Annotated in this window: 49 protein-coding genes and 4 pseudogenes; 25 read left to right on the top strand and 28 right to left on the bottom strand. The window is 43.8% G+C overall.

Annotation, left to right across the window (positions count from 1 at the left end):
* Positions 1-333: 333 nt before the first annotated feature.
* A complete protein-coding gene (locus tag LNL84_RS17680) occupies positions 334-1,503 on the top strand; it encodes a conjugal transfer protein TraF (protein WP_244359032.1) in 1,170 nt (389 codons plus the stop codon).
* Positions 1,504-1,626: 123 nt separating this feature from the next.
* On the opposite strand, the gene LNL84_RS17675 is transcribed toward LNL84_RS17680, so the two are convergent.
* Positions 1,627-2,958 (bottom strand): hypothetical protein, encoded by a 1,332-nt coding sequence (locus LNL84_RS17675; RefSeq protein WP_244359031.1) that lies wholly within the window; start codon positions 2,956-2,958, stop codon positions 1,627-1,629.
* A gap of 393 nt (positions 2,959-3,351) precedes the next feature.
* Between LNL84_RS17675 and LNL84_RS17670 the strand changes: the two genes are divergently transcribed.
* From LNL84_RS17670 to wecA (LNL84_RS17655), 4 genes are all read left to right on the top strand, one after another.
* A complete protein-coding gene (locus LNL84_RS17670) occupies positions 3,352-3,630 on the top strand; it encodes a hypothetical protein (RefSeq protein WP_244359030.1) in 279 nt (92 codons plus the stop codon).
* Positions 3,631-3,845: 215 nt separating this feature from the next.
* A complete protein-coding gene (locus LNL84_RS17665) occupies positions 3,846-4,079 on the top strand; it encodes a hypothetical protein (RefSeq protein ID WP_244359029.1) in 234 nt (77 codons plus the stop codon).
* 177 nt (positions 4,080-4,256) lie between these two features.
* Positions 4,257-5,333 carry a UDP-N-acetylglucosamine--undecaprenyl-phosphate N-acetylglucosaminephosphotransferase gene (wecA, locus tag LNL84_RS17660; RefSeq protein ID WP_244359028.1) on the top strand — a complete coding sequence of 359 codons (1,077 nt, stop codon included), beginning with the start codon at positions 4,257-4,259 and terminating at the stop codon, positions 5,331-5,333.
* Positions 5,334-5,543: 210 nt separating this feature from the next.
* The gene (gene wecA, locus LNL84_RS17655; RefSeq protein WP_244359027.1) at positions 5,544-6,623 is read left to right on the top strand and encodes a UDP-N-acetylglucosamine--undecaprenyl-phosphate N-acetylglucosaminephosphotransferase; all 1,080 of its coding nucleotides are present in this window, start codon (positions 5,544-5,546) and stop codon (positions 6,621-6,623) included.
* Positions 6,624-6,725: 102 nt separating this feature from the next.
* On the opposite strand, the pseudogene LNL84_RS19840 reads toward wecA (LNL84_RS17655), so the two are convergent.
* The 22 genes and pseudogenes from LNL84_RS19840 to LNL84_RS17550 all read right to left on the bottom strand — a co-directional run.
* A pseudogene (locus LNL84_RS19840) lies at positions 6,726-6,839 on the bottom strand (ISAs1 family transposase); the annotation flags it as partial.
* Between the two features lie 161 nt (positions 6,840-7,000).
* On the bottom strand, positions 7,001-8,347 hold the full coding sequence (glmM, locus tag LNL84_RS17650; RefSeq protein ID WP_425244332.1) for a phosphoglucosamine mutase: 1,347 nt from the start codon (positions 8,345-8,347) through the stop codon (positions 7,001-7,003).
* Positions 8,348-8,388: 41 nt separating this feature from the next.
* Positions 8,389-9,753 (bottom strand): bifunctional UDP-N-acetylglucosamine diphosphorylase/glucosamine-1-phosphate N-acetyltransferase GlmU, encoded by a 1,365-nt coding sequence (glmU, locus tag LNL84_RS17645; RefSeq protein WP_244359025.1) that lies wholly within the window; start codon positions 9,751-9,753, stop codon positions 8,389-8,391.
* A gap of 75 nt (positions 9,754-9,828) precedes the next feature.
* The gene (locus LNL84_RS17640; RefSeq protein WP_244359024.1) at positions 9,829-10,242 is read right to left on the bottom strand and encodes a WbuC family cupin fold metalloprotein; all 414 of its coding nucleotides are present in this window, start codon (positions 10,240-10,242) and stop codon (positions 9,829-9,831) included.
* 2 nt (positions 10,243-10,244) lie between these two features.
* Entirely contained in the window at positions 10,245-11,465 is a 1,221-nt protein-coding gene (locus tag LNL84_RS17635; RefSeq protein WP_244359023.1) for a glycosyltransferase family 4 protein, read from the bottom strand.
* Positions 11,465-12,595: a non-hydrolyzing UDP-N-acetylglucosamine 2-epimerase gene (gene wecB / locus LNL84_RS17630; protein ID WP_244359022.1), complete on the bottom strand. Its 1,131-nt coding sequence runs from the start codon at positions 12,593-12,595 to the stop codon at positions 11,465-11,467. The genes LNL84_RS17635 and wecB overlap by 1 nt, the downstream gene beginning before the upstream one ends.
* Complete coding sequence (locus LNL84_RS17625; protein WP_244359021.1) at positions 12,588-13,460, bottom strand: dTDP-4-dehydrorhamnose reductase family protein; 873 nt, start codon at positions 13,458-13,460, stop codon at positions 12,588-12,590. Before LNL84_RS17625 ends, wecB begins: the two co-directional genes overlap by 8 nt.
* A 1-nt stretch (position 13,461) precedes the next feature.
* Positions 13,462-14,499: a polysaccharide biosynthesis protein gene (locus LNL84_RS17620; protein ID WP_244359020.1), complete on the bottom strand. Its 1,038-nt coding sequence runs from the start codon at positions 14,497-14,499 to the stop codon at positions 13,462-13,464.
* 10 nt (positions 14,500-14,509) lie between these two features.
* The gene (locus LNL84_RS17615) at positions 14,510-15,613 is read right to left on the bottom strand and encodes a glycosyltransferase (RefSeq protein WP_244359019.1); all 1,104 of its coding nucleotides are present in this window, start codon (positions 15,611-15,613) and stop codon (positions 14,510-14,512) included.
* A 4-nt stretch (positions 15,614-15,617) separates the two neighbouring features.
* Complete coding sequence (locus LNL84_RS17610; protein WP_244359018.1) at positions 15,618-16,709, bottom strand: polysaccharide pyruvyl transferase family protein; 1,092 nt, start codon at positions 16,707-16,709, stop codon at positions 15,618-15,620.
* Position 16,710: 1 nt separating this feature from the next.
* Positions 16,711-17,685 (bottom strand): nitroreductase family protein, encoded by a 975-nt coding sequence (locus LNL84_RS17605; RefSeq protein WP_244359017.1) that lies wholly within the window; start codon positions 17,683-17,685, stop codon positions 16,711-16,713.
* Positions 17,679-18,914, bottom strand: a complete 1,236-nt coding sequence (locus LNL84_RS17600; protein WP_244359016.1) for an oligosaccharide flippase family protein — start codon at positions 18,912-18,914, stop codon at positions 17,679-17,681. The genes LNL84_RS17605 and LNL84_RS17600 overlap by 7 nt, the downstream gene beginning before the upstream one ends.
* A complete protein-coding gene (locus tag LNL84_RS17595) occupies positions 18,911-20,101 on the bottom strand; it encodes a hypothetical protein (protein WP_244359015.1) in 1,191 nt (396 codons plus the stop codon). The genes LNL84_RS17600 and LNL84_RS17595 overlap by 4 nt, the downstream gene beginning before the upstream one ends.
* Positions 20,102-20,212: 111 nt before the next feature.
* Positions 20,213-20,434: pseudogene (locus LNL84_RS17590) on the bottom strand (transposase); the annotation flags it as partial.
* 71 nt (positions 20,435-20,505) lie between these two features.
* Positions 20,506-21,096: pseudogene (locus LNL84_RS17585) on the bottom strand (ISAs1 family transposase); the annotation flags it as partial.
* Positions 21,097-21,284: 188 nt separating this feature from the next.
* A complete protein-coding gene (locus tag LNL84_RS17580) occupies positions 21,285-22,436 on the bottom strand; it encodes an LPS O-antigen chain length determinant protein WzzB (RefSeq protein ID WP_244359014.1) in 1,152 nt (383 codons plus the stop codon).
* Between the two features lie 323 nt (positions 22,437-22,759).
* Positions 22,760-24,883 (bottom strand): polysaccharide biosynthesis tyrosine autokinase, encoded by a 2,124-nt coding sequence (locus LNL84_RS17575; RefSeq protein WP_244359013.1) that lies wholly within the window; start codon positions 24,881-24,883, stop codon positions 22,760-22,762.
* Positions 24,884-24,962: 79 nt separating this feature from the next.
* On the bottom strand, positions 24,963-25,403 hold the full coding sequence (locus tag LNL84_RS17570) for an arsenate reductase/protein-tyrosine-phosphatase family protein (RefSeq protein WP_244359012.1): 441 nt from the start codon (positions 25,401-25,403) through the stop codon (positions 24,963-24,965).
* A gap of 19 nt (positions 25,404-25,422) precedes the next feature.
* Positions 25,423-26,559 carry a polysaccharide export protein gene (locus LNL84_RS17565; protein WP_482146149.1) on the bottom strand — a complete coding sequence of 379 codons (1,137 nt, stop codon included), beginning with the start codon at positions 26,557-26,559 and terminating at the stop codon, positions 25,423-25,425.
* Positions 26,560-27,274: 715 nt separating this feature from the next.
* On the bottom strand, positions 27,275-28,258 hold the full coding sequence (locus tag LNL84_RS17560; protein WP_244359010.1) for a hypothetical protein: 984 nt from the start codon (positions 28,256-28,258) through the stop codon (positions 27,275-27,277).
* Between the two features lie 53 nt (positions 28,259-28,311).
* Positions 28,312-28,893 (bottom strand): outer membrane beta-barrel protein, encoded by a 582-nt coding sequence (locus tag LNL84_RS17555; protein WP_244359009.1) that lies wholly within the window; start codon positions 28,891-28,893, stop codon positions 28,312-28,314.
* A gap of 93 nt (positions 28,894-28,986) precedes the next feature.
* Positions 28,987-31,227, bottom strand: coding sequence for a YjbH domain-containing protein (locus LNL84_RS17550; RefSeq protein ID WP_244359008.1), 2,241 nt, complete (start codon positions 31,225-31,227; stop codon positions 28,987-28,989).
* Between the two features lie 376 nt (positions 31,228-31,603).
* On the opposite strand from LNL84_RS17550, the gene rfaD reads away from it, so the two are divergent.
* The 11 genes from rfaD (at position 31,604) to LNL84_RS17495 (ending at position 43,830) form a co-directional block, all read left to right on the top strand.
* Entirely contained in the window at positions 31,604-32,548 is a 945-nt protein-coding gene (rfaD, locus tag LNL84_RS17545; protein WP_244359007.1) for an ADP-glyceromanno-heptose 6-epimerase, read from the top strand.
* 116 nt (positions 32,549-32,664) lie between these two features.
* The gene (locus LNL84_RS17540; RefSeq protein WP_244359006.1) at positions 32,665-33,402 is read left to right on the top strand and encodes a glycosyltransferase family 25 protein; all 738 of its coding nucleotides are present in this window, start codon (positions 32,665-32,667) and stop codon (positions 33,400-33,402) included.
* A gap of 147 nt (positions 33,403-33,549) precedes the next feature.
* Positions 33,550-35,319, top strand: coding sequence for a bifunctional glycosyltransferase family 4 protein/polysaccharide deacetylase (locus LNL84_RS17535; protein WP_244359005.1), 1,770 nt, complete (start codon positions 33,550-33,552; stop codon positions 35,317-35,319).
* A 3-nt stretch (positions 35,320-35,322) separates the two neighbouring features.
* Positions 35,323-36,432, top strand: coding sequence for a glycosyltransferase family 9 protein (locus LNL84_RS17530; protein ID WP_244359004.1), 1,110 nt, complete (start codon positions 35,323-35,325; stop codon positions 36,430-36,432).
* Entirely contained in the window at positions 36,429-37,472 is a 1,044-nt protein-coding gene (waaF, locus tag LNL84_RS17525) for a lipopolysaccharide heptosyltransferase II (protein WP_244359003.1), read from the top strand. Before LNL84_RS17530 ends, waaF begins: the two co-directional genes overlap by 4 nt.
* A complete protein-coding gene (locus LNL84_RS17520) occupies positions 37,469-38,485 on the top strand; it encodes a glycosyltransferase family 9 protein (protein ID WP_244359002.1) in 1,017 nt (338 codons plus the stop codon). Before waaF ends, LNL84_RS17520 begins: the two co-directional genes overlap by 4 nt.
* Positions 38,486-38,492: 7 nt before the next feature.
* Positions 38,493-39,482 carry a glycosyltransferase family 2 protein gene (locus LNL84_RS17515; protein WP_244359001.1) on the top strand — a complete coding sequence of 330 codons (990 nt, stop codon included), beginning with the start codon at positions 38,493-38,495 and terminating at the stop codon, positions 39,480-39,482.
* Positions 39,466-39,873, top strand: coding sequence for a GtrA family protein (locus LNL84_RS17510; protein ID WP_244359000.1), 408 nt, complete (start codon positions 39,466-39,468; stop codon positions 39,871-39,873). Before LNL84_RS17515 ends, LNL84_RS17510 begins: the two co-directional genes overlap by 17 nt.
* A 21-nt stretch (positions 39,874-39,894) precedes the next feature.
* Positions 39,895-41,220 (top strand): 3-deoxy-D-manno-octulosonic acid transferase, encoded by a 1,326-nt coding sequence (locus LNL84_RS17505; protein ID WP_244358999.1) that lies wholly within the window; start codon positions 39,895-39,897, stop codon positions 41,218-41,220.
* A gap of 6 nt (positions 41,221-41,226) precedes the next feature.
* Entirely contained in the window at positions 41,227-42,507 is a 1,281-nt protein-coding gene (gene waaA / locus LNL84_RS17500; protein WP_244358998.1) for a lipid IV(A) 3-deoxy-D-manno-octulosonic acid transferase, read from the top strand.
* Between the two features lie 63 nt (positions 42,508-42,570).
* Complete coding sequence (locus LNL84_RS17495) at positions 42,571-43,830, top strand: O-antigen ligase family protein (RefSeq protein ID WP_244358997.1); 1,260 nt, start codon at positions 42,571-42,573, stop codon at positions 43,828-43,830.
* A gap of 48 nt (positions 43,831-43,878) precedes the next feature.
* Here the strand turns inward: LNL84_RS17495 and LNL84_RS17490 are convergent, their stop codons facing one another.
* Positions 43,879-45,435, bottom strand: a complete 1,557-nt coding sequence (locus LNL84_RS17490) for a DUF6056 family protein (protein WP_244358996.1) — start codon at positions 45,433-45,435, stop codon at positions 43,879-43,881.
* A gap of 52 nt (positions 45,436-45,487) precedes the next feature.
* Positions 45,488-46,189 (bottom strand): 3-deoxy-D-manno-octulosonic acid kinase, encoded by a 702-nt coding sequence (locus tag LNL84_RS17485; protein WP_244358995.1) that lies wholly within the window; start codon positions 46,187-46,189, stop codon positions 45,488-45,490.
* Between the two features lie 89 nt (positions 46,190-46,278).
* Here LNL84_RS17485 and LNL84_RS17480 point away from each other — a divergent pair, with 89 nt between their 5' ends.
* The 3 genes from LNL84_RS17480 (at position 46,279) to LNL84_RS17470 (ending at position 49,308) form a co-directional block, all read left to right on the top strand.
* Positions 46,279-47,346 (top strand): glycosyltransferase family 9 protein, encoded by a 1,068-nt coding sequence (locus LNL84_RS17480; protein WP_244358994.1) that lies wholly within the window; start codon positions 46,279-46,281, stop codon positions 47,344-47,346.
* Between the two features lie 85 nt (positions 47,347-47,431).
* A complete protein-coding gene (locus LNL84_RS17475) occupies positions 47,432-48,211 on the top strand; it encodes a glycosyltransferase family 2 protein (protein WP_244358993.1) in 780 nt (259 codons plus the stop codon).
* A gap of 11 nt (positions 48,212-48,222) precedes the next feature.
* Positions 48,223-49,308: a glycosyltransferase family 9 protein gene (locus LNL84_RS17470; RefSeq protein ID WP_244358992.1), complete on the top strand. Its 1,086-nt coding sequence runs from the start codon at positions 48,223-48,225 to the stop codon at positions 49,306-49,308.
* Between the two features lie 37 nt (positions 49,309-49,345).
* Here the strand turns inward: LNL84_RS17470 and LNL84_RS17465 are convergent, their stop codons facing one another.
* Positions 49,346-50,377 (bottom strand): glycosyltransferase family 9 protein, encoded by a 1,032-nt coding sequence (locus LNL84_RS17465; RefSeq protein ID WP_244358991.1) that lies wholly within the window; start codon positions 50,375-50,377, stop codon positions 49,346-49,348.
* 120 nt (positions 50,378-50,497) lie between these two features.
* Between LNL84_RS17465 and coaD the strand changes: the two genes are divergently transcribed.
* On the top strand, positions 50,498-50,992 hold the full coding sequence (gene coaD, locus LNL84_RS17460) for a pantetheine-phosphate adenylyltransferase (RefSeq protein ID WP_244358990.1): 495 nt from the start codon (positions 50,498-50,500) through the stop codon (positions 50,990-50,992).
* Between the two features lie 261 nt (positions 50,993-51,253).
* On the opposite strand, the gene pyrE is transcribed toward coaD, so the two are convergent.
* Both pyrE and rph read right to left on the bottom strand, forming a co-directional pair.
* The gene (gene pyrE, locus LNL84_RS17455) at positions 51,254-51,895 is read right to left on the bottom strand and encodes an orotate phosphoribosyltransferase (RefSeq protein ID WP_244358989.1); all 642 of its coding nucleotides are present in this window, start codon (positions 51,893-51,895) and stop codon (positions 51,254-51,256) included.
* 202 nt (positions 51,896-52,097) lie between these two features.
* Entirely contained in the window at positions 52,098-52,814 is a 717-nt protein-coding gene (rph, locus tag LNL84_RS17450) for a ribonuclease PH (protein WP_244358988.1), read from the bottom strand.
* A gap of 208 nt (positions 52,815-53,022) precedes the next feature.
* Here rph and LNL84_RS17445 point away from each other — a divergent pair, with 208 nt between their 5' ends.
* From LNL84_RS17445 to LNL84_RS17425, 5 genes and pseudogenes are all read left to right on the top strand, one after another.
* Positions 53,023-53,889 carry a YicC/YloC family endoribonuclease gene (locus LNL84_RS17445; protein WP_244358987.1) on the top strand — a complete coding sequence of 289 codons (867 nt, stop codon included), beginning with the start codon at positions 53,023-53,025 and terminating at the stop codon, positions 53,887-53,889.
* A 272-nt stretch (positions 53,890-54,161) separates the two neighbouring features.
* Complete coding sequence (gene gmk, locus LNL84_RS17440) at positions 54,162-54,785, top strand: guanylate kinase (RefSeq protein WP_244359042.1); 624 nt, start codon at positions 54,162-54,164, stop codon at positions 54,783-54,785.
* A gap of 279 nt (positions 54,786-55,064) precedes the next feature.
* Positions 55,065-55,337 (top strand): DNA-directed RNA polymerase subunit omega, encoded by a 273-nt coding sequence (gene rpoZ, locus LNL84_RS17435; protein ID WP_063603891.1) that lies wholly within the window; start codon positions 55,065-55,067, stop codon positions 55,335-55,337.
* Positions 55,338-55,390: 53 nt separating this feature from the next.
* Complete coding sequence (gene spoT / locus LNL84_RS17430) at positions 55,391-57,508, top strand: bifunctional GTP diphosphokinase/guanosine-3',5'-bis pyrophosphate 3'-pyrophosphohydrolase (protein WP_244358986.1); 2,118 nt, start codon at positions 55,391-55,393, stop codon at positions 57,506-57,508.
* Between the two features lie 65 nt (positions 57,509-57,573).
* Positions 57,574-57,671 (top strand): annotated as a pseudogene (locus LNL84_RS17425) (tRNA (guanosine(18)-2'-O)-methyltransferase TrmH); the annotation flags it as partial.

Here is a 57,671-nt window from a genome sequence, read left to right as displayed (position 1 = left end):
CTATTCCTCTATTCCTCTATTCCTCTATTCCTCTATTCCTCTATTCCTCTATTCATACATTTGCATAAACGCCCGTTTTTTTCCAAACCTAAAGCAAATAACAAGGTAGCCCAATCAAGCACGGCAACCTTGCACGTCCAAAATGTTGACTATCAGATTTACTGTTTTTCGCGCTTGGTCGCCTGTAATTGATGAGAATTAGCAAGCAGTCACAAAGTGATCGGCGATCCCTGCTAATGAGCAAACTATCAGAATGGTGTAACACACCAGAAAACAAACAATGAGTTCAATCAATTGAACCAGACTATAAAGCGTTTATTCGCAAGGAACAGCATGAATAATAAGACACAATTAGCAGTTGGGATCTTGTTTGCTTTGGCTCCGGTGATGGCCACAGCATCCAACAATATGATTGAAGCGCGTGGCGCTGCAATGGGCAACACGGGAGTGGCGTCGGCCGACTACCTTACAGCAGGCCTGTACAACCCGGCTTTAACCGCCAGTTTCAAAGATAACGACGATGTCGGTTTGCTATTACCAGCGTTTGGGATGGAGTATCGCGACAGTGACGATACCGTCTCTACACTGGATGATCTGCAAAAAGCCATCGACGACTACGAAAGCGCCTTCAGCGATCCACTTGGCAAGCTTGATGACATCAACCGCCTTCTTGATGATCTTGAAGGCAACAAACCAACCACGGTTAGCGCCAGCTTAGGGTTTGCCGTTGCACTGCCCTCTGAGCTGGTTTCAAGTAACCTGTATTCGCGCGGTTATGCCGAAGCCATCGCAGCACCCATCATCGCGCCTTACAATGCCACAGACAACCCAATCAACGATATTGAAAATCGTTACCAGAACTCCAGCGTTGCGCTTCAAGCCTTCGCCTACGCTGAATTTGGCCTGGCATTGGGCAAGTCTTTTAACATCGCGAAACAAGACATCGCGTTTGGCATCACGCCGAAATTTCAGCAGCTCAGAACTTACTACCTCAACGCTTCCGTTGCCGATTTTGATGTAGAGAATGTCGATGACAGCCTAACAGAGAAGAATGCGTTTAACTTCGATTTGGGCGCCTCCTGGAGCCTGGATGCGTGGCGCGTTGGCCTGACCCTGCGTGATTTGATCGCTCAAGAAGTGGATGTGAATGACCATAATGGCGTAAAGAAAGACACCTATAAACTCAACCCAATGGTCACCGTGGGCGCGGCTTATAATGGCTCCCTTATTAGCGCAGCGGTCGATCTAGAGCTGACGAAAAACGAACGATTTGCTTCTATTGCTGACGAAACGCAGTTCCTGCGTTTTGGGGTAGAAGGCAACGCATGGGGCTGGGCACAATTGCGCGCTGGTTATGAAATCGACCTGCAAGAGACTGCAGACAGTGCGATAACAGCCGGTATTGGCATCAGCCCATTCGATGTGGTGAGCTTCGACATCGCCGCGAACTACGCTGGCAGCAATCAAGTAGGAGCCGCCGCTAATTTAGCGTTTACGTTCTAAGTTTATGATCTGAGTTTAAATAGAACTCAGCCGCGCAAATTTCATTCGCGCTAGAAGTAAAAAGCCCACTTCACAATGAAGTGGGCTTGTTATGAGCATTAAAGCTAGCGCTCTAGATACCACCTAAGAGCTCACAGTTTGCTCCTGCGCTTCGCTGGTCGGCGCGGTTTTCTGAAGTTCAACGTCACTTTGAGCTTGAGGTATGTCGCTCACAGGGACGACTGACCCATCATTCACAGGCGTTTCAACTGCCGGTGCAGATTCAACAGCGTCATCAACCACAGACAACGCCGCTGGCTGCTCTTGATTAGGTGACGTCAACATCGCGGCTTTCACGGCCTTAACTTCAAGAAGCTCAGCTTCCAGCGCTTTCTTTTCTTGAGTTAGAGTCTTTGATTGAACAGAGAATGTTTGAACATCTTGCTGCCAATCTTGCTTCACCTTTTCAAGTTCCACCGCCAACGATTGCCATTTCTGTTGATCACTTTGCGACGTTTTAACCATCGCCTGCTCGATCAGTTTTGCGTGATCTTTTAGTGTCTCGTTTCTAAAGTCCCCTGCGGCCGACGCCGTTGCAATGCCGTGCAGTGCTTGCTCTAGGTTAAGGATATAACGCTCATATTGCTTTTCAGGCAGAGCTTTAAGCTCGCGTACCTGCGTGACGATCTTTTCCGCTCGCTGCAGGGCAAACTCAACGGCATCAGCACGTTGTTGTATTTCGTCATGTTGGCGCGGAGAACCCTGAATAAACGCCTTAGCTTGCATCAATGCAGCTTCAGAACGAGCCATGACCAATGGAGCATCGCTGGCAAATTGCTGCTGCTTTTGCTTTTTGAATGTTTCCTGAGGCTCACCAAGATAGTGCTTAGTGACCGATTTCGCCTCCAGCTTATGTTGGCTCTTCTCTAGGGAAACCAGTTTATCATTATCCACTTCTGCGTTATTGGCGACATGGTCAACCACTTGCTTTAGCTGCTTTTCAACACGTCTGAAATCATTTGGGTAGATAGCCGAAGCGTTCACCTTGTGCAAATACTCGCGGTTTTCAAACGCCACTGCCATCACGGTCAACACGCGCTGCTTCGTATTTTCAGCACTTTTGTACGCCATCTCGAAGACATTAAGTGACGCTATCATTTCCTGGCCATAAGTCTGACTAGAGAACAGTCCGGACTCGTTGATGTTCTTCGGATCATGTTCAAACTCCGAGTATGCGTCACGGGCTTCTTTGAGTGCTTCTGTCATCGATGCATAAGCTTGGGTGGCAAACCACTGCAACTCTTCGTCGCTGTGCTGCTTAACCGCCGTATCTAATCTGGCTTTAAGCTCATCAAACAGCTCTAGCTGAACATTGGTGGTAACGGTTTGTTGCGATTCATCTGACGATGTGGACGCACAGCCAATTAGACTGGTTGCCAATGCAAGGCAGGCTAGCGTCTTGATAGGTTTTTGCATTTTCTATCCTTAGAATTATTATTTAATAGTCACTCAAGCGCTTATCAACGCAAATTTATTGAGCTGTGCCATTTTATACTTAACTCTTTATTTTAAAAAGAGATTAGCCCAACAATTACATACGAAAAATCAATAAAATCGAAAAACACAAAGACCAACAAACAAAACATTCACCAAATGAATAACCACCCTGAAAACGCGTCATTATATGAATCTAATACCATTTATGAGCGATACTCTCAGCCGTAATTTGATCAAGGTCAATTTTCAAACGTGCGCGTTAGGCAGCAGGCGCAAAATACGATAAGTTAACAATATGGCAACATTGGTTAACATGGTACCGTTCGTAGTCGACATTTCATTTTCAAGAATCGAGTCATGGAGGACTTGTTTATGGCGCAGACATCACTGGCAATCTATCTCAAAGTTGGCAATCACAGCCTGCCTTTAGCAAACGCCCCAGCACTGACAGAACAGGAGTGTTTAGAAGCGTGGAATAACGCCACCAGCGCAAAAAAAGAAACGTCTTATACCTTAGTGCAAACTGAATCCGGTGAGCACTTTGATGCGAAGTTAATTGATATGGCCGTGGTGACCGACCTATTGCACCAATGGGATCTGGTGGATGACATGATGATGCTCGATACCCAAGATTTGGATGTGTACTGGTAAGCTCCGCAGACCACAAACGTCAAACGAAAAAGGGTCGAAGACAGCTGTCTTCGACCCTTTTTCTTCTATTGAGGCTGGTGAAACTTTGGCTCAATGTCTAATTAATCAATAAATAATTTGAGACCTATTCCAAGTTTTACGCACTGTGTTTTTAAGCCCTGGTGATCTTTGGCGTAATACCAATAAGAGAACAAGAACTAAGGATGGTTAAGCCAATGACACTGACTTTAAAATACGCATTTTTCCGCCAAAAGAATGCCATTACTGGCCGCATGATCGAGTTAGCATTTATCCTTATGGCGTTTTCAAGCATTGCCACGCTGCTCACGGCCGAAAACCTCCTACTCACCTTTGCCGCTTTAACGACAGCACTGTGTTGTTTTGGTGCCTTCTCTTTATTTAGCTCTGCAGAAAAGGTCCGTCGCGTTATTTCTCAGCCACGTGACTAATTAAGGAAAAATATCAAACAATCTTTGACAGATAACCACCTAAAATAAGAGGTTGGTCAATATGTTGCATGTAAAACATGATCTTGGTTCATAATATGCTTCATCTTGACTATAAAGAACGCTAGAATACCTCAGCCAAATTATTAAATTTATAAAAACTATCAAGGCTAGGCTAGGATGCTTTATCTTCTCACTTTTACGTTCTTCTCTGCGTTTATCGTCTTATCGATCTGCCGCAAAATGGCTCCAAAATTAGGTTTAATGGATAAACCCAATGCGCGGAAACATCACCAAGGCTCTGTACCACTCGTGGGTGGCATTGCGATATGTATAACAGTGACTTTATCCGTCGTACTGTTTCAACTTCCAATCAAACATCAACCCTTGTTTTTAACCTCTATCGGTGCGCTGACTGTATTAGGGGCGCTTGATGACAAGTTTGACGTCTGCTTTAAAGTCAGACTGGTAATTCAAGCTCTTCTGTCTGTCGCAATGATGTACTTCGGCGGCTTAGAGCTATCGACATTAGGCAATCTATTTGGTTTGGGCGCTGTCGAACTAGGTGGGTTTGCCTATGTTATTACCGTATTTGCGGTCATTGGTGCTATTAATGCCTTTAACATGGTCGACGGTATCGATGGTCTTCTTGGCGGGCTTTCAATCGTCACCTTTGCTGCATTGGCCTGGTTACTGTCTTCAAATGACCATCACACCTTATCCGATATTTGCTTGTTGTTTATTAGCGCTGCATTGCCCTACATTCTCATGAACTTGGGGTTAGTGGGTAAAAAAAGAAAAGTGTTCATGGGCGATGCTGGCAGTATGATGATTGGGTTTACGGTAATTTGGCTACTTTTAAGTGCCAGCCAAGATGCCAGTGAGCCACTGATGCGCCCAATTACAGCCCTTTGGTTGATCGCCCTTCCACTGATGGATATGGCCGCCATCATGATCCGCCGTATTCGTCGTGGCGATTCGCCTTTCAAGCCCGACCGAGAGCACTTACATCATATATGTCAAAGACTTGGGCTCAGCTCTCGTCAGACGTTACTGGCCATTTGCAGCCTGGCTTCACTTCTCACGGCATTTGGGCTTTATGGTGAAGTGGCTCAACTTTCAGAGGCCTTCATGTTTTACTCTTTTGTAGTGTGCTTTGTCGCGTACACTTACTGCTTGTCACATATTTGGAAAATCACCAAGTTTGTCCGAAAACGAGTAGGAAAAGAGGAAAAGTTGGCCGTTCAAAACTCTTAACCCAACGTTTTTTCATATTCCCCAATATAAACCAGCGCGTGCAGCTATAGCCGTCAAAGCTAAAGTCAGCGCGCTGAACTCGTCACATCGGTAAACGCATCTGATGGAAATCTTGACGAAAATCACTCGTTGAAAGCCAGCAGCATTTTTGTTTTGAGCCTAATTGCTTTATTATCGAACAAGCAGTATTCATCACTACAAGGTCTCAGGGTGTTCATTTCAATAACCGAACTCACATTCCATTTCTTCTTTTCTTTTGCGTCCCTGTTTTTGCTCCGTAAAGTTGCGCTTCATATCGGTTTGGTGGATAAGCCTAACGCAAGAAAACATCACGACGGTGCCATCCCACTGGTGGGCGGTATTTCGATTTGCATCTCGCTGTTGTTCTTTTTAATCAACAATCCCATGATCATCCCTCATGTAGAGCTTTATGCGCTATGTATTGTCATTCTTGTTTCGGTAGGAGCGCTCGACGACAAATTTGATGTCAGTTATAAGCTTCGTTTTCTTATACAGGCCGGGCTTTCAGTTGGAATGATGTATCTAGCCGGAATTAAGCTGCATACACTAGGCTACTTATTTGATCCTGTTGAACTAACCCTTGGGCCTGCGGGCTACGTAGTGACGATTTTTGCCGTGATCGGGGCGATTAACGCTTTTAATATGGTAGACGGAATTGACGGGCTATTAGGAATTCTTTCTACAGTGACCTTCTCTGGGCTAGGCTTACTGGTCATGCTTGACTGGCAATTGAATATTGCTTATCTCTGCTTAGTGATTGTCGTTATCATGCTGCCGTACATCCTATTTAATCTAGGGTTATTCGGACAAAAGAGAAAGGTCTTTATGGGCGACGCGGGCAGTATGTTGATTGGATTTACCGTCATTTGGCTTTTGTTGCTTTCAAGTCAAAACGAAGGCCCTTCGCCACTGCGCCCAGTGACGGCTTTGTGGCTCATTGCGGTGCCTTTAATGGACATGGCTGCTATCATGATACGACGTGTCAGGCGTGGCGACTCACCGTTCAAACCCGACAGAGAGCATCTCCACCACATATTTCAGCGATTAGGCCTAAACACTAAGCAAACGCTAGTGGCTATCGCGCTCATTGCTATCGCATATGCTGGTTTTGGGGTATATGGGGAATTGGCAGAGATACCTGAGTACATCATGTTATACAGTTTTATTATCTGCTTTGTATTGTACTGCGTGATACTTAGCTATATCTGGGTGATTTCAGCAAAGGTGAGGAAGTGGTTGGGTGTGGAGAAAGGGGTTAGTGAAGAATAACTCTGGCTCGGAAACAGCTGAACATCGCCGTCATATAAGGCTTACACGAAGCTTACTTTTTAATAGGTTCAAACACATCTGTCTGGACCTTGCAAAAGCTTATGCGCGACCGTCCGCTCTAATGCGAGAGTTGTCCTCACAAAATGCGGTATCAAGCGACCAATGCATGACCTCTACCCCCTAGTGAGAAAGAGTCGCTTCAAGCGAATTCATAGCACCTCTGCCTCTGCAGCCCTAATATATCAACGATATTCATGAGGTTTCCCTGAAGCCCTATTCGTGTGAAGCGCCTAGCGCAGCCCTGTGTTTTTTAGAATGAGTATAGAGACTTGTCGTACGCCAAAATAAACTGGCGCACGGTATTGAAGGCGATAAGGCTAGGCTAGTTTCACCGCAGCAGCGATATGTTCAGCCCACTTTTGGGCCGCGTCGTTGCTCTTTGCTTCGACCATAACGCGAATAAGCGGTTCTGTACCTGATTTGCGTAGCAATACGCGCCCTTCCGGTGAAGGAGTTGCACAGCCCAAGGCTTGTTCTGCATCCGCAACACTTTGTTGCACTGACTTTTGCTCGAGTGGTTGACTCTCTCCACTATAACGCACGTTCACTAGGACTTGAGGTAGCATTGGCATTTCACTCGCAAGCTGTGCCAGAGAGACTTTTTCAGCCTGTATGACAGCTAAGACTTGGAGCGCAGCTACAATCGCGTCACCCGTTGTTACTTTATCGCGACAAATCACATGCCCAGAGTTTTCGCCCCCAAGCCACCAGTTGTTGGCCAACATATGCTCCATGACGTAACGATCACCAACATTCGCTCGAATGAACGGAATGCCCAACTTTCCAAGAGCAAGCTCAAGCCCCATATTAGACATCAGCGTACCCACAACGCCACCTTGCAGTGTACCGTTTTTAAGTGCTTGCTTGGCAAGAATAAACAGGATTTGGTCACCGTCGATAACCGTGCCGTTGTTATCCACTAACATAATACGATCACTGTCACCGTCTAGACCGATGCCTATATCAGCACCTAGATCAACAACAGTTTTCTGCAATAATTTTAGGTCGGTCGCACCACACTGCTCATTGATGTTTAATCCATTGGGTTTATCACCAATGGAAATTACGTCTGCACCCAGTTCTTTAAAAACAGCTGGAGCAATTTGATAAGCCGCACCATGTGCGGAATCGACTACCAGCTTTGAGCCTTCGAGCGTTAATTCTGAAGGGAACGTACCTTTGCAAAATTCAATATAGCGCCCTGCTGCATCATCCATTCTTCTTGCTTTGCCAAGCTTATCCGACGGCACGCATTCGATTTCTTTATCAAGCTCAGCTTCAATCGCCAACTCTATCTCATCAGATAGCTTTTCACCGGTTTCAGAAAAGAACTTAATACCGTTATCGTAATAAGGATTATGTGACGCACTAATCACCACGCCCGCTTCCGCGCGAAACGTCTTCGTTAAGTAAGCAACCGCGGGGGTTGGGATAGGCCCTGTCATTACCGCGTTTACGCCAGCAGCAGAAAAGCCCGCCTCCAGTGCCGATTCCAACATGTAGCCAGAAATACGCGTATCTTTACCGATGATCACTTTTTTTGTACCCATACGTGAGAGTACGCGCCCGGCCGCCCAGCCTAGTTTTAATGCAAAGTCAGGTGTGATTGGGTAAGTACCCACTTTTCCGCGCACACCGTCGGTGCCGAAATATTTTCTTGTCATGATCATTCCTTACAAGCCAACAAACGAAAAAATTGTCTCTGTTATTTTTTTATTTTCACTGGTCGTTGCCAGTGTGTTTTGATAGTGGATTTAGAGCGAGTTAATACTAACTCTTGCTCAGCAACCGATTTGGCTACGGTTGTGCCAGCTGCAATGGTTGCGCCATTAGCAATCTCAACCGGAGCGATTAACTGACTATCGGAGCCAACAAACACATCATCACCAATCACGGTTTTATGTTTATTCGCTCCGTCGTAGTTGCACGTGATAGCACCCGCACCAACATTCACACGCCTGCCGATATCGGCATCGCCGAGATAACTTAAGTGATTGGCTTTTGAGCCTTCACCCAACTGGACATTTTTGATTTCCACAAAGTTACCCACATGCGCATCATTACTTAATACCGTTCCTGGACGTACGCGAGAAAACGGACCAATAGTACACTGCTGCCCAATGGTTGCACCTTCTATCACTGAATAAGGACGAACGATTGTATTGGCCTCTACGTAACAATCTTTTAGCACAGTGCCAGCACCGATCGTCACGTTATCACCAAGCGTCACGTGCCCCTCGATAATGACATTGATGTCGATCTCTACGTCCATGCCACATTTCAACGTGCCACGTAAATCAAAGCGTTGTGGGTCACGGATCATCACCCCTTGCTTAAGAAGCGTTTCAGCTTGTGTAACTTGATAGATACGCTCCAACTCCGCAAGCTGTACTCGGTTATTCACTCCTTCGACTTCACTTCTGCATTGTGGATGCACCGCTTCAATCGCGCCTCCCTCTTGATGTGCAATACAGATAATGTCGGTGAGGTAATATTCCCCTTGAGCATTATCATTGGTAAGCTTGGATAACCAACGCTTTAGATCGGCCCCATTGGCCACCAAAACACCCGTATTTATCTCGCCAATGCGCTTTTGCTCATCGTTGGCATCTTTCTCTTCAACAATCGCCACAACAGGGCCATTTTCGCGAATAATGCGGCCGTATCCTGTTGGGTTTTCGACGGCGACGGTGAGCAAGGCTATTCCACCATTTGGTTGAGCACTTAACAGGTTTTGCAAGGTCTGTGGCGCAATGAGCGGTACGTCACCATACAGCACCACTACGTTCTCATCGTCACCGAGGGAAGGCGCCGCTTGCAATACAGCGTGGCCAGTGCCTAGTTGATCCGCTTGTTCAATCCAATTCAGTGGCAAATCTGCCAACCCGGATTTAAGCGTATCCCCTCCATGCCCATAGACGAGGTGTAACGATTGTGCCTGAAGCGACTGACAAGCATTGATGACATGCTCTACCATAGGTTTGCCACCTAAGGTATGAAGTACTTTGGGTAAATGTGAATACATCCTTGTGCCTTTACCTGCTGCAAGGATAACTGCGCTAAAATTCATAGGATTGTTTAAACCGAGGTGGTTGTTATTGCCATTTATGGAATAAAAGTGATGGAATGGAAAATATGATTTGAATTAGGATTTTAAAAAAGCGGCCGAGATTTTTGCTGTCTCGGGCTTAAATGGGCCTTCCTTAATTTCTAGCATTAATGCTTTGTCAGAAATGCACTCCACACTATGGATATCAAGAGGATCAATTTCAATCGCTTTACAAGCTTGACCTTCACCAACAAACAAACGCTTAATCTCTTTACCGGTTGATGCATAGAAAATAACTTCAACAATACCCTGAATTACCACGAACATTTCCCACTGATGGGGAAGCTCATGGTAATGAGGCTCAACATAGCTCCCTTTTGTAAGAGATATAAACAGACGTTGCACCTTTTCATTAAAGTCACCATGTAAATTTAAGTGTGCCCTTTTACGATAGCTGCTGCTTGCTTTATCCTCGAGGTTGTTTAGATATTGATGATCAAAGACTCTCATTATTATTTTTCTACCCAGCTTTCTCTGGTCAGTGCATCAATGACGCTAGAGGTTATCGCGGTGACCGAGAACTCAGCTTCGAGTAAGCGATTACCAGCCTCTCCAATATCTTTTCGCAATTTTACACTTTCGTGCAACTTAATGGCGTTAGCTAAGAAAAGATCGTCGTCACCGTTAACACTGATTAAACCCGCTTTATTATCATTAACAAGATCCATCAAATCATTACCTTGATTGACGCTGCCCAGGATAGGCAGGGATTGAACCATATAGCCCAATAGCTTGCCAGGAAAGTTATGAGCGGTATGTTTAGCCGACAATGAGAACAGCCCTACATCAACTTGAGCCAAAAGATCCTTGAACTCTTCCTGATTGACTGAAGGAAGATAGCTAAAATTATCAAGCTTCCAATCGGTAGCTAGTTCTTGGATTAAATCTACTTCATCCCCTTGACCAACAAAAAGAAAATGCGCTTTTTCATACTGTTGCATCCCCTTTGCTAATCGCATCAAATTCGCCATATCTTGGGCATGGCCAATATTGCCGCCATAAAAGTAAATAACTTCGTCTGTCAAACCTAGTCTTTGGCGCAGGCACACAGCATCGTTTGGCAACTGATGCGGTATTAAGCTAGCCCAGTTTCTCAGAATTGATGAGTGGTAGCTCGAACTCGTTGCTTCTTCAAAAATCTGAAGGTTACGCTCTGACATAACACCTATAGTATCTGCCGTACAATATGACTGATTTTCAAAATACCTAAAGTACCTTTCAATAAAAGAGCCTTTGCGCATAAGGCCTGAATCAATTGCCCACTGAGGGAAGAAGTCTCGGAGGACAAGATAGCTTGGGCACTGGCATCGCTTCTTTATTTTCGATACCAATGAGCCAAAGAAAATTGAAGGCGAATAGTAAACAATTCCATCAAACGTATCTTTCTCTATCTTGTTTTTGATTGCTCGCCAAGCATTATGTGAGAGTAACGTTTCGTTAATCGCTCGGGTAACCTTTGGCACGTCCTTTATCTCACCAGACAAGAAGCGCCATATAGTGACTCCCTCTAAACTATCTTCAATAAGTCTTGGCAGCTCCTTATCAAAATGAGGGGTAATCACCGTCACTTGATGCCCTTGTTGGATCATTTCTTTAGCTAGATCATGAAACATTTTGGCTGCCACACGTGTACTGTGTGGCAGATAGTCATCAATAATTAGAGCTAAGTGCATTATTGTTTTTTCCAAACCACTCGATTGACGTAATCTGTGTAGCTCAGAATGGTGCGAAGTACCTTGTCTGATACATTTGGAGCAATATAGTCAGCAACCTTGTTAAGTAAGCGCTTTTCACCCCTAGGTTGGTCATCCAAGATATCTATTGCTTGAAGAATTCTTTCTACGCTCATTCCTGTAAACATAACCGCACCCTCTTCGAAACCTTCAGGTCTCTCTTGTGCTTCACGAATGTTAATTGCAGGGAAGTTCAAGATAGAAGATTCTTCTGTAATCGTACCGCTATCACTTAACACAACCTTGGCTTCTTTTTGGAGGCGGATATAATCACTGAACCCAAGTGGTTTCATTAAACGAACTAATGGATGGAATACAAGATTAAGCAACTCAATTTTCTTTCTCGTTCTAGGGTGAGTAGAGACGATAATTGGTAGATTGTACTTTTCTGCAATAGTATTTAGAGATAATACATAATTGTTTATGTTACGCTCTGAATCTACGTTCTCTTCACGATGAACACTAACTAGAAAGTAACCTTCACTCTTAAGCTCAAGACGTTCTAATACGTCAGATTGTGAGATTTTATCTTCATAGTGATTCAAAACCTCATCCATTGGGCTACCTGTTTTCACGATAAAATCAGGGCTAATACCTTCACGTAATAAATAGTCACGAGCAATATCACTGTATGGCAGATTTACATCAGAAATATGGTCGACAATTTTGCGGTTGATTTCTTCTGGCACTCGCAAGTCGAAACAGCGGTTACCTGCTTCCATATGGAAGATTGGTATCTTTTTACGTTTTGCTGAAATTGCAGACAGGGCACTATTTGTATCACCTAGGATTAATACTGCTTCAGGCCTAATATCTTCGAAAAGCTTGTCTGACTTACTAATAACCTGGGCCATTGTTTCAGCAGCGGTACTACCCGCGCACTCAAGAAATATATCTGGAGAACGAATACCCAAATCATCGAAAAAGATTTGATTCAGTTCATAATCGTAGTTCTGACCGGTATGTACTAAAGTATGTTCAGTATACTCATCTAACTTAGCGATTGTTCTTGAAAGGCGGATAATCTCGGGGCGAGTGCCAACTACTGTTACTACTTTTAATTTACTCATTGCTATATCTCTTGACGTAATCGCTATGCATGAATTTTACCAGCTCATCCCAAGATGGTGGCACGAAACCCGTTTCTTCACGAAATTTTGATGAATTAAGTGAACGGTCAATGACAAAGTCTTCAAACTTCTCAATTTCAATCTGCTTATTGTAGACATCAGCAACTTTTGAGATCAAAGAGTACTTATCGATAGGATCTACAGATAATTGATATAAGCCAGATAGAGATGAATTTGGAAGTACATAATCTGCAAGAACTTTTGCAACATAGGCCGTTGGCAGGCCAGAGAATACAGCTTTCGAGAAGCCTCTTACAGAGCCTTCTTGACTTAAGAACCAATCAATTAAGCTTACTGAAGATTTCAACTCATGGCCGATAATTGAAGTGCGCAGAGTTACGTGTTTGCCGTAATCTACTTCACCAAGACATTTAGATTTACCATAGAGGTCTGTTGCAGTTGGTAAATCTGATTCTAAATAGTCACCCACTTTACCATCAAACACGCAGTCCGTTGAAAAGTGAATTAAGCGTGCATCAATGGTATCGCAGAGCTGCGCAATTTTATGTGGAAGCAAAGCATTGATCTCGATTGCTTCAACGTGCTGCTTAGAAACGTCATGTTGTTTGATTAAACCAATACAGTTTATAACAACGTCAGGTTTAGCTGCTGAGATCGCTCTTTCCAGAGTTTCGAAATCTTTAACATCAACGTTAGGAATCAATTTATCGGTTGATGGGAAAAACTTCTCCAAACCATTTACGGTGCGAACAGTGCCATAAACGTCAAGATTTGATAACTCAGAGAGGTTTGCGAAGATGCTGTAGCCCAGCATCCCTGTCGTCCCGATAACAAGAACTTTCACATTATACACCTTCTGGAACAATGATATTGCCAGCTTCAATTTCACGAATAAAATCAAGCTTTCTCAATAGCTGCTTCATACCCTCAACATCTAAACGTTCTGTATTGTGCGAATTGTAATCTTCAACTTTGGAAAGATCTTTCTCACCTTCTTCGAAATATTTAGAGTAGTTTAGGTCACGATTGTCGGCTGGCACACGATAGAATTCACCTTGGTCTTCTGCAACAAACATCTCTTCACGACTACAAAGCGCCTCATATTGTTTCTCACCATGACGAGTACCAATGACATTAACCGGATGTTCTGGTTTGCCCATAATTTCTAAAATAGCTCGTACAAGCACTTCTATTGTTGCAGCTGGTGCCTTTTGAACAAAAATATCACCATTTGAGCCATTATTAAATGCATGGAGGACTAGGTCTACAGCATCATCTAAAGTCATCATGAAACGTGTCATGTTAGGATCTGTAATCGTAATTGGATCACCATTCACTATCTGACGAATAAATAGTGGAATAACAGAACCACGAGAGGCCATCACGTTACCGTAACGAGTACCAGAGATAGTTGTATTCGTATGCTCTAGATTTCGACTCTTAGCTACAATGACTTTCTCCATCATTGCTTTAGATATGCCCATAGCGTTGATTGGATAGACAGCTTTATCTGTACTTAAACAAACTACTCGCTCAACACCGTGATTGATAGCAGCCTCTAAAACATTCTCAGTACCCAAGACATTGGTTTTTACTGCTTCTAGAGGGTAAAACTCACAAGAGGGCACTTGTTTCAAAGCTGCTGCATGATATACGTAATCAACACCACGCATTGCATTAGATACACTTTGAGGGTCGCGAACATCACCAATATAAAATTTCAGCTTATCCGACTGGAAAACTTTACGCATATCATCTTGCTTTTTCTCATCACGAGAAAAAATGCGAATTTCTTTAATATCAGTATTTAAAAAGCGACGAAGCACAGCATTACCAAAAGAACCTGTACCACCTGTAATTAGCAAAGCTTTATTTTTAAACATATTGATTTTTCTACATTAATTCAAAGAAATCGTACCAACTTGTTTGATACTTTGGAACGAATCGTGGGTTATGGCTAATGCCGTTTTCTAATAGTTGATTCAGATGTTCAGCCCATAAACTAGGGTCATCCTCTATGAAGTCAACACCTTCATAACCTTTTAAAACTTCTTTTGCAAAGCCAGTATCCAAGGAAAGTACGTGTTTACCAAGCATTGCGGCTTCTAATAGAGGTAGACCGAATGACTCTATAGAGCTCGAAAAAGTAACTACATCACATGAGTCATAGTAGCTTTTAACCTGGTCGTAAGAAATTGGTCCCGTAAATTCACAGAACTGCCTTACGCTAGGGTTTTCTTCAAGATAATTATGAATATGTGTGTTAATTTCAGGATTTACATCGAGAGTAAATGTTGCTTTCAAATTCAGGCTTTTATTTAGCAATGAGTATTTATGACTCAGTAGCTTAATGGACTCCAAAAGTAACAAGTGATTTTTAAACACTTCACCTGTAGCCGGATAAAATAAAGTTAACTCATCGTTATTAGTATCAACTGACAGTAACTCTTTATCTGACCAAGGAACAATTTCTGGCTTAAAATTAAATACGTTATATTTTGGGACTCTATACTTATTAATTAATGCATTTCGCATCCACTCAGTTTGAACGATGAACTGCGTGTTAGATTTTGAAAACGCAAAAATAAACTGAGGATAAATATACTTATAGAATGCATACTTTCTCTCATTGGCTACTAGTGGGTTCCAAGACGTTTCATGTAAAAATAAACCTTGGTGAACATAAACCATCTGGCGAATTTCACCGACATTCAAAGTAGTATTCTGTAAAGAAATAACTAAGCAAACATCACCTTCTAGCTTTGAAATTTCTTTCTTAGCCTTAAAAAAATCCCATTTAACACGATCTAAACGGCTATTCTCGACAACCTTAATAAAAGATACATTTGTTTTATTGGTGTATTCTGGCTCTAGCTCAAGCTTGCTATTAATAGCAATGATAAAATCAACACTTGATTTACAGTTTAATATAAACTGCTTCAAGATATTGAGAGAACCACCGCTAACAATAGAAGTTGCGCTTACAAAGACGCGCATAATCCTACATCTCTAAATTTGAGAACAAGTAGTCCTTAGATTTTTGTCTTTCAGCGTCTAAACGCTCATTCGCTTCCGAAAAATCTAAAGTGTAATGGCTAGAATTAATAGACTTTAATGAATCCTCATCATGAATAATACGAGAATCTAAGCCCACTACTTCTAGCAAACTACTAATACGGTTTACATTTGCACCTGGCGATACAGAGAAGAAAGGCTTGTTAAAAGTCAATGAGAATGTAGTCCCATGAAATGAATCCGTTACAACAAACTTTGCGTTATTAAATAAGCTGATGAAGTCCCTTGGTCCAGCATCTCTTATATGCTCATCAACAATACTGTCGAAGTGAAGACCTTGCTCACATAAGATAACTTTGGCATTAAGTTCGTTTTTTAACTTATTAATTACTTTTTTCAACAAAGGTGTCTTTTTGATTACATATAGAAGAATATAGTCACCTTCGCGGAAATTATTATCGCTTAGGCGATCAAGCCATTCATCTTTTTGTAGTAAAAGAGTAGGATCCAAAACGTGTTCAACTTCTCGCCCTACTACTGAAGACAAGTACTTACTAGTTTTGCTCTCACGAGTGGATAGCGCATCATAGGCGCCCAAATAATCACCTAAAACAGTTTCTTCAGCAGAAGAGTACTGGTAGGCACCACAACTAGATGCGTAAGCTATTTTGTTTTGATTTGGTGTTGCAAATGAAAGAAAGTATTCTGGTATAAACGTTTTATCACTAGAAACACAAGCAGGGTTCCAGATTTGATCACTACCAGAGATTAATGTACTAAACTTGTCTACTTGATCCGTGTTGTAAGGAACAATATCCATGTCTTCACTGATAAACCTTTTAAACTTAGGAATAACACGCATTCTGGGAATAATTCTAAAAATATCTTTAACAGTCCCCAAACAAGAATGAAAACTTGCTCCAAAACGAACATAATCCAAGCTTTTTGAAACATGACGGTTGTCGTAGTCAATAATACTAACATCATATTTTGTTTTTATTAATTCCTTCAAGGCATAAGCTTGAAGAACAGCGCCATAATTACTTACATTATGGATAGTTATAATTCCAACTTTCATTTCAAATTTCCGTGTAAATTTCTTCGATAGGTCGTCTTGGCGATATACATAGCTTATTAGATTCTTGGGGCTCACCGATTGCGAGCATCATTATTATCGTATGTGAGGGTGATATTTCTTCAAAATCTTTCCTAAAAGCTAGGTCATTTTTTCCTTGGTGACTCCAATTTAAACAACAGGAAGCAATTCCCATTGAATGTAATGTATAAACCAAAGACATTGAATACATACCACCATCGATCCAGTGCTGGTACCGTTCACTTCCAGGGTTAAATGCTCGAATATCTGAGCAAATAACCAACAAATCTTGAACCTTGTCATTAAAACCTTTGTTGCCAGATTGATGAACTAAGGCTTCTTGTATTTTTTTGCTATCAGATATGTGGTAAACATGCCAAGGTTGTCTATTACATGCAGAAGGAGTTTTCAGTGATAATGAAATAGCTTCATTTAATTTATCTTTACAGATTTTAGTATTAGAAAACTCGCGAACACTATATCTTGAATTAAAAAACTCATCTGGCTGAATCAGCATACCTTTTCTTAGGTCTTTTTCTGTCATAACAATAGTCCCGGATGGATCGTTGTTTGATTCAAAGTAACCATCTAGTGCACTAAATCTATGCCTAACTTGATCAGCCAAACTTGATTTGGTTTGCCCACCGTTATTTTCTATAAACTTTTTAAGTACATCATAGCCTAAAAGGTCGTGGTAACCAACATTATCAAATTTTTTCGCATACTCTAAAACTTCGACTAAAAACAGCGCATTACCCCATCCTGAACTTGGCCTATTTCTAGTAAAACTCATGCTTTTTTCTAAACTATGGTAAACCTTGGCTGAATAATAATTCCTCTGTTCCTTATTTTTAAGGTCTATTTTCCAACCACCAAACCTTGCGTATCGATAGAAATCATAGCTAGCACCTAAGATCCATTTTATCAACCGACCAAATGGTTTTATTTTACTTAACATAAACTACTCGCATATATTTTAGAAAATTTGTATTTCCTAATCCCTCTGTAGAAAAGAACACACAGCAATATTTCAGTAAGAATTGTTGTTGTAGCTGCGGCGATTGCTCCGTAACGTGGAATAAGAATAAAGTTGAAAGTTATATTGAACACTGCACAAATAAACATGTACTTATTTTTTTTATGCACAAGATCTTTAGTCATTAAAAACACTCCTGAGTTTGATGACAAAAACCTAAATACTATACATATTGAAAGAACTTTTATATACATAGAAGACACCACATAATCTTCGCCATATATCTTCATAACAATAAAATCCGACAGAAGATAATAAGAACCAGCTGTTAATAAAGATAATAAAAATATATATTTCGCTCCTTTCCTGAAGTAATTAAACTCTCTTATTAGATCTCCAGCTGAAGATATCTGATGCGCAATAGGAAGAAAGTACTTCTGATATAAAACAGAGGGTATCATATATGCCGCAGTAAGAATCATAAATGCTGCACTGTAAAGCCCTGCTTCTTCCGAAGAAAACAATCGATTTATAATAATTATATCACTCTGAAAATAAGCCAAGTGCAATAAGGTGGTAAATCCAAATGGCGCAGCAGACTTAATAAAAGATAATAACTCATACTTCTTAAATTGACCTTTAGTTATAAATTTAAAACCAAAGCCGTGTTTATTAAGCAAGATCAAGCAAATAGTTACCATAAGTATTGCAACGAATACATATAAAATAATAACTATATTGATTGTCACATTATCGGTAAAGAGTATAAGCAATACTAAGGCTAATATTCTTGAAAAACTTTGCAAAATTAAGAGCACTGATACAGAAATGAAGTGATTCTTTGATTGGAGTATTGCCACAGAAAAGTTTATCAATGACTGGCTTATCATCAGTATTAAAAGATAGCTGCTTTGCGATAAGTCAATTAGAAGAAAAACACTTACAGCAGGGAATGATGTAAGAATAAAGTATATTATCCAATTAAAGTTAAATCTTGACAAATCATGGTCATAATTTGTCACAAATTTTAATAAATAACCATCGCTTCCCATTGCTATAATAGGACTCAATAACATCACGAGGGCTAACGATGAAGAAAATATCCCAAAGGCTTCGGGGCCAAGTTCTGAAGCTACGATTGTCTGTGTTAATAGAGTAAGTACCGAACTGAAAATTGTACTAGAAAAAAGCATCATAATGGATTTGATCACAGTACAACCCTGCTCTTTAATATTTTATAATTGACACTAACGAAGAGTAAGTAAGTGCCAAGTGTAAAGTAACCTTGACCACGAAAAAACATCTCGACGAATATCGAAAGTACGACTCCCGCAATAAATTTATCTACATTACGATCTAATGAATAAACATTCTTAAACGTAGTAATAAAGCTTTTTAGGAATAGACATATGATAATTAAGCCGACCACTCCGAATTCAATAATTATTTTAGCCGAAAGAAATGCAGCATCTTGCCTATTCTTATAAATCCCGGCTAACTCATATATTCTCTCTGAAATTTCTCCGGGTTCATTTGAACCAGCTTGCTGGAAACCTAACCCAAAACCAAACGAATCATAGAGTGATTTACTAATTTCATGCCATCCCTGAAGATATACGAGCGCAGATAGATTACTAGAATCTTCTGAGATGTCTATTCTATCTGTGTAGTAAACTAAGCTGGAACTAAAGTATGTGTAAAAAAAGGCTATAAAAGAAATCACAATCACTGAAAACACTAACTTAACTTTTTTATTTTCTATTGCCAACCAAGTACCTATAGCCCAATAGACAAGCATAGTTAGATTTTGTGAAGACAATGATATAAATAAGAATAAAAAACATATTAACGATCTGTTTTTTTTCAAAATTATCATTGAAGCTACAAAAATTGGCCCTACAGTAATTGCATAATGCGAGGGTTCGTAAAAGGTAAAAATGGATTTAGGAAAACTTTCGTAACCTAAAAAGTTAAAGGGAACCAATACACCAACAATCCCTAATGCTAAAAATAATATAATAAGATAATTAATTGAACTATAAACTTCACCGTTAGTCATATTAATTAGGTATTTGGACATTATATTAGCACTTAACATCATTAATGAAAGAGCAACAAGAGAACCTAATATTTTTATTGGTTTATCCAATAGCCCACCAATTGAGAAGAACAATGTTACTAATAATATCAGCACAGAGTAAAATAAAATTACTTTTGATAATTTTCTATATACTACAGAAAATGTAAATAGTGAAATTATCATTGATATTAAATTGCCTATCCCTAAAGAGCTTAAATTCAGCACTACATAAGTTAATGATGGAGCAATCGCAATAGTAGCAATAACAAATACTAATGTTGTAATTTTATAATTTAGTAATGAATGCATATTGCTCATTATCAAATACCTATACAAAAGCCATACTTTATGGATAAAGGCGCAAAATTTTTAAGCCTTTTGACCCTTTAAATAATTCTGTGTAACACGGAAACCGCATGAACACCCCCGCTACGTAAGGCTCACGAGAACCTTACTTAGATAGTTTTCGTCCATTGCACAGTTCATCCGTTTACGTTTGAAACCACCTTTAAACGTGGTTTCACTCTTTAATAGGTTCAAACACATCTGTCTGATCCTAGCAAAAGCCTCTGCTCGATCGTCCGCTCTAATACGAGAATTGTCTTTGCAAAATGCAGTATCAAGAGACCAGTGCATGACCTCTACACCCCAGCACGGAAAAATCATGAACATCCCCGTCAATAAAGGCTCGACAGGACACGGAAACCGCATGAACATCCCCGCTACGTAAGGCTTACAAGAACCTTACTTAGGTAGTTTTCGTCCATTGCACAGTTCATCCGTTTACGTTTGATGCCACCTTTAAACGTGGTCTCACTCTTTAATAGGTTCAAACACATCTGTCTGATCCTAGCAAAAGCCTCTGCTCGATCATCCGCTCTAATGCGAGAATTGTCCTCACTAAATGCGGTATCTAGAGACCAATGCATGACCTCTACGCCCCAGTGAGAACGTGTCGCTTCAAGTAGCGTTTTAGCTTCTAGTTCCTTAGAGCAAATGTAATATCGAATGCTTACATCTTGCTCTGTCGCTACTGCCGATTCTTGACGAATAGCAGCAACGATACCCATGGATTTCAACTCAGGCCATTCATGCTCAATGTCACCCAAGACCGTCAAATCAGAGTTTACTAAAGCCACTCTTGTTTCCATCCGACCATGGCTTTTCTCTTGTGTGCTGTAAGAACTGCCATCGAAGTTTTGAAGCATCTCCATTCGAAAATAATCATCAAACGCTTGCTCTAGCATTCCTTGATTACCCTTTATAGCCAATAGATAATCCGCTTCTTTATCTAAGATTTTCTTTCGGCAGCCCCTTGAATAAAAATGGGTCCTGCAGGGTTTGAAAGGTTGTGCGTTGACATCATCAAGGTTTTGTCTCAGTGAATATTAAACGCTGAGACAGTTTCGATTCATTTTGAGACAACCCAAACGGGCCAACCCTTTGTAATGCATTAATTTTTCTTATCTTCTCAAACCCGCCCCAATAGGTTCTTCCAGTGCTATTTCTTCTCGACGTCGTCTTCTTTACGAAACGCATGGCGCACCAAAACAATCGCCACACCTAACATACCGCCTAGCAGGGTGCCCAGCACTGCAATCAGCGCGCGCTTGGGTTTGTCGCGAGTAATAGGTTGCTCTACATCTTCAAGAAAACGGAAGGTTTGAAATTCAATGTTCGGGTCAATAGACAGTGTCGATAACATGGCTAACTTTGCGTCTACCTGCTGAAGTCTTGGCTCAATCACGCTCAAGTTTTTGATCGATTTCAATGCGTTGATTTTTGCCTCTATCGCTTTGTAGCCCAAATCGATAGAAAACATACTTTGATCCGTATTGGTTTGAATCGGCTGGGTTACGCTTGCTGCTTTGGCTATCTCGAGTGAGTACTCAGCGCGCTCAATCTCGATATTTAGGCGATTCTGAGCTTGTGCTTCTAAAATCCGTTTTTGCTGTGCCAGTTCGTGTTGCTGCGCATCAACCAGAGATTCTAAGTTCTCTAGCGCGTTATCTAACGTTTTATTCTTAATTACGTTGATATATTCATTAATAAGCGTAAAGCTGCTTTGTTTTGTTGTGGCCTGCAAATTTAACGTATATGGTCCATCTTTATCTTTCTTATCAACCGCGCTAGCGGTGATCTTTTTAAACCATTCCGCATACAATTTTCTGCTGGCATCGGCATCGGCATCAGCATCAGCATCCAATTTTTCTCGAAACGCTTGAAATTCAATGCTGTTATCCAAAAATGCTCTCTTGTTGTTCGCAGAGTTAAATTCAGTCACAAACTGTTGAAACAGAGCACTCGGGCTAATCAAATAATCTAACGCGCCACTTACCAGCACCGTACCATCGTCTTGGTACACATCAAAAATCGGTTGAAACTGTTTTACCTGCACCCGATAAGCCGAAAAGTCCGAGCTTTGTGGTTTTGCGACTGTCGCTTTAGAAGACCACCACTGCTGTGCATTCAGTGCATACACTACGGCGGCAATCATAAATACTGCAGTCGTTGCGATAATAATCAGCTTGCCTTTCCACAGTGCTAAAAACAGCTCACGCAAATCAATTTCATCATTGTTCTGAATTTGGTTTGCTAAAAATTGTGGTGGTAACTGCGGGGAGTGCTGTAGGTGCTGTGTATTCTTGTCCATTAGATGCCTATATGCCGCTCGCAGCACTTAGGGAGGTGACTGCGAAGCTGTATTCCGGAATTTTTTTACGCTACCGCCCTTGGGTTTAGCTCCCAAACAGCCATCGAAAGCATAATTGCCAAATAGGCATTACGCTTGTAACGTTTAATTGTAGGGGCGTATTTTACCCAACTAACCGCGTAAAAGCGAGGCTCCGTATACATTCACCGGTCATACCAATGCGTTTCATTCATCATAAACTCGCAGCAGGTCACACTTCCAAGGGCTCCGCCCTTACTGCGATTACGATGTGAGCAAGCGAATGGTTATTTGCTATGCATGGCCTATTTGTATGCGTATTCGTAATAACCGATATTACTGGCCGATTTCTTCTCTACCGCATTCAAAATAACGCCTTTCACCACGATGCCTGATTTATGAAAACGATTCGCCGCAGCCTCGATCTCTTTGATCGTGTTTTGACCAAAGCGCCCCACCATCAATGTGGTTCCAGCCAGGCGGCCAATAACGCTAGGGTCCGTTACCGCCAGTACTGGGGGCGTGTCAATAAGCACCAAATCATACAGCCCAGACACCTCGTCAATCAATTGCGAAAAACGCGGGTGCATTAACAGCTCTGAAGGGTTTGGCGGCACTGCGCCACGTGTCATGATGTCTAATGTGTCTATGTCCGTTTTTTTAACGACCTCATTCAGGCTCTGTTTACCCGCAAGAAGATCCGATAACCCGCACTCTAGCGATAGATTATATTGCTTGTGTAAATACCCCTTGCGCATATCGGCATCAATCAGCAGCACCCTTTGCCCTGTGCTTGCCGCCACGGCCGCAAAATTGGCAGACACAAACGACTTACCGATACTGGGCGCTGGGCCAGATATCATCACCACATTATTTGTCGCCTCCATCATGGCAAAATGCAGGCTGGTTCTTAAGCCGCGCAGCGCTTCAATCGAAAGATCCGCAGGGTTTTCGGTGGCCAACAATGTCAATGGTGAATTTTTCTTTTTAGCACGGTTGCTTAGCTGTAATTGCATATCCGATTTCGGCACACTGGCGTACACAGAAAGGCCAATTGCTTCGATCTCATCAGGGTTTTCCACCCCTTTTCTTAACGCCATTTTGATAAGGGTAAGTGCCACAGCAAGCATTCCCCCCAGCAACGTTGCCAGCACCACAATTAACGACTTTTTCGGTTTAATGGCAAGCGAGTAGGCTTGGGCATTGTCAAGAATACGTACATTGCCTACCGCACTTGCTTTCACAATGCTCAGCTCTTGCACTTTATTAAGCAGCTGAATGTAAATCTGTTGGTTAACTTCTACATCTCTTGTCATGCGCAACACTTCACGTTGCGTCTTTGGTAATTTTTGGATCTGCTTATTTAAGCGCTGCTTTTCTTGTAATAATGTGTCTCGCTTATCTAACAGCGATTTGTATGAAGGGTGATCTTTAGTAAATCGCTGGCTCACATCCGATTCTTTAAAAGTAAGCTCGTTAAGTTGTGCTTCTAGCTCCACCATCACTCTGAGTGTCGATTGTGCCTCTAACCCCAAATCAACCGATTCGTTTTTTTGACGATATCGGTTTAGGGTATCTTCCGACTCTGTTAGCGCCTGTTTAATATTAGGAAGGTTCTCTTTTAAAAATGTCAGGCTTTTCTCTGCCTCAATGGACTGGCGCTCCACGTTTTGTAACAAATAATTTTGACTAATATTATTTAATATCGCCTCAATTTTACTTTTATTTTCACCCGTTGCGCTCAATTGCAAAATGCCACTTTGTTTGCTTCGCTCAGAAATCGAGAGAATCGACTTAATCCACTCAATGGCTTCTAAACGCGAGCGTTTATACAGAGAAAAGCTGTCCCCAACCTCACCGTCTATGTGGCTAACAAACAATCGAATTCCGTTTCCCTGGGCAAGCATCCCTACTTCACCACTAAGTAAGCGTGTGCCATCTTGTGTATACAGTGAGTAAGCACCACGTTCACGATGATCAATCACCAGTGAAAGTGGCCCGGTGATAGTGTGGCCATTTTGAGCCTCACCATCGAGTTCAAAGCGCCCAATACCGATAGCTTGCTGTTGCCCCGCGAGACGCGCTAAGCCTTTGCCAATAACCGGGGTGTAGTTTGGGGTTGCGATGGTGGTTAAATTAAGCTTATCGACGGTTTTACCCAGCACCATTCGAGAGCGAATGATTTCAATTTCAGTCGTAGCGGAAGAGTCCTGAGCAAACATATCGCCCAGCCCTTCACCAATCAGTGATGACATACCACTGGTTTTACTTTCTACCTGAATCAATGCATCCGCTTTATAAATTGGCGTCGCCAACATCGCGTAGACAGCGCCAAGCAAAGAAAAGCCAAAAGTAATCAGCAAGATTCGCCATTTCGCTTCTAAAAGTGTTGCCAACAACTTTCCGAGATCGATTTCATCAGCTGCCATGCTGTACGCTTTTGTGTTGTGCTCTATCACTTTACCCACTCTCTTAAGTCTTAATTCGGTGAACTCGTTTGTGCTCACATTAGAGTTTTTGTTGCCATGCTGACGCAGCTTGCTCTATCAGCTTGAAGGCATGTTCAAACGCTTCTTTGCTTTGGCGATAAGGATCAGGAATGTCTTTTTGCCCAATCCATTGACCAAAAAGCATGGTTTTACCGCGCGCTTCGGGTGCCATTGTCGTCAGCGCTTCTTGGTGATCTTTTTCCATCACAAGAATCAAATCGTATTCTCGACACAACTCTCTTGTTAGCTGCTGAGCAGCATGACCATCAAGAAAAACGCCATGCTCACGGGCCACTTCCATGGCCATTGCGTTAGCTGGCTTGCCCAATAATCGACTTTTCTCACAAGCAAGCCCCGCGGAGGCAATGGCTTTATTTGGCAGGCGTTGTGTCAGCAGACGCTCTCCGATAGGAGAGCGGCAAATATTGCCCATACAAACAACGAGTATTTTTTCAAACATAAACCAGTGCTCGCATTGTTTAGTTACCCCAGTTTTGATACGAAACGCCCGTATCAGCGATGTTTTTCATTCCAGTTAATGTTGGCAGCAATTGGGTCATCAGTCGGTTCCAACGCGCTAGCGGCGTTGCCGTTACGTACACCACATCATAAGGTTGTAAGGCAAACTCTGTACCTAAGAACAGCGCTGTCGCATCTTGCATGTTAAGTTGATAAATGCTGGCTATTTTCTCGGAAGCTTCATCTGAGCGCGTAGGTCGAATCACAAAAATGCCCGTTGCATCGGCGGCCACTTCTTTAATGCCGCCAACAGAGCTGAGCGCTTCGGTGAGGCTCATGCCATTGCGCTCCATTTTCAGGGTTTGTGGCTGCCCGACTTCACCCATCACAAAGATCTTTTGTGCATCGTTGCGTGGTACGTGGATGATGTCGCCCGGTTGCATCAGGCGGTTTTGTTTCAGGTCGCCTTTTTGCATCAGCGCGTAGAGCGAAATGCGCTCTTCTTCACCATTGCGTGTCAGGGTGACGTTACGCCAGTCCGCATCTCCTTTGAGTCCACCCGCCTGGTTCACCGCATCAAGCACGGTCATAGGGATATTGGTGACGGGCCTTTGTCCCGGTGCGGCGACCTCGCCAGTCACGTAGACCTTTTTTGAACGAAAAGCGGCCACGTTGACATCGACTTGAGGACTTTCAATGTACTTTTTCAGTCTAGATGTCATCTCTAAGCGGATTTCACGTACGGTTTTACCCTCAACATGCACCAGACCAATATAGGGGTAGAAGATGGTGCCATCTGAATTTACCCAGTTGCCCGCTTCTGCCGAACTACGGTAAGAGCCTGCAGGTATGGTTAACTCTGGGTGATCCCAAATCGTAACGTTTAGAATATCCCCCGGGCCAACGCGGTATTCATACTGCGCAATGTCCAAATCCAGCTTTATGTTTGCTTGCGACCTGGGCTCTGGACTTTTAAAGGATGCAATCCGTTTCGGCGTAAGAGGGTAAACATCAACAAGCTGTGACAAATCCTTGGTATTAGCGGATTCTGTGACAACTGTTTTGTCTTTTGTGGATATGTGGCCACCAGGGAGCGAGCACCCTACTAGCATCATCGACAGCAAGGCTGCTAGGCCCAATTTTTTCAACATACTCATTGCTATTCTGGATCCTGATTTTACTACCTAACCCTATCGACATGCTCTTTATGCATATCTCAGGCTGATTGATGTTTAGCAACATGACATTTGGGTATGCTACCGCCCCTCGGTTATTTGCACTCAACCGAAATTTGCATAAGATTTCTGATTTTCTTGTTCTATCTAGCAGCTCAAAGCACAATCGTGTCTTTGATAGAACTGTGATTTTCTATATCAAGGGGAGTTTTATTTTGAGATGTAAGCCATTGAAAGGAGCGCTTTGTTATTTGTTTGTGCGCTTTACCTAACCGCAACCTTGGCAGTAAGCAAAAAACTTCACTGTTTTTCAGTTGCCGACCCAGAATGTTAACTGGGTTCAAAAATCCCTTTAAAGCATCCCTATTATCCACGTCACAAAAGATGAAACAATAGGCATAAAAAACTTTATTAAATACACATCAACTCATTGATAAGCAAGACCGTAAAAAGCAGCGTACCAATCAGTGAACATGGCATTATTTTCCAGTAGCCAGTCTAGAGGATTTCGTGGATATATAAAATGAACGAATGTCACACTCTTACAAATAACTGACACAAAACTCACTCTATCTGATTGAAAAACATACAAAGAGCTAAGCTGGTTTATTCAATTTCAGGCTAGTGTTCTTGCTAAGGTGTTAGGCCGAACTTCATGGCCTAACACCTTACTCGTTAGACTTTACGGTGGTTTTGATTAGTTACCACCGCCGCCACCAGAGCCGCCCGTACCACCTGAACCGCCAGTACCGCCGGTTCCGCCAGTGCCCGGAGGCGTTGGCTCAGTTGGATCTTCTGGTTCTGGCACGACTTCGCCTTCGCTAACGCCACCACCAATCACGCCTTTAAAATCGTCATCGGGTACAAATTCACCCGGCGGCTTAGTCACTACATCGCCAAGCCCTTCATTGCTTTCTGCTGCCGTAACAATCGTGTCAGCCAGTTCAACTTTAATTGGCTTGCCTTGTGTAACTAAGTCACTAAAGCCAGGATCGGCTTCTAAAGTGTCAGCCAGGTTATTAGTGAGGTTAAGAATTTTCGCAAACGTATCCACTTCTGCTTGAACATCGCTACTGGTTTGCAACGATTGCACCACATCTGATGCTGTCGCGTTCACCGCTAAAGCACGTTTATATGTTGCCGGATCCGCTGTTTTCAGCTTTTTGATTTCTTCTTCTGGGTTTTTCATGAATGCATCAACATCTTGCACATTGTCTAACCCAAGATCGGTCAATACCTGAGAAGCTGCTGCTGTGGAATACGTCTCTTCACCACTTTCTGCAAGAAACTCTGTGATCAGCGTTGTTAAAGGTGATGCCGCCGCAGACTGTCCACTCGTGAACATTCCCTTTGGTGTTTTGTACGATACTTTAGACATGTCTTTGCTGTTGGTGGTATCAATGATCTGTCTGTCATCGCCCGTGAAATCCCCGAACTCGAAGCTACAGTTTCCAGGATTATCTCTTGGGTAAGCATCATCAAAAAACGCGTATCCACTGTGTAGCGTAAGTGTGCCTAAATAGGTTTGACCATCATCACAAATGGCTTTGCTGTCCATTCCCCAAACTGGGCCATCAAAAGCCTGAATAGCGAAATCAGTCGTGACGCTATTGCTATTATTGCTGTTACACCCGGCCATTAAACCAAGGGAGACAGCAATTGCTAACCAACGTTTATCCATTATAAATCCTCATTCATCCTTTTTTATCTGCCTATTAGGCAAAAAAGTGTTCACTAATAGTAGTAATTGATACCGATGTTATAAGTATGAAAATCTGGCGAACCGCCCACATTGTTGTAGTATTTGTATTCGAGCTGAGCGCCCCAGTCGCTAGTGAGTTTGTATTCACCACCCACGCCAAAGGTGCCTGCTGTGTCTTTATCGCTGCAACAAACGCCGCCACCAGAGGCTTTCCAGTCGTAGAAGAACAAACCTGCCGTCGCAAACACATCAAACTTTTCGTTGATGTCGTACGTTGCTCTAAGTGCCGCATCAATACCTGTGGTTTTAAACTCACCCGATACGTCTTTGAGTTCTACTTTGCCTAAGTCGGTATAGCCTAGCTCTAGCGCTAACCACGACTGCACTTTATAACCACCGTAAATAGACCATGCGGTGCTGTCTTTTTTGATGTCCGTCACATCGGTAACGTCGTTGTCCATATTGGTGACTTGGCTTCCACCTAGCTTCACACCCGCATACCATGGCGAACGCTCTGATGAAGACAGTGCTTCTGCCTGATCCGCTAACACCGCAGCAGGCAGCCCGGCTGAAGCAATCAGCAGGGTCAGTAATGTCTTATTTTTTCCTAGCATTGTTTTCTCCCTCAACTTATGTTTTTGTTCAACGCTTCATAAAACCCGTTAACTTATAGCTCCACTGCGTTATGCTTTATGAGTGTTGTTCCTTTAGTGCTCGCCATACTTCATGTATGCGTCTTTTAAACGTAACAAATTGGCGTTGATGTAACTGGCCGAAAGTCGATCTCGGTTGTAGTAATTCCTGTCGATGCTATTTTGCAGATCGCTGGTTGCCGCCAATGAGCCATTGAGGTCATTAGATGGGTTATTGACCATGGTTCGATAACCGTATGTCCACTGCTCGATACCGCGAATTTGCAGCGGTGCGGGGGACATGTCTTTACGAAATGAAAGTGGAATGGAGAGGCTCAGCCCCGCAAAACTTTTGTCTGTTTTCTGATAGTAGAGGTTGACGCTGGTATCACCGAACCAGTGCTTACTGGTCACGGTAAAGCCCTTATCACCGGCCCAATATTGACCCGCATTGGCTTCCAATGCCCAATCGTATTGATCGATGTAATAGCGGTAGTGTGCCAACATGGGCTTGACGACATCGGCGTTATCATCTCGCTTGTCACGATAATAGGACGCTTCGAGACCTAGCTTGTGCGTACCTTGTGTCGATTGCCAGCGCCACTCAGACGTCCCACCTTGATAATGACTGGCGATTTGACCCGCACTCACTTGCGCTAGCATTCCTGCTGGCAAGGCAATACCTTGATGCAGCAGTATCCTATCGACTGTACTGGTGTGTCTGTCTTGCCCAAAGCGTTCTCCGTCTGCGTAATCATCCGAGTGACTGAGCGGCAACATATGCCTGACATCGACCAAGCCACCTTTCCAGACAGGCACCTGAACGTTGGTCGACAACGCTAAAGAATAATCAAAAACACCGTATTCAGACCCAATCGTTGAATATAAGCTCGGTGAGAAAATCACTTTTGGCTTGTATAGGTGGCTGTTCTCGTCACGCTCTAGCCATTGTGTCTGGTCTGCACCTTGATTGAGATTTCTCGTTGAAACCATTAATTTGGGTAACGTTGCATCTTTGTGCAACGAATTATCGTGGAACAAACGTCTCAAGTTCTCGTTAGAGCCGGAAATATTGACAACAGGTAAGTTATTATTCAGTAATGTTAGCGAGAAGCTCGGGTGCGCGATTTGCTCACTAATAAAGCCCAGTATCACGCCAATTGCGTCAATCTCATTGAGGTTAAACAGGTTGTTTTCTGCACGTACCATCAATTGCTCTTCATAGATACCAACACTGACATTCTCAAACCCATACTGGCTTAGCTTACGGCTCAGTACGCTTAATGGTCGCTCTGCTGACTCTTGCGCCTTAACGTTATCACTCTTGTTTACAGCCTTAGGCCGCGACGTTGTCGTCAAGGCCGCCTCGTGGGTCTGCCGTTCGGCTTCTTGCAGGGTGAGCGTTAATGCTCTTTGATCGACTTTCTCGCCAGCGTCTTGAGGGCGATGATAGCGAGGTGCAGCGTTCGGACCACTCAGCGGCAGCGACAATCCAAGGCCTAGCCATTGGTTATCTCGGTTGAACGTAGCGGAATCAGAAAATGCTTGATAGGTTAGATTGGCTTTCACACCATACGGCAACCATGAGTCTGGCGTGAAGAGCTTCAAGCCCGCATTCGCGCCCGTCCCGTCATAATCGGCCACCAACTGTAGCCAGGACAGCGCTTGAAATTCAATGCCGCCAAATGCGCCTGAAAGGTAGTCTTCTCCCATCTGGTGAGTCGACGCTTCAGGATTATGACCATATCCCAAAGAAAAACGAACGCTTGAAAATTGTTTTGATGTCACCACATAGGCACTCTCGTGATGATTGGCTTGTCCACCAAAGTCACTCAGGCCAAACGCCAACTGAAACCAGTCCTTAGGAATGAGCCAGCCCGCATCGAGCTTAGCGGAATAAGACAAGTCACTGCCCGTTTTCCAGGCCTCACCGTTGATTTCCTTATGCGTGTTTTGTACGACGAATTCAATATGCGGCAACACACCTACCCCCATTAAAAAGGTATTATGTGCGCCTCGTCCATACGGTGTTGTTTTATCGACGTTCGCTTCATTGTGGTAGTTCAGCGAGATCTGCCCAAAACCCAAAGTTTGTGCATGGGGGGTACGCAACAACCCAGCCCCCCCCGTTTGCGCCATTGTGGTCGGGATAGCAAACTGAGGATAATCCGAACTGCTTTCTGATGCATGAGCAACAAAACTAGAAAGCGACATAGTTAAAATCAACACTGAAGCCAGACTGCGAGATATAACTGTAGGTAATACCGCTGTGAGTACATAGATACTCACGAATCGGCAACAACGAAAACCTTTCATGGTTGGACGAACATCCTTGTTAAACAAGCTTAAATTATTAATTGGCCAACAAAGTGCCCGCCAAGATAATCACAAAAGTGCATATCGCCCAATATACTATGACAGCGGTTCCAATTATCCCGTCACCAATAAAATATATTGTGAACTGTATCACGCTATTTTTCTGTAGATCTCGAACGCGTCACTAAAAGTACCCCTTTAAAATCTGATAGTTATATCAACAAGGTCTTATTGCCTGTAACCAAAACGACACGACGTAGCCAGAAAAATATCACTTTCACTGCCCTTCATAACGCGTATCTAATGGTTTCTTTCCCGATAACCAAGACATTGATATACTTAGTCAGATAACCTTTTTTGAAAATGGAAGTAAACTATGATCATCGTAACTGGCGGCGCTGGCATGATTGGCAGCAACATTGTGAAATCGTTAAATGAAGCAGGTCATAACGACATTCTGGTGGTGGATAACCTAAAGAATGGCAAGAAATTTCAGAACCTTGTTGATCTCGATATCACCGACTATATGGATCGCGATGACTTCCTAACCCAAATCATGGCTGGTGATGATTTCGGCCCAATTGAAGCGGTGTTCCATCAAGGTGCGTGCTCTGCTACGACAGAGTGGGATGGCAAGTACATGATGCTCAACAATTACGAGTACTCAAAAGAATTGCTTCACTATTGCCTAGAGCGCAAAATTCCATTTCTTTACGCCTCGTCAGCGGCCACTTACGGTGATACCGATACCTTTGTGGAAGAGCAGCAATACGAAGGTGCGCTCAACGTTTACGGTTACTCAAAGCAGCAGTTCGATAATTACGTTCGCCGCTTAACCGCTGATGCCGAAGCGCACGGTGAAAAGCTGTCTCAAATTACCGGTTTTCGTTACTTCAACGTTTATGGCCCACGCGAACAACACAAAGGTAGCATGGCGTCTGTCGCCTTCCACTTGAACAACCAAATGAACGCCGGTGAAAATCCAAAATTATTTGAAGGCAGTGGCCATTTTCAGCGTGACTTCATTTATGTGGGTGATGTGTGCAAGGTAAACTTGTGGTTTATGGAAAACGGTGTATCGGGCATTTTTAACTGCGGTACAGGTAATGCCGAAAGCTTTAATGCCATTGCCGAGGCAGCTATTAAGCACCACGGTAAAGGTGAGATTGAAACCATCCCGTTCCCAGAACATTTGAAAGGTGCCTATCAAGAGTTTACTCAGGCAGACTTAACCAAGCTGCGCGCTGCTGGCTGTGATGTTGAGTTTAAGACTGTTGCTGAAGGCGTGGCCGAGTACCTGGCGATTGTGAATAGCAAGTAATTACCATCGTTTCTGAATCGCCCCTTTAACAAAGGGGCGACAAAACTTTTTCATATTCCGCCTATAATATCTAAATCACTTCTAGGTATTACTAACCAAAAGATACACTTATTATAATGAAAGTTTTTATTGTTAGCTTGCTACGCAGCCAGGATAGGCGAAAAAATATTGCAGAGGAATTAAACAAGCAAAAGATACCTTTTGAATTCTTCGATGCTATTGACGGTCGCGAAGGTGAACATGAGCTTTGGGCTAACTACAATCTAGCAAAAAGAATATGGTTAACTAGCGGACGCCCGCCTTCTAGAGGGGAGCTCGGTTGCTTTGCCAGTCACTACTTATTGTGGGAGCGTTGCGTCGAGCTTGATGAGCCAATTTTAATTATAGAAGATGATTCTGAAATCCAGCCTGAATTTGGCCAGCATTTTGAGCAACTCCAACAATCAGTACTAAAATATGGTTTTCTTCGTCTTGAACATGAAAATAACGAATGTACGTTATATCCAGTAGAACAAGGTGAGGCATTTTCGATCAGTTATATGGATGCGAATTATCGCGGTACCGTGTCATATACTCTGACTCCAAGCATCGCGAACAAACTTTTGGCGCACGCCAAACGCTGGTATTCGCCAGTAGATAATTACATTGGATCAGCATTTGTACACGGAGTTGTTTCATACAAATATCAACCCGAAATTGTTAAAAACACTGAAGATTTTGCAAGCACAATTCAGCACGATGATCCTGACAAAGCGCCATTGTATATAAAACCAACGAGAGAGCTCTACGCCCTCTACCAACGAATTAAGCATTGGAATACTAATCGAAAAATATTAAAGCAGCTTTTTGGCTGAATAGTTTCACCCAATACTGCCAGTATTGCTTTTGACATCAAGCCCAACGTTCTTCCTCGTAAAGTACAAGGTTGATATACTAACCTGATACACTCAAGCTAAACCAAATTGTTTGGCTCCCCCTTTCAACTTTAGATGGAACCGATAATGAATATCCTTATGGCCCTCTCCCAACTTGAAGTCACTGGGGCTGAAGTTTACGCCACAACTGTTGGAAATGAACTCACAGCAAGAGGCCATAATGTCTTCTATATTTCTGATACTTTAACAAAACCACATTCCGGGCCATTTTTTAAGTTGCGCTTCAACAAACGTAGTATTTTTCGCCGTTTCTGGCATGTGGGCTATTTAATCTACCTTATTAAGAAACACAATATCCAACTGGTTCACGCTCACTCTCGAGCTTCAAGCTGGAGTTGTCATGTCGCTTGCAAAATTACCGGAACACCAATGGTAACGACAGTGCATGGCCGACAACCTGTTCATGCATCTCGGAAAAAGTTCCATGCAATGGGCAGTAAGGCACTACCGGTTTGTGAGGCCATTAAAGAGCAATTAGCTTCTGACTTAGCTGTTCCATTACAACAAATGGAAGTCAGTCGCAATGGTATTGAGACCGAACGATTCCAGTGGGCACAATCGCCAACAAACATTAAGCCTGTGATTACTATTGTTGGCCGCTTAACTGGACCGAAAGGGGAATTGTGTTTTCGACTGCTCAATGAGTGTTTGGATCTCGAGCGCTTCGACGTGCGAGTGGTGTCAGGTTCAGCTTTTGAGCCTCGCTTTGATAAGTTTAAAAATTCGGTAAACTTTACTGGATACACCGACGATGTCCCCAAAATGCTCAGTGAAGCCAATTTGGTCATTGGTGCGGGTCGCGTTGCAATGGAATCTCTTCTGTGTGGGCGCCCGACCCTAGCGATAGGCGAAGCAACATGTGTTGGCATTGTTGATGACAATAATATTTCACAAGCAATGGCCACGAACTTTGGTGATATTGGCCCTAAAGATTTGGATATTGACTTTACCAGTATCGCATCGATTGTCGAAAAAGGCTTGGCTTCGCCACATTGTTCTGAGTCTACTAGTCAAACCGTTCGTAACCATTATTCACTACCACATATCGTCGACCAGATAGAGCGTATTTATCAGGATGTGTATGTGGATACATTGCGTCAAGAAATGCCTGTCATTATGTATCATCGTTTTATCAAAGATGAGAGTGGCAAGGGGGTGCATGGGACTTACCTTCATATAGACATGTTTGAAAAGCACCTTAAGCTGCTCAAACGCATGGGATTCGCAAGCCTTACCTTCGAAGATTTACAAGACGGACATTTAATTCGTCGTTTAGAGGCTGGCAAGCGCTATACGATGATCACAGTCGACGATGGCTATATCGACAACCTTGAACTCATGCTACCTGTACTTCAAAAATACGGTTTTAAGGCTGTCGTCTACGCAGTGACTGGGGAAACTTTTAATCGTTGGGATGTTGAAAACCCAAGCAACCCAGAAAAATCCGTTCCTTTAATGAATGCAGAACAATTAAAGCAACTGGCTGATTCAGACCACGTTGAAATAGGTGGGCATACCCTTTCTCACCCGAGACTGAGCAAGCTTAGTGATGAGCAACAATTCAAAGAAATTGTTGAAAATAAAGAATCTCTAGAATCTATTTTGGGCAAGCCAGTGATTTCTTTTGCTTACCCCTTCGGTGATCACAATCAAGCTTCAAAACGCATCGTTCAAGATGCAGGCTACCAATTTGCGGTGGCGACTGACTCAGGCCCACTCAAATTCCATCAGGACCCTTATCAAATCCGCCGTATTGCTATTTTCCCGAAAACGGATGTATTTGGGTTATGGCGTAAAGTTCGCGGTAATTATCTGTTTAGAAAGGTTAAAAGCTAATCTATGCGCAAAGTCATTTCAAGGTTGCAATTATTCCGAGACCAGCTAAGACGTAAAGTCGGGGTTTGGCTATTTGACAAATCGAAAGCAAAAATAGAGTCTAACCATCAACAGTGGCAATCCGACAAAATCAAGCACATTGTATTTGTTCGAACGGACGCTAAGCTAGGCGATGCTTTTGTCTCATCTTTTGTGTTTTCGGCGATAAAGAGATTCAATCGTGATATCCAAATAACCGTTGTCGCCTCGCCAAACATGGCAAGCTTATTTACCGACCATTTAGGTGCCGACCGCGTTGTCATGTTAGAAAAAAGACCTAAATACAGTGATATTCGCAAAGCCTGCCAGGAAATTGGACAATGCGATCTGGTGGTTTCACTTAGCCTGAATATGAAAATGAAAGACATCTATTTTTTACGTTGCTGCCAGGCTTCACACGTCGCGGGCCTCGATGATGAGCTAAAACTCATCGACTTAAAGCTGGGTTCTGCGACAAAAGGGAAACATTTTGCTGAAAAGTTTATGTATCTGCTCGACAAGATTGGTATCAAGCCTGTCGAAACGCACTATGTGATCCCACAAACCAAAGAGTCTAGGCAAACGGCACAGGATTTTATCCATGACCATAAGCTACGCCGATATTGTGTGATTAATGCTTTTGGCAGCGGTAATGCACGAAAATTGACAGGCGAATCGATTAAAAAGATCTCTCAGTCCATCTCACGCCACGATCCCGATATCAAGGTAGTGCTAGTTTCCTCTCCAGAAACGAAATTGTTGGCTGATCAATACATAAAGCAATTTGACATAGATGCTCTGCACTACAATGTAAGTCGCTCTATTTTTGATATTTCAAGTGTCATTAATTTCGCTGAGTTTGTGGTTAGTGTGGATACTGCTACAGTGCATATGACAACAGGCCTATCTCGACCTCAGCTGGCTTTTTATCATGACGATAAAGAGAACTTTTCTCAGTGGCATCCAAATTCAGACCTTGCGTTAACGAGCATCGCAAAATCTACCAGCGTCCCTGATATTAATAGTCTCGACTGGGAAGATGTAAACAGTAAAATTGCACACTTAGTCACCAAAGCAAAAGATCCGACACAATGAAAATACTAATCATTGGCCCTTCCTGGGTCGGCGATATGGTCATGTCGCAAAGCCTCTATATTCGCCTTAAGGAATTGCATCCAGAAGCAAGCATCGATGTAATGGCTCCAGCCTGGTGCAAGCCAATATTAGAAAGGATGCCGCAAGTCAGTAAAGCGATTGATATGCCCATCGGTCACGGCGCCTTCAACTTGAAAGGCCGATGGCAATTAGGTCGCCAACTAAAAAAAGAACGCTATACGCACGCCTTTGTGCTGCCAAATTCGGCAAAGTCTGCACTGATTCCGCTCTTTGCTGGCATTCCCAAGCGCACGGGTTGGAAGGGTGAAATGCGCTATGGTCTACTTAATGATTTGCGCCCAAATAAACGCGTGTTTCAATACTACGTAGAACGCTTTGTTGCACTAGCATCAACCAAAGAGGCAATGACGCACGAAGTTGAATTGCAGTCTTGCCCTCGTCCAAAATTTGCCATAGAGGCTAAAACGCAGCAAAACGCACTCGATAAGTTCAACTTGACGACCTCTCGAAAAGTCTATGGCATGTGCCCTGGTGCCGAATTTGGCCCAGCGAAGCGCTGGCCTGAACAGCACTACGCTAAGGTCGCGCAGTCCCTTATTGATGAGGGCAATCAAGTTTGGCTGTTCGGCTCTCAAAAAGACCAAGAGGTCACAGAGAAAATACGCCAAGCATTGACACCCGAAGCAATTCAACACTGCCATAACTTGGCGGGCAGCACCTCATTAACAGAAGCTGTAGACTTGCTGGCTGCTTGCGACACCGTGATCAGCAATGACTCTGGGCTAATGCACGTATCTGCTGCCGTGGGTTGCAAGATCGTCGCAATTTATGGCTCAAGCTCACCAGATTATACGCCGCCACTCGGCGATGATGTCAAAATTGTCCATACTGATATTGAATGTCGACCATGCTTTAAGCGTGAATGTCCTTTAGGACACTTAAAATGTTTGGTGGATTTGCCACCAAAACGTATCCTAGAGGCAATTCAGCAACTCAACAAAAAAGAGAATGTGCAATGAAATACTACTGGTGTGAGCGTGGTGGCTATGTCTCAAATAAAGCCCAGCAATATTTAAACAACGATTTTTCACCAGAGAAGGTCAAAAACATCACCGTCATCCGACAAGCAGCGTTGGGCGATCTGGTGATCGTTCGCCCATTCCTAACAGAAGCTCGACGATTCTTTCCAAATGCCAAAATCACCCTGGTCGGTGTTTCGAACTACCAATACGGGCTACCTTCAGATCTGGCCGATGAAACCATTATTGTTTCTGGTCGAGAAAAAAAATCGGAAATGACGCTCAAAAAGAAGTATCAGGAGTTCTCTCAACTTCCTGAACAAGACATCATTTTTGACTTAGCAGGTACCGCGCGCTCTTATTGGATGATGCTCTTGAGCAAGGCCAAATTGAAATTTGGTTTTCCATATAAGCCTTACCTAAATGGCACCCTCTACAATATTTCAGTGTTTCGTTCAGATTACCAACCCGAAGTCGAATGCATGCTCGATATGTTGAAGATGCTCGGTCACTCTCCAGCAAGGCCTTTAGATTTTGCCTACCCTAGCAATTTAGAGATCGAGCAGCCCAAAGGAGAAAAGCCTCAGATACTATACTTCAATGGCGCTTCAACTAAATCAAAGATACTATCCGAGCAACAAATGCAGTTGCTGTTAGAGGCTGCTGTAGCGGAACTTCCAGATTACCAACATGTCTATTTGGAAGGAAAAAATGACTTCGAAAAAGGCGACTTTGTCCGTCACCTAGAAACACATGACAACTTCAAAATCCAGCCCTGTTTGCCTTTGGATGATTTAGTCACATACATTTCAAAAGCGAAATTGGTCGTCGCCCCAGATACTGGCGTGCGAAACGTCGCCGTGTCGACGCATACTCCAACTGTTGGTATTTTTTATTCAACCGTCCCATTTCGCTATACTCCGATGGATGGACGCCACCATATTGTTATGAACGCCGATGGTACAATCCCATCAAACGAACAAATTATAGATGCAGTTAAACAGGCCCTATAGGTTACTTATGTCAAACTCCGCTCCAACCATTTCCATCGTTTGTCCTTGTTATAACGAACAAGCGGTACTGCATATCTTCATGGAACGAATTTCCACTGTACTGCAAGAAACCGGGTACAGCTATGAAGTCATTTTAATTAATGATGGCAGTAAAGACGACACACTGAGTGTGATGGAGTCTTTGCGAGAACAAGATAATCACGTGCGTACGGTAAACCTATCGCGTAACTTTGGTAAAGAAGCGGCGCTGACTGCTGGGCTTGATTTGGCGCGTGGTGAAGTTATCATCCCGATTGATGCCGATTTACAAGATCCACCAGAACTGATCCACGATTTTCTGCGCGAATGGAATAAAGGTTTTGATGTGGTGGTGGCCAAGCGTGTTGATCGCAGCACCGATTCGTGGGCTAAAAAGCTCTCTGCTGAACTGTTTTATAAGTTTCATAACGCCGTCGCTCACGTCGAGATCCCAGAAAACGTCGGGGACTTTCGCTTAATAAACAGACGCGTACTTAAAGCAATTCAGTTGCTGCCCGAAAACCAGCGTTTCATGAAAGGGATATTTTCCTGGGTGGGCTTTAAAACATCTGTGGTTGAGTACAAACGTGAATCTCGCGAAGCGGGCGAAACCAGCTTTAATGGTTGGAAGCTGTGGAACTTTGCTCTTGATGGCATAACCAGTTTTAGTACTGCGCCACTGCGCATCTGGCTTTATATTGGCAGCGTGATTTCTGCTTTCGCATTCCTTTACCTCAGCATCACTGTTATTAAAACGTTGATATTTGGTATCGACTCACCTGGCTACGCGTCATTAATCACCGTGATCTTATTCTTAGGTGGGGTGCAATTAATCGGTATTGGTGTGTTAGGGGAATACGTTGGCAGGCTTTATATGGAATCTAAGCGCCGCCCAACCTACATTATTGAAAGTGATCAATATCAAGGCAAAGACAGCATTAACGCGAAACAAGAGAAGCAAGATGACTGCTCTGCTTGACAGGCTATTACAATACCGGATCATAAGATTCATCTTGACCGGTGGTATGGCCACGGCAATTCATATTGCCGTTGCTTTTTTATTTCTCAGGTTCGCTCAGGATAGCGTGCTGTATGCCAATATCTGCGGCTTTACCATCGCGTTCTTCTTCTCTTACTTTGCGCAAACACTGCTTGTATTTAAGCACAAAGTAAACTGGAATAACGCGATCAAATTTTTCGCGGTTCAATTTTCTTCACTGATGGCCGCGCAAGGCATCAGCGAGATCTTTTCCGATGTAAACAGTTATGCTCGAGTGTTGATCGTGGTGGTGATATTGCCCGTTATTACCTATATCGTTCATAAGGTTTGGACTTTTTCTGAGCCAAACAACGCAACCATTAATAAGTAACCTAACCTCTAGAGTGAACTCATGTTATCAAAAGCATTCCTAGAAAAGCACTTCTCTGCTCTCTATTTTATTGGTTTCACCATTGGGCTGGCCTTTGCTTTTATCTATGCCAACAACCAGATCTTAACTGGTGACCAAAACCAGATGTTGGAGAAAGGCTATCTGGCAGTGTACTCTGATATCTGGACCAATTTTGGTAATGCGGCAAGCGCTGTAGGCAGCGTACCAGGATCATTAACAACCTGGTTAGTTGCCGGGCCACTGCTTATCTGGGACTCCCCCTGGGCACCAATGGTTCTGTTATTTGCTTTGCGGGTTGTTTCACTCGTTCTTTTAGATTCAGTATTAAAGCAAATCTTTGATAAACCAATCCGGTTACTCTTTTTAGTACTCTACTGGCTCAATCCTTGGCTGCTCTATGACAGCATATTGTATAACCCATCTTACTTGTGCTTCTTTGCTTCTTTGCATCTTTGGAGCGCCTTTAAGATGCGTGAAGGCGGCAACACCTTCATTTTCACCTTCTTGCACGTCTTATCGATAGGGCTTGCGATGCAGCTACACTACTCCTGGCCGGTGCTTGCTGTACTGTCTGTCTTCTTGCTCTATAGAGGCATGGGAAAAGTATCATGGTTTGGCGTATTTTCAGCCTTATTCGTTCTGGGGCTCTCTTTGATCCCTTACATCATCGAGTATATGGCCAATGAACAACTGAGCCGCGAAAGCGACCGTTATATCGGTTATGGCTTAGTACATGTGTACCCTGTTTTAAAAGCACTGCTTTACTGGATACGTTATGCCTCACTGCTGTTTTCCAATAAAGTAATTGCTTACAGTGATTTTGACTGGTTAACCAGCATTGAATGGTTAAAAGTGAGTGCTCTGTACCTGTGGAAAGGCATTGTCTTCATCATTGGTGGCTTAAGTGTGGCACTTTCGGCAAAAGTCACCTGGGACTGGTGGAAATCCATCAAAGGAAGCATTAAAAGACAAGCTAATAGCGATGTTTGCTCAGACAAAGCACAATGGCTAAAACTCTATGCATTTGGTGCTCTTATCGGTGTATTGGTTAGTGCTGCGCTATCACCGATTACCTTTTCATACTGGCACTTGATCCTGGTTTATCCACTAGCATTAATACCGATGTTGTTTGCCGCGAATACATGGCTCAATACAAAACCAACATTGACGTTAAAAGCTGTTGGGGTTCTGTGCTGCTATCTATTGTTGATCAATATACTGGCCTCACACGACAGTATTAAGTTCTCCTACGATGTGAATTATGCACAACAGGTCGAAGCTTTTCTTGAGCAGAGCCCAGAGAAATATAATTTGAGTGAGCGTTGATAACTTATGATTCGCATTTTTTATACCGCGTTGCTTGTTTTAGTTAGCCCGTTTTTTTTATATGGCCTATTTAAGAAAAAGCCTGGAAAACCCAGTGTTAGCCAGCGCTGGAAAGAACATTTTGGCGCCACTCCCCGCTTAGACGATTCAAGTATTCAACCCCTTTGGATCCACGCTGTTTCAGTAGGCGAAGTCATCGCGATTTCTCCTTTGATTAAACGCCTCAAAGAAAAGCAGCCTTCGATAAAAATCGTACTGACGACCACGACCCCTACGGGTGCCGCGCAAGCCAGTAAGTTGAAGGATCTGGTAGAGCATCGTTATATGCCACTTGATTTTGGGTTCGCGGTTAAGGGATTTCTGCAAGCTATCAAGCCTAGCCAGTTACTGATCGTAGAAACCGAGCTTTGGCCAAACACTTTGCACTGGGTCGCTAAAGCGAATATTCCAATCTCCGTAGTTAATGCCCGGCTTTCTGAGCGCTCTTGCCAGCGCTACGCGAAAGTGCAGCCTATTTTTAATTTGCTGTCAAAAAACCTTTCTCTGGTTCTATGTCAGCACGAAGACGATGCCGAGCGCTTTATTCGCCTGGGTGTCGATAGTCAAAAAGTCGCGGTCACTGGTTCACTTAAATTTGATATTTCTGTTGACGATAAAGACATTGAGGCTGGCAAGAAGCTACGAGATGAAATTGGACAACGCCCTGTGTGGATCGCTGCTAGTACTCACGAAGGTGAAGATGAACAATTACTTGATGCTCACCAGAGTCTACTAGAGCAGATCCCTGATGCGTTGATGATCATCGTACCAAGGCACCCTGAACGCTTTACCAAAGTCTTTGAGATAATCAAGCAAAGGGGATTAACGACGATTCGCCGCACCAGTAAAGAACCGATCACATCAATAACCCAGGTTTTTCTAGCAGACACCATGGGCGAAATGATGACGCTACTTGCCGCATCGGATGTTTGCTTCATGGGTGGCAGCTTGCTGGGAGATAAGGTAGGAGGGCACAACCTACTCGAACCATCTATAATGGGGCTTCCCACGCTGACAGGGCCGAGCTACTTTAATTTTAAAGACATAACCCAACAACTGCTCTCTATTGATGCCTGCCAGGTAACGGTAAATGACGAGGCCATTACTCAACGGCTGTGGGAGTTACTGTCTAATGAGGCGATAAGAAACAGCGCGGGGGAAAAAGCGCAACAATACGTGCAAAAAAATGCAGGAGCCATTGCCACAACACTGCAATTTATTGAAAAACGAATATCGCCTACAATGTAAATAACGCAGACCTATTTTAACTCTTATTTAAATAACTAACTTTTGGTTTCTTAGGAGCACCTCTTGAAATCTTTGTCCTTACTAAGCCGAGTCAACTTACTGTTTTTGATTGGATTCTCGATATCCATCCCAGCATCTAAAGCGGGAATGAACTTATTCCTTTATACCTATTTATTGAGCTCCTTTGCTCTACTGCGTTTTGATAATGTGCAATTGAATGACTCATCACGTTGGGTACTGAAAAGTTCTCTTATCGTATTTGGCCTAGGGATTGTTCTCGCTCTTTTCTCAAAAGGATTTGATAAGGACGCGATAGTCTATATCCAGAAGTACGCTTACCTGCTCTTTCCTGGGGCATTGTTGATCTCTATACACAAGTCAAAGCGTTTCGCATGGTGGTCAATTGGCGCATTCATACTAAGCGTCATCGTCTGTTTATCTATCGATTTGTACTCTTTTGCGATCATTCATGACTTTTTCCACAACAGGGGGGTCGTTCGCTTATGGGGGCAAATTGGCTACAGTCGTTGGCCCATCGTTCTGGTGACGGCAATGACTATCGCTTTGCTGGTTGAGCTAAATACTAAAAAGTGGTTACTCAAAGGGTTAGCTTGGCTATTTGTCGCACTAGCGCTGGTCGGGCTAGCATTAAGCGGGTCAAAAGGCGGCATAGTGGCTGTTGGGGTGGTCGGTTTCGCTTACTTGTTAATTCTGGCGAAGAAAAATTGGTTCATTGCCCCGGTTGTTCTCTTGCTTGTCTTTGTGGGCGTAAACTCTGAGCTATTTCAAAAAACCATTGGTCAACGTGGCCTGAATACTGAAACAATAACCGCATCGAGTTCAACTCAGGCGCGACTGGTTATGATTAAAACTGGCGCAGCGCTTTCTGTAAATAACCTACAAAACGACATCGCGTATTTTCTTTTCGGTGGTGGTATTGAAAACCCAGAAGAGCCCTTCCAGAATGCTCTGGATAAGCTACCTGATCAAGAGAATCAGGCGCTAATCTACCGCGGCAAACATTGGGGCCATACCGATTTACATAACAGTTACCTGGACCAACTGTTGAAAAGCGGTGTGATTTTTTCCATCTTGTTTTACTGGCTTATCATTCAAGTTACATTCAGAGCTTTCAAAGGCTTAAAGACCGTAGAACAATACCACTATCTACCGAGCATGTTTGCCACCACACTTGTAAGTTATGTGGTTTTTAACGCGTTCTACAGTAACTTCTCAGACTATGCCATTTACTCGCAGATCTACTTAATCGCGATAGCGTTGGCCTCGCCCAACATACTCAATAAAAGCACCCCGGTTGAATAGCGCTTTATGGGTAAAGTATTAACATCAATAACTACTTTACCCATAACTCTACATAGCAATTAAATGGCCTAGGTATTTGAGGATTGGCAACTCTTTCATTTCTTTCGCCGCTTTGACGCTGCGAAGCTTGTAGTAATCGGCATAACATTGATTCGACCAACTATCTGTATCGACTGATAATGCCTCCCACCCATAGTATTGAGGCATGCGTAACCGATAAGATGGCTCATCGAAGACAGTATCACTACCTACCTGGTGTTTGCTGATTCTGTTCATATTGGCCCCATACATTCCATATGTCTCTAGAGTCAAGACCGTCACACTGAAAATCATTATGGGTAACACAATATAATTTCTCAGCCGAACATTACGGTTTTCAACCAACATGAATGCAAGTAACAACGATGAAATCAGAGCTGCTGGAAAATAAGCTCGTCGAGACGGCAGTACACCAATCGTGAATGCTGAAATATCTACAATCAGGAGAATATATAAGACAGATAATACGATGTAGTAGCGGCTATTAAAGCCACTATTTTCCGTTAATAATCGATTTAAAACGATGATTGGCAGCAATAAGGTACTGAAAAGTACAATAGCCCCTAGAGCATCCCCAGATGGCTTTTCATAAAAATAAAAAAGGAGAAGCGGCAACAACAATAAGATGAATAGATAGTTTAGCCATAGTTTTCTATTCGCTTTGACATCAAGTTGCTTAAAAGAAAATTTAAACAAACTCACCAAAACGAACAAACAGGCTAACGCCACCCCATAGTTTGTCGTATACATTGCGTTGCCAATTGATCGCAAGTAATGGTAAATCACCTCAACCACATCCCCACTGATAAGCATCGCTAGAATATCGCTGATTGCGGTGTATTCATCAGGGTTGTTGGCTGCTCGCACTTGATTTCCCGGCGCTGTATAGAGAACAAGAAAGCCGATAATATAAGCCAATGAAGGTATGACAACGCGCCACGTACTCGCTCTAGATTTTAGTGCAAACCCACAAGCGAATACGCTAAGGATTGAACCAATCGCCCCCAAATCAAAAGAACTTAACCCGGCAAAAAAACTCATCACCGAGAACAAGGCAACCGATAAGGGGGATGATGCTTGGTACCAGTTAACATCTCGCCGAAAGCAGCTTAGTATTGCACTAAAGTGGATCAATATGATGGCCAGTGCCCAGGAATAATTGAGCGCTCCGGCCCTCCACAAAAATATGGCGCCAAATGAGCTAAACACAGAAACTAACACAAAGCTCGCCAACAAGAACCACGCATCTTTCGCGCCTTTTCTGCTATAGCCATAAATTAAATAATGACTAAAATAGAAAATCACCCCACACGCTAATGCATTACCTATGTGAAGATATATTCCTGTTAGGCTGCCTCCGGCAAAGAGTATTAGCAGATCGCCAAAACGAGCATTCCAGTTCAAATAAGAGTCCGTTACACTCGCCCACCCGCCATTATTCATGGATAAGTTAAGATGACAGAAGTCATCCGCCACTAGGGGGAAAAAATAGCTTAATGCAAAAACAAACAGCATTATTCCAGCTAATACTTTGTTAAACGGTGTGCTTAGTTGCTTGGTAAACATACTACCTTCAGTGCTTAGAGTTTCAGTATATGATTTTGGTGACGAGCCACTTTTAAATCGCTGTATTTTTAGTAAGAGACAACCAATCATTTTGCTGCCAGTTTATCGAACGCTTATTTAACTCTTTCTCAAACGATCGCTTGAGTCTATCCCAGTTACTTTGCTTCCAATCGTCACCTTCTTGCTGGCAGCATTTATCAAAGTCGATGATCCAGACCTTATCTTGGTCGTCGATGAGAATATTGTGAATATTGAGATCGGTATGATTGACCTGAGCGTCGTGCATCTTGCGGATCTCCTGACCGATTTTTTGATACATTTCCGCTGGTAGTGGATGTTCTTGCAAGATGGCCACTAAATCACGAGCATTCGGTATTTTTTCACTGAGTAAATCCGCTCGATACACAAGCCCAGACTTCTCAACTTTTGCGGCAATGGGCCTTGGTACGTTCACTCCGGCTTCAATTAGTGTCTTCAGCAATTGAAACTCTTGGTAGCTACGAGTGTTTTCCCACCCAGAGAACCAATATTGGTCTTTGACTAATTTACCAAACAGACCGCCACGGCGATAATGACGCAACGCTGCTTCAATTGTCTGTGTTTGCACAAACCAGGTGGTTCCTCGCCCTAGCGCGCTGCCAATCACTTTCCCTTGTTGCTGCCAATATTCAGGGTCAAAAACTTGCAGAGGGGCTTCTTTTAATAGTGTGTCGTCATACCAAACGACGGTGTTAGCGCGTTGCAATTTCTTCATGGTTTGAGTCCTAATGTCGTTAGCTTGATTTTACAATCAAACGGCTTATCTGCATAATCCTTAAATGTTTCCAACGCTTTGAATTAATTATGGCGCTTTTTAGCACTCCTCCTAAATCTCTTTGTATATTACGCCTTTCCGCGATTGGCGATGTGTGTAACACCATTGCCGCTGTGCAAGCCATTCAAAGTCAGTGGCCTGAGACTAAAATCACCTGGGTGACGGGCAAGTTGGAAGCTCAGCTGCTTCAGGCGATAACAGGCATTCGCGTCGTCGTATTTGATAAAAAAGCCGGCTGGCAGGGCTACAAAGCACTCTGGAAAACACTGGATGGTGAACACTTTGATGCGCTGTTACACATGCAGTATGCCTTTAGGGCTAGCATTGCTACTTTGGGTATCAAGGCGCGCTACAAGCTAGGGTTTGATGCTAAACGCAGTCAGGATTTTCAAGGTCTGTTTACCAATGTAAAAGTCCCTTCTCCTGCAAAGACTCATGTCCTGGATGGTTTATTGGCGTTTAATGAAACGCTTGGTTTGCAAGCACAAGCTGCGCAGTGGTCACTCACTTATCAAGCTGATGATAAGATTTGGGCAAGTCAGTATTTGCAAATAAAGAAAAACCTTCTTGTGGTACCTGCCGCCAGTAAAGGCTATAAAAATTGGACAGCGCAAGGCTATGCTGATGTCCTTGCTCATGCTCACCAGCAAGGTTGGAATATTATCTTGGCTGGCAGCCCAGCAAGTATTGAAGTGGAGCTGGCAGAGCAGATCGTATCGAAGCTAAGCTTTGAGGTGACCAATCTTGTCGGCCAGAGCTCATTGATGCAGATGCTCGCGTTGATTGATCTCGCTGACTTGCTCATAGCACCCGATACCGGGCCTACTCATATGGCAAATGCAATGGCAACGCCGGTCATTGGTTTGTACGCCCACCACAACCCGGCACGCACAGGCCCTTATAACTATCAAGATTATGTGGTTTCCGCTTATGAAGAGGCTATTCAAGCAGAAACTGGCAAGCCGAGCAGTGAGTTGAGTTGGCGGGCACGAGTCAAAGATAAAGCGGCAATGCAAAGAATCAGTACTAAGCAAGTCATCGCGATGTTTGACCATGTAGTTGAAACCGAGAAATTAGCACTTGTCTCGGCAAAGTAAACCCGGCCTCAATAAGGTGCTATGCTCGCTATTAAAGATTCCCTTTTTCAAGGGAATGACAAAATTTTAGTCTAAGGTAAACAAAGTGACCAAACCAACACTTGCTGTAGCATTGATTGTTAAAAACGAATCTAAACATCTCAAAGCGTGCCTTGAAACGGTTCAAGGTTGGGTCGATGAAATCGTTATTATGGACTCTGGCAGTACCGATGACACCGCTGAAATAGCGGCGGAGTTTGGTGCCAAATTTCATGTTAATGCTGACTGGCCAGGCTTTGGCCCTCAACGTCAACTGGCGCAAAGTCATGTTGAGTCCGATTTTGTCTTTTGGCTTGATGCCGATGAGCGCGTCACACCAGAGCTGAAACAACGTATCCTTGATGCGGTTCAACAGCAAAAAGCCGATACTATTTTTCAGTTTGAGCGCTTAAGCTGGGTGTTTGGACGCTTTATCAAACACTGTGGTTGGTACCCCGATCGCGTACTACGCCTCTACCCGACTAAGCTCACCCAGTATGATGATTCGTTAGTTCATGAAAAAGTAGAAACAACCAAGTCAATGAAGGTTGAAACTCTTAAGGGTGATCTTATCCACTACACCTATGATGATATGAATCATTACCTGGTCAAGTCAGCGGGCTATGCCAAAGCCTGGGCCGAGCAGCGGGAAAAGCGTGGAAAAACATCCAGCATCAGCCAGGGCATTATTCACGCCCTCGCCTGTTTTGTGAAAATGTACATTGTTAAAGCGGGCTTTTTAGATGGCAAGCAGGGCTTTTTACTATCGTTACTGTCTGCGCATTCCACCTTTGTGAAATACGCGGATTTATGGGTGAGACAAACTCAAGATAAACCAACAAAGTGAGATTTTTCAAAATGTCTAAACCAAAATGGCTGAAATCAAGTTACATCAAAGCAAGATTTAGTCAGCTATTCGTCTCAGTCTTCAAACGACATAACCAAACCCTGGGAAATGGTATTCTCATTACCTCTACAGATGGGCTTGGGGATGCATTTATGCGTCTGTCCCTGGTTTATCACTTGTGCCAGAAAAATGGTTTTGATAATGTCTGGGTCGTTTCCAAGCCACCAGCGATTCCACTATATCAAGCGTTGGGTATTCAAGTAATTAAATACACCGACCGGAATAGAACCAGTCCCTTCAAGCGATTAGCGCTAGTCAATGAGCTCAATCGCCTTCCAATAGATAAAGTACTTGCTTTAGAGTTCACGCGAAATGAAGATCTTATCGATTTGATTGTTCAGAAAAACAAGATCGGGTTTTCACACAATGGTAACCCAGAGAATGACCGTCAACTTTCTGAAGTCGTGACTAATCCTGGATATGCAGGAGATGCGCTAACGAATATGAGCCAACACCTTGGTTCGGACGTCAAGCTCATGGATAACACCGATTTTTTGTCTCGATTTATCGCAGATATCAAGCCCCAAATTATCAATACTCAACAAGAACAGTTGCATGTTGTCTTAGCCGTTGGGGCTGCCGCTAGCGAAAAAATGATGCGCATATCGAATATCGTCAAAATAATGGAAGCCTTATATTCTGCGTATCCAAATATACACTTTACCTTAATTGGTTTTGGAAAGCGCGACGACAAATATACCAAGCTGATTGAAAAACACTATAAAGCGCAGAATCTACAAAACTTGGTATCAAAAGCATCCTTGAAAGAAACCATTGAGATTGTAGCAAACTGCGACCTTCTTATTGGCTTCGATTCAGGTATGTATAACTTGGCTTTCACTCTTAAAAAGCCCACCATTTGCTTTGCAACTCATGTAGAAACCGCATTGCACGAGGCCGATTGCCTGCGTGTTATTAGAGGCACTGATACAGAATATGGGGTTTCTGATGAGTATGGGTGTAAGCGTACCAACTCCGTATATCCAGAAGTCGTTATTTCTCAATTTGAAGAGTTGCAAAAAATCACAGAAAAGTAGCTTTCACTAGAAGTTCACTCTCCTCTTCTGTGTACTATTAGCAGTATTCTCGGCACCACAAGCTAAGCTCTTTTGCTACCTCACCAACATCAATTCGAGCCATGTTTTCTTGGCTCTTTTTGTCTTCGGCGATTGGCGGGCAAAACGCAATATGCCGCCCCTCTGAGTTAAGCGGTCTCCAACGCAATGGCGTTGCTGAACGCTTAGCTGGGAAAAAGCCCACTGTAGGTACATCAAGGGCCGCAGCAATGTGCAATGGGCCTGTAGAGCCAGCAACGAACGCACTGGCACACGCTATTGAGCGTGAGAAGTCCACCAGTCCGTCATTTTCATCATAGACCACGCTGCGTGTCGCCATGTTTGCCAAAGCAACGTGCAATTCACGCGCTTTTTCTTCTTCTCCTGGGCCTGCCGTTAACACGACCTCGAAATCACCATCGATATTGGCCACCAACGTCGCGTATTGCGTGATAGATAAGTTATTTGCTGAGCCTCCGCTGCCCGCATGCACGTAGAGCCACGACTTGCCTCTGTCTAACCCAAGTGACTTGGCTAACTTGTCTTTTTGTTGCTCTAGATCTTGCTCGTTAAACTGCAAGTAAGGCGTTGTCGGTTCAACAATGGGCTGCTTGATGTCCGTTAGGAATGCACGAATGAGATCAAGGTTATATTCATATTCTGGCTTAGCGCTTTGTGAACGCTTTTGCTTTATTCGCTTGTTATAGAATATTTGCGCCAATTTGGTCGCTGGCGCCAGGCGGTAAGGGATTTTAGCCCTCCAAACCAACAGCGCATTGTAGGTGGTCGAAAACAAGTTAAGAGACGCTTCAAAATCAGCGGCTTTTATGTCTGAAACCAGTGCTTGCTGAGCCAACTTATCACTGTTTTTTCCTGGGTCTACCAATACGTCATCAATCCACGGACAAAGCTCTGCCAGTGCAACAGTATAATTAGGCACCAACGCGGTAATATGACAATCGGGAAGCGATGCTTTGAGCATAGCAAAGCTTGGCCACGCCAACATGAAGTCGCCGATTTTGTCGTTTCTTACTACCAGTATTTTTTTCATTGTTACCTACTTCACGCTGATTTTTGTGCTCATCGCTAATCATAACAAGTGAACGCAATAATGATAACTCTTTGCCGCTTTGTTACACTGAATAAAATACTGAATAACAGAGCAAAGACAGTGACGAAGAAAAGAATTTCCAGAGTAGTTTACCCTGGCACTTTTGACCCAATTACCAATGGCCACCTAGATTTGATTGAACGTGCTGCTAGCATGTTTGACGAGGTGATTATTGCCGTTGCCGCCAGTCCAAGTAAAAACACCATGTTTACCCTTGAAGAGCGCGTTGACTTTGCACACGCGGTGACGAAGCATTTAGGCAATGTCACAGCAAAAGGGTTTTCTGGTTTGATGGTTGATTTTGCTAAAGACGAAAAAGCCAATGTTCTGATCCGAGGCTTACGCACCACCGTCGACTTTGAATACGAGTTTGGCTTGACCAACATGTATCGTCGACTCATGCCAGGTCTGGAAAGTGTTTTTTTGACCCCAGCAGAGGAGCATGCGTTTATTTCATCAACCATAGTGCGAGAAGTGGCGATTCACGGCGGTGATGTGGCTCAGTTTGTGCCCGATGTGGTAGCCAAGGCACTGGAAGAGAAAAAGAAAGTCTAGAATCAAGTGGCATCGACAACGCCCCTTTATCGTCATCCCAGAAACAATGCACCCACTGGTGTTTATCATACCGCAGGACGTTGGCATTGTTGCCAGGATTCTACTCACGGCTTGGTGCACGCTTTGGTTAGATTCCCGCTTTCGCGGGAATGACATAATAAATGGGCGGGAATAACGAATACTTCAGGAATGACGAATGCTTCAGGAATGACAACGAAGGCAGAAACGACTGCCTTCTCAAGTCACTGCTACGTCGAGTCGTTAAATCCCGTACTGTGCGCGATAGGTTTTCACCGCCTCTAGCTGCTCTGGATTGCCACCCTTCTCTTCAAGATAAGTAATCAAATCCGTGAGACTGACAATCGAAATCACTGCGCAGCCAAAGTCACGCTCAACTTCCTGGATAGCCGACAGCTCACCTTTGCCTTTTTCTTGGCGATCGATAGCCACCAATACGCCAGCAAGGTCTGCACCGTTTGCTTTAATGATTTCCATCGACTCACGAATCGCGGTACCCGCTGTGATCACATCGTCCACCAGCATGATACGCCCTTCTAACGCGCTGCCCACGAGGTTTCCACCTTCACCGTGGTTTTTTGCTTCTTTGCGGTTGAAGCAATACGGCGTATCAACATCATGGTGATCGGCAAGTGCTACGGCTGTTGTCGTCGCGATTGGGATACCTTTGTATGCTGGGCCAAATAGCACATCGAAATCAATGCCAGAGTCTGCCAGCGCTGCTGCGTAGAAACGGCCAAGGCGAGCAAGATCACGACCTGTATTGAAAAGACCAGCGTTAAAGAAGTAAGGGCTAGTACGACCTGATTTTAAAGTAAACTCACCAAACTTAAGAACTTCTTTCTCTAGTGCAAATTCAATAAATTCACGCTGGTATGCTTTCATTTTCTTCTCTCTATAGGTTGTTGGGAATGACTATCCACACGTCATCCCTGCGTAGGCAGGGATCTTACGTCATTATGTCGCTCGCTTTAGGGGGATTCCTGCCTGCGCAGGAATGACACCTTTATTCATTGCTGGTAACAAGCAATGCGCGAACGTATTCTTACTCAAAAAAATAGCCCCCTTGCGGGAGCTACCAAATAAACTATTTTTCCAATGCCAGCTTCTGAGCTGCCACGATCTCGGCAATGCCTTTATTGGCTGACTCAAGCAGAGCCAACAATTCTTGATGGGTGAACGGTTCACCTTCGGCAGTGCCCTGGATTTCAATCATGCGACCGTCTTCGGTCATCACAACGTTCATATCAGTATCAGCCGCTGAGTCTTCTACGTATTCAAGATCGCAGAGAATGTTCTCGCCCAGAATACCAATAGAGACCGCCGCCACGTGACCTTTCATTGGGTTGGCTTTAAGTTTACCTTGCTCAACTAAGCTATCGAACGCGTCGGCTAACGCCACACTGGCACCAGAAATAGCCGCTGTACGCGTACCGCCATCGGCTTGAATCACGTCACAGTCTACCGTCACCATAAATTCACCCATCGCTTCTAGATCAACGACAGCTCGAAGGCTGCGTGCAATCAAACGTTGGATCTCCATGGTGCGGCCACCTTGCTTGCCGCTGGCCGCTTCACGACGCATTCTTGAGTGTGTAGAGCGAGGTAACATGCCGTATTCCGCCGTCACCCAGCCTTGTCCCTTGCCTTTTAGCCAGCGAGGCACGTTCTCTTCCACTGTGGCATTACACAAGACTTTGGTATTGCCGAACTCCACTAACACAGAACCTTCTGCGTATGCGGTGTAGTTGCGGGTCATTTTTATTGGGCGCACTTGGTCTGCTGCGCGGTCATTTGGACGCATTGGCATTACCTTAATTGGGAAGAGGGTTTGGTTGGGCGCAGATTATAGATCAAATGCGCTTGCGGATCTAGGTGAGACCATCACGGTCACGACGCTCGCCATAAGTCTTCTATGCCCTACCGCGCTTTCAATATTATGACTCACTCATATGGCTGTGCTACCATACTGTTAACTTTACCTATTGAACCCGTCAGCAAGGAAATTACAAATGATCTACAGCATGACCGCTTATGCACGTAAAGAAGTCAAAGGTGACTGGGGCACCGCAGTGTGGGAAATCCGCTCTGTCAATCAACGCTACCTAGAAACCTACTTCCGTATGCCAGAGCAGTTTCGTGGTTTAGAGCCTGTTCTGCGTGAGCGTTTTCGTAAGCGCCTTGCTCGCGGTAAAGTCGAATGTCACCTGCGTTTTGAAGCCAACCCTTCTGCTAAAGGCGAACTGAGTATTAATGAAGCTCTGGCTCAGCAGGTCGTCAATGCTGCGAAACAAGTCATGACACTGACCGGCGAAGAGAGCCGCTTAAATCCATTTCAAGTGATGAACTGGCCCGGTGTCATGGAAACGCCAGAGCAAGACATGGATAGCATCAATAAGCAATTGCTGGCTGGCTTTGACGCCGCTATTGGCGATTTCATCGAGGCAAGAGCAAGCGAAGGCGAGAATATGAAAGCGCTGATTGTTGCCCGCCTAGAAGCCATTACCGCTGAAGTGGTTAAAGTACGTGCGCGCATGCCGGAAATCATTGAATGGCAACGTGAGCGCCTACTCACCAAATTTGAAGATGCCAAAGTAGAACTTGACGCGGGCCGCGTTGAGCAAGAGCTTATCCTGCTAGCACAAAAGTCTGACGTTGCAGAAGAGCTTGATCGCTTAGATTCTCACGTTAAAGAAACCACGGCTATCATGAAAAAAGGCGGCGCATGTGGTCGTCGATTAGACTTCATGATGCAAGAATTCAACCGTGAGTCGAACACACTAGCATCGAAATCGATCAGCACTGACATCACAGCTTCTGGCGTTGAGCTTAAAGTTCTTATCGAGCAAATGCGCGAACAAATTCAGAATATTGAATAATATTTTGTAATCAACTGACATCAACACCTTTCAAGCAGGCTCCTCAGCCTGCTTTTTTATATCTGCATTACCAGACAGACATGTTTCAATCGTCAACCCATGCACCCACTGTTCGGCAGTTTTTTATTGAGAATGCCCTAATGATCGTGCTACTCTTCGCCTCCATTTTTCTGGCCGAAATTTACACGTTTTGGCTAGAGTTATGTATAGAATAAGAATATCAACGAGATATTCTCACCGTTTTCAACTCAAGATGTGGACTTCGACAAATGATAGGTAAAGGCACGCTTTATATTGTATCGGCACCGAGTGGCGCTGGTAAATCGAGCTTAATTTCAGCGATGTTGGAAAAAAACCCAACCTACGCCATGAAAGTATCTGTGTCTCACACCACTCGCGACATGCGTCCGGGCGAAGAAGACGGTGTTCACTACCACTTTGTTGAAAAGAGTGAGTTTGAATCACTGATTGCGCAAGGTGATTTTCTAGAGCACGCTGAAGTGTTTGGGAATTATTACGGCACATCTCGTAAGTGGATCGAAGAAACACTTGAAAAAGGTATTGATGTTTTCCTTGATATTGATTGGCAAGGTGCTCGTCAAATTAGAGAAAAAATGCCCCACGCAAAAAGCGTTTTCATTCTGCCACCATCAAATGGTGAACTTGAGCGCCGCTTAAATGTGCGCGGTCAAGACAGCGACGAAGTCATCGCTAAACGCATGAGCGAAGCAAAATCAGAAATGTCGCATTACAATGAATATGACTATGTCATTGTTAATGATGACTTTGACGGTGCACTCGTTGATTTTAAAGCGATTTTACGAGCTGAACGTCTTAAGCAAGACAAGCAAAGTGTGAAATACAAAGGTATGTTGGACGCGCTACTGGCTGAGTAAACCACTCTTACCACAACGCACCAAAACAAAAGAATTACAAACGTCATCCTTACGAATGTGAGGATCTTAGTCAGCGGGTATTGCGCTCAATTTATGTCAATCACTTGCAGCCAGAGATCCCCTTTTTCAAGGGGATGACAAGTGTGCTACGATAGTAGTCGCATACGATTAAACCAGAAGTAACAGTCGTTAATAGGATCATTTGTGATCTAGAATCTAAACTTAATAGACTGTATACTTTCTCGTCATTCAAAAATTTAGTTAACTATTGGAGTTCTTATGGCACGCGTAACTGTTCAAGACGCTGTTGAAAAAGTTGGTAACCGTTTCGACCTAGTTCTGATTTCGGCTCGCCGCGCACGTCAAATGCAAATCGGTGGTAAAGATGCATTGGTGCCAGAAGAAAATGATAAGCCAACGGTTATCGCACTACGCGAAATCGAAGAAGGCTTGATCACGAAAGAAGTTCTTGATGCACGTGAGCGTCAAGAGCAGCAAGAGCAAGAAGCAGCAGAACTAGCCGCTGTAAGCAGCATCGCTCACACTCGCTAATTTGTCGCACCGCTATAACCTATCTAAGTTTCATCGACTTTCGGGCCTAAAAATTGTATCTATTCGATAGCCTCAAAGACGTTGCCCAAGAATACCTAACAGAGCCTCAACTTGAGGCTCTGCGTCAATCTTATGTGGTAGCAAGAGATGCCCATGAAGGGCAGACCCGCTCAAGCGGAGAACCATACATCATTCACCCCGTAGCTGTTGCTCGTATCCTCGCGGAAATGCGTTTGGATATCGAAACCCTGCAAGCGGCGTTGTTGCATGATGTTATAGAAGACACTGAAGTCACCAAAGAAGAGCTAGAAGAACAATTTGGCACTACGGTCGCCGAGCTGGTTGACGGCGTTTCGAAACTCGACAAATTGAAGTTTCGTGATCGAAAAGAAGCGCAAGCGGAAAACTTCCGTAAAATGGTCCTTGCCATGGTGCAAGACATTCGCGTTATTCTTATTAAACTCAGTGACCGTACCCACAACATGCGCACGCTTGGGGCGCTTCGCCCTGATAAAAAGCGTCGTATTGCTCGTGAAACGCTAGAGATCTACTCTCCGCTGGCTCATCGTCTGGGTATCCACAATATCAAAACTGAGCTTGAAGAGCTGGGTTTTGAAGCGCTTTACCCGAACCGATATCGCGTCCTCAAAGAGGTCGTGAAAGCGGCGCGTGGTAACCGAAAAGAGATGATCGCTCGCATTCACAGTGAGATCGAAGGCCGCCTAGAAGAGGTAGGCTTGAAAGCTCGCGTGTTTGGTCGCGAAAAGAACTTGTTCTCCATCTACAACAAGATGAAGACTAAAGAGCAGCGTTTTCACACCATTATGGACATCTACGCCTTCCGAGTGGTCGTGGATTCTGCCGATACCTGTTATCGCGCTCTGGGTCAGGTACACAGCTTGTATAAGCCACGTCCTGGCCGAATGAAAGACTACATTGCGGTACCAAAAGCCAACGGCTATCAATCCCTACACACCTCTATGGTTGGCCCACACGGCGTTCCTGTTGAAGTACAAATTCGTACCGAAGACATGGACCAAATGGCAGACAAAGGTGTTGCGGCGCATTGGGTTTATAAAGGTAATGGTGACCGCACAGGTACGACGGCTCAAGTCAAAGCGCAGCGCTGGATGCAAAGCCTGCTGGAATTGCAGCAAAGTGCGGGTAACTCGTTCGAATTTATCGAGAACGTTAAATCGGATCTGTTCCCTGACGAAATCTACGTATTCACGCCGAAAGGTCGCATCGTCGAATTGCCACTGGGCGCGACAGCGGTTGATTTCGCCTACGCGGTTCACACCGATGTGGGGAATACCTGCGTGGGGGCTCGCGTTGATCGCAATCCGTACCCACTGAGTAAGACACTGAAGAACGGCCAGACAGTCGAAATCATTAGTGCTCCGGGTGCTCGTCCTAATGCCGCGTGGCTCAACTACGTGGTGACGTCTCGCGCTCGAACCAAGATCCGTCAGGTGCTGAAAACCATGCGCCGTGAAGATTCGATTGTGCTTGGTCGCCGCCTACTCAATCATGCACTTGGTCGTCATAACATCGACAGCATCTACGAAGAGAACATCAGTGAAGTTCTCAGCGATCTTCGCCTCGAATCAACCGATGATCTGCTCGCGGCCATTGGCCTTGGCGAGTTAATGAGTATTGTGATTGCTCGTCGCCTGTTAGGTGATACAGATGAACTGACTCAAACCAGCTCCATTCAATCGAACGGTAAGAAGCTGCCAATCCGTGGTGCGGAAGGCATATTGTTGACGTTTGCCAACTGTTGTCACCCTATCCCAGACGATCACATCATTGCGCATGTTTCACCTGGGCGTGGCTTGGTTGTTCACCGCGAAACCTGCCCAAATGTTCGTGGCTATCAAAGAGAGCCCGACAAGTACATGGCGGTGGAGTGGAGCGATGACTTCGAGCAAGAATTTACCGCGGAGCTCAAGGTTGATCTTCAAAACCACCAAGGTGCCCTTGCTGAGCTGACCAATGTTATTGCAAGTACAGGGTCGAACATTCACGGTATCTCTACTGAGGAGCGTGATGGACGCTTGTATACGGTCACGGTATTACTCACAACCAAAGATCGTATTCACCTTGCCAGCATCATGAAGCGCATCAAAACGATGCCAACAGCACTAAGAGTACGACGACGTAAAAACTAACTTACGCTCAAACTGAATTCGGGTTCGATGTTATTATCGAGCCCGTTTTGTTTTGGAAATCACGGATGAATATTGAACGCTACCTTCGGATTCAAAAGGTTCTTAAAGCTCGCCAACCGGATCTGACGTTATGTTTAGATCAAGTGCACCAAGCCCCAGCAAG

This window comes from Vibrio gelatinilyticus (assembly GCF_022836845.1).
GTDB lineage: Bacteria > Pseudomonadota > Gammaproteobacteria > Enterobacterales > Vibrionaceae > Vibrio > Vibrio gelatinilyticus.
Note: the sequence above shows the minus strand (reverse complement) of the source record. Positions and strands in the feature narration are given on the sequence as shown.

What these genes read in the sequence shown, in the direction of transcription:
- LNL84_RS17680 (WP_244359032.1), top strand. Translation starts at nt 334, where the DNA reads ATGAATAATAAGACACAATTAGCAGTTGGGATCTTGTTTGCTTTGGCT.
- LNL84_RS17675 (WP_244359031.1), bottom strand. Translation starts at nt 2,958, where the DNA reads ATGCAAAAACCTATCAAGACGCTAGCCTGCCTTGCATTGGCAACCAGT.
- LNL84_RS17670 (WP_244359030.1), top strand. Translation starts at nt 3,352, where the DNA reads ATGGCGCAGACATCACTGGCAATCTATCTCAAAGTTGGCAATCACAGC.
- LNL84_RS17665 (WP_244359029.1), top strand. Translation starts at nt 3,846, where the DNA reads ATGACACTGACTTTAAAATACGCATTTTTCCGCCAAAAGAATGCCATT.
- wecA (WP_244359028.1), top strand. Translation starts at nt 4,257, where the DNA reads ATGCTTTATCTTCTCACTTTTACGTTCTTCTCTGCGTTTATCGTCTTA.
- glmM (WP_425244332.1), bottom strand. Translation starts at nt 8,347, where the DNA reads ATGACAAGAAAATATTTCGGCACCGACGGTGTGCGCGGAAAAGTGGGT.
- glmU (WP_244359025.1), bottom strand. Translation starts at nt 9,753, where the DNA reads ATGAATTTTAGCGCAGTTATCCTTGCAGCAGGTAAAGGCACAAGGATG.
- LNL84_RS17640 (WP_244359024.1), bottom strand. Translation starts at nt 10,242, where the DNA reads ATGAGAGTCTTTGATCATCAATATCTAAACAACCTCGAGGATAAAGCA.
- LNL84_RS17635 (WP_244359023.1), bottom strand. Translation starts at nt 11,465, where the DNA reads ATGCACTTAGCTCTAATTATTGATGACTATCTGCCACACAGTACACGT.
- wecB (WP_244359022.1), bottom strand. Translation starts at nt 12,595, where the DNA reads ATGAGTAAATTAAAAGTAGTAACAGTAGTTGGCACTCGCCCCGAGATT.
- LNL84_RS17620 (WP_244359020.1), bottom strand. Translation starts at nt 14,499, where the DNA reads ATGTTTAAAAATAAAGCTTTGCTAATTACAGGTGGTACAGGTTCTTTT.
- LNL84_RS17615 (WP_244359019.1), bottom strand. Translation starts at nt 15,613, where the DNA reads ATGCGCGTCTTTGTAAGCGCAACTTCTATTGTTAGCGGTGGTTCTCTC.
- LNL84_RS17610 (WP_244359018.1), bottom strand. Translation starts at nt 16,709, where the DNA reads ATGAAAGTTGGAATTATAACTATCCATAATGTAAGTAATTATGGCGCT.
- LNL84_RS17605 (WP_244359017.1), bottom strand. Translation starts at nt 17,685, where the DNA reads ATGTTAAGTAAAATAAAACCATTTGGTCGGTTGATAAAATGGATCTTA.
- LNL84_RS17595 (WP_244359015.1), bottom strand. Translation starts at nt 20,101, where the DNA reads ATGAGCAATATGCATTCATTACTAAATTATAAAATTACAACATTAGTA.
- LNL84_RS17580 (WP_244359014.1), bottom strand. Translation starts at nt 22,436, where the DNA reads ATGGACAAGAATACACAGCACCTACAGCACTCCCCGCAGTTACCACCA.
- LNL84_RS17575 (WP_244359013.1), bottom strand. Translation starts at nt 24,883, where the DNA reads ATGGCAGCTGATGAAATCGATCTCGGAAAGTTGTTGGCAACACTTTTA.
- LNL84_RS17570 (WP_244359012.1), bottom strand. Translation starts at nt 25,403, where the DNA reads ATGTTTGAAAAAATACTCGTTGTTTGTATGGGCAATATTTGCCGCTCT.
- LNL84_RS17565 (WP_482146149.1), bottom strand. Translation starts at nt 26,559, where the DNA reads ATGAGTATGTTGAAAAAATTGGGCCTAGCAGCCTTGCTGTCGATGATG.
- LNL84_RS17560 (WP_244359010.1), bottom strand. Translation starts at nt 28,258, where the DNA reads ATGGATAAACGTTGGTTAGCAATTGCTGTCTCCCTTGGTTTAATGGCC.
- LNL84_RS17555 (WP_244359009.1), bottom strand. Translation starts at nt 28,893, where the DNA reads ATGCTAGGAAAAAATAAGACATTACTGACCCTGCTGATTGCTTCAGCC.
- LNL84_RS17550 (WP_244359008.1), bottom strand. Translation starts at nt 31,227, where the DNA reads ATGAAAGGTTTTCGTTGTTGCCGATTCGTGAGTATCTATGTACTCACA.
- rfaD (WP_244359007.1), top strand. Translation starts at nt 31,604, where the DNA reads ATGATCATCGTAACTGGCGGCGCTGGCATGATTGGCAGCAACATTGTG.
- LNL84_RS17540 (WP_244359006.1), top strand. Translation starts at nt 32,665, where the DNA reads ATGAAAGTTTTTATTGTTAGCTTGCTACGCAGCCAGGATAGGCGAAAA.
- LNL84_RS17535 (WP_244359005.1), top strand. Translation starts at nt 33,550, where the DNA reads ATGAATATCCTTATGGCCCTCTCCCAACTTGAAGTCACTGGGGCTGAA.
- LNL84_RS17530 (WP_244359004.1), top strand. Translation starts at nt 35,323, where the DNA reads ATGCGCAAAGTCATTTCAAGGTTGCAATTATTCCGAGACCAGCTAAGA.
- waaF (WP_244359003.1), top strand. Translation starts at nt 36,429, where the DNA reads ATGAAAATACTAATCATTGGCCCTTCCTGGGTCGGCGATATGGTCATG.
- LNL84_RS17520 (WP_244359002.1), top strand. Translation starts at nt 37,469, where the DNA reads ATGAAATACTACTGGTGTGAGCGTGGTGGCTATGTCTCAAATAAAGCC.
- LNL84_RS17515 (WP_244359001.1), top strand. Translation starts at nt 38,493, where the DNA reads ATGTCAAACTCCGCTCCAACCATTTCCATCGTTTGTCCTTGTTATAAC.
- LNL84_RS17510 (WP_244359000.1), top strand. Translation starts at nt 39,466, where the DNA reads ATGACTGCTCTGCTTGACAGGCTATTACAATACCGGATCATAAGATTC.
- LNL84_RS17505 (WP_244358999.1), top strand. Translation starts at nt 39,895, where the DNA reads ATGTTATCAAAAGCATTCCTAGAAAAGCACTTCTCTGCTCTCTATTTT.
- waaA (WP_244358998.1), top strand. Translation starts at nt 41,227, where the DNA reads ATGATTCGCATTTTTTATACCGCGTTGCTTGTTTTAGTTAGCCCGTTT.
- LNL84_RS17490 (WP_244358996.1), bottom strand. Translation starts at nt 45,435, where the DNA reads ATGTTTACCAAGCAACTAAGCACACCGTTTAACAAAGTATTAGCTGGA.
- LNL84_RS17485 (WP_244358995.1), bottom strand. Translation starts at nt 46,189, where the DNA reads ATGAAGAAATTGCAACGCGCTAACACCGTCGTTTGGTATGACGACACA.
- LNL84_RS17480 (WP_244358994.1), top strand. Translation starts at nt 46,279, where the DNA reads ATGGCGCTTTTTAGCACTCCTCCTAAATCTCTTTGTATATTACGCCTT.
- LNL84_RS17470 (WP_244358992.1), top strand. Translation starts at nt 48,223, where the DNA reads ATGTCTAAACCAAAATGGCTGAAATCAAGTTACATCAAAGCAAGATTT.
- LNL84_RS17465 (WP_244358991.1), bottom strand. Translation starts at nt 50,377, where the DNA reads ATGAAAAAAATACTGGTAGTAAGAAACGACAAAATCGGCGACTTCATG.
- pyrE (WP_244358989.1), bottom strand. Translation starts at nt 51,895, where the DNA reads ATGAAAGCATACCAGCGTGAATTTATTGAATTTGCACTAGAGAAAGAA.
- rph (WP_244358988.1), bottom strand. Translation starts at nt 52,814, where the DNA reads ATGCGTCCAAATGACCGCGCAGCAGACCAAGTGCGCCCAATAAAAATG.
- LNL84_RS17445 (WP_244358987.1), top strand. Translation starts at nt 53,023, where the DNA reads ATGATCTACAGCATGACCGCTTATGCACGTAAAGAAGTCAAAGGTGAC.
- rpoZ (WP_063603891.1), top strand. Translation starts at nt 55,065, where the DNA reads ATGGCACGCGTAACTGTTCAAGACGCTGTTGAAAAAGTTGGTAACCGT.